General features: G+C 44.5%; 48 protein-coding genes and 3 tRNA genes (1 of these 51 running past the window's edge). 24 read left to right on the top strand and 27 right to left on the bottom strand.

Annotation, left to right across the window (positions count from 1 at the left end):
* On the bottom strand, positions 1 to 39 hold the 5' portion of the coding sequence (locus Q0C15_RS04315; RefSeq protein WP_297216622.1) for a DUF302 domain-containing protein. It extends 345 nt beyond the left edge of the window; only the first 39 of its 384 coding nucleotides appear in the window; the start codon lies at positions 37 to 39; its stop codon lies beyond the left edge, outside the window.
* Between the two features lie 169 nt (positions 40 to 208).
* Positions 209 to 553: a hypothetical protein gene (locus Q0C15_RS04310; RefSeq protein ID WP_297216619.1), complete on the bottom strand. Its 345-nt coding sequence runs from the start codon at positions 551 to 553 to the stop codon at positions 209 to 211.
* Between the two features lie 120 nt (positions 554 to 673).
* On the opposite strand from Q0C15_RS04310, the gene Q0C15_RS04305 reads away from it, so the two are divergent.
* Positions 674 to 1,129, top strand: coding sequence for a DUF5680 domain-containing protein (locus Q0C15_RS04305; protein WP_297216617.1), 456 nt, complete (start codon positions 674 to 676; stop codon positions 1,127 to 1,129).
* Here the strand turns inward: Q0C15_RS04305 and Q0C15_RS04300 are convergent.
* Together Q0C15_RS04300 and Q0C15_RS04295 are read right to left on the bottom strand one after the other, a co-directional pair.
* A complete protein-coding gene (locus tag Q0C15_RS04300) occupies positions 1,105 to 2,784 on the bottom strand; it encodes a hydantoinase B/oxoprolinase family protein (protein WP_297216614.1) in 1,680 nt (559 codons plus the stop codon). The two genes, Q0C15_RS04305 and Q0C15_RS04300, sit on opposite strands and share 25 nt — an antisense overlap.
* Entirely contained in the window at positions 2,781 to 4,793 is a 2,013-nt protein-coding gene (locus tag Q0C15_RS04295; protein WP_297216611.1) for a hydantoinase/oxoprolinase family protein, read from the bottom strand. The genes Q0C15_RS04300 and Q0C15_RS04295 overlap by 4 nt, the downstream gene beginning before the upstream one ends.
* A gap of 96 nt (positions 4,794 to 4,889) precedes the next feature.
* Here Q0C15_RS04295 and Q0C15_RS04290 point away from each other — a divergent pair, with 96 nt between their 5' ends.
* Both Q0C15_RS04290 and Q0C15_RS04285 read left to right on the top strand, forming a co-directional pair.
* Complete coding sequence (locus Q0C15_RS04290; protein ID WP_297216608.1) at positions 4,890 to 6,164, top strand: MFS transporter; 1,275 nt, start codon at positions 4,890 to 4,892, stop codon at positions 6,162 to 6,164.
* A 117-nt stretch (positions 6,165 to 6,281) separates the two neighbouring features.
* Entirely contained in the window at positions 6,282 to 7,142 is an 861-nt protein-coding gene (locus tag Q0C15_RS04285) for a DNA adenine methylase (RefSeq protein ID WP_297216605.1), read from the top strand.
* A gap of 216 nt (positions 7,143 to 7,358) precedes the next feature.
* Here Q0C15_RS04285 and Q0C15_RS04280 read toward each other — a convergent pair whose 3' ends face one another.
* Positions 7,359 to 7,499 (bottom strand): hypothetical protein, encoded by a 141-nt coding sequence (locus Q0C15_RS04280; protein WP_297216602.1) that lies wholly within the window; start codon positions 7,497 to 7,499, stop codon positions 7,359 to 7,361.
* 590 nt (positions 7,500 to 8,089) lie between these two features.
* Here Q0C15_RS04280 and Q0C15_RS04275 point away from each other — a divergent pair.
* Complete coding sequence (locus Q0C15_RS04275) at positions 8,090 to 8,314, top strand: DUF3311 domain-containing protein (RefSeq protein WP_110641654.1); 225 nt, start codon at positions 8,090 to 8,092, stop codon at positions 8,312 to 8,314.
* Complete coding sequence (locus Q0C15_RS04270) at positions 8,311 to 9,792, top strand: cation:proton antiporter (protein WP_297216599.1); 1,482 nt, start codon at positions 8,311 to 8,313, stop codon at positions 9,790 to 9,792. Before Q0C15_RS04275 ends, Q0C15_RS04270 begins: the two co-directional genes overlap by 4 nt.
* A 153-nt stretch (positions 9,793 to 9,945) precedes the next feature.
* Here the strand turns inward: Q0C15_RS04270 and Q0C15_RS04265 are convergent, their stop codons facing one another.
* Positions 9,946 to 11,058, bottom strand: a complete 1,113-nt coding sequence (locus tag Q0C15_RS04265) for a mevalonate 3,5-bisphosphate decarboxylase (RefSeq protein ID WP_297216596.1) — start codon at positions 11,056 to 11,058, stop codon at positions 9,946 to 9,948.
* A 413-nt stretch (positions 11,059 to 11,471) separates the two neighbouring features.
* Between Q0C15_RS04265 and Q0C15_RS04260 the strand changes: the two genes are divergently transcribed.
* Both Q0C15_RS04260 and Q0C15_RS04255 read left to right on the top strand, forming a co-directional pair.
* Positions 11,472 to 12,140 (top strand): SDR family oxidoreductase, encoded by a 669-nt coding sequence (locus tag Q0C15_RS04260; RefSeq protein WP_297216594.1) that lies wholly within the window; start codon positions 11,472 to 11,474, stop codon positions 12,138 to 12,140.
* A gap of 28 nt (positions 12,141 to 12,168) precedes the next feature.
* Entirely contained in the window at positions 12,169 to 13,197 is a 1,029-nt protein-coding gene (locus Q0C15_RS04255) for an S-adenosylmethionine:tRNA ribosyltransferase-isomerase (RefSeq protein ID WP_297216591.1), read from the top strand.
* Positions 13,198 to 13,412: 215 nt separating this feature from the next.
* Here the strand turns inward: Q0C15_RS04255 and Q0C15_RS04250 are convergent.
* Positions 13,413 to 13,485 (bottom strand) — tRNA-Asp (locus tag Q0C15_RS04250).
* Between the two features lie 938 nt (positions 13,486 to 14,423).
* Here Q0C15_RS04250 and carA point away from each other — a divergent pair.
* Genes carA through nth form a run of 3 tightly spaced genes read left to right on the top strand, consistent with a single transcriptional unit; the run spans position 14,424 to position 19,238 of the window.
* Positions 14,424 to 15,467 carry a glutamine-hydrolyzing carbamoyl-phosphate synthase small subunit gene (gene carA, locus Q0C15_RS04245; protein ID WP_297216589.1) on the top strand — a complete coding sequence of 348 codons (1,044 nt, stop codon included), beginning with the start codon at positions 14,424 to 14,426 and terminating at the stop codon, positions 15,465 to 15,467.
* Positions 15,451 to 18,597, top strand: coding sequence for a carbamoyl-phosphate synthase (glutamine-hydrolyzing) large subunit (gene carB / locus Q0C15_RS04240; RefSeq protein ID WP_297216587.1), 3,147 nt, complete (start codon positions 15,451 to 15,453; stop codon positions 18,595 to 18,597). The genes carA and carB overlap by 17 nt, the downstream gene beginning before the upstream one ends.
* Entirely contained in the window at positions 18,594 to 19,238 is a 645-nt protein-coding gene (nth, locus tag Q0C15_RS04235) for an endonuclease III (protein WP_297216584.1), read from the top strand. Before carB ends, nth begins: the two co-directional genes overlap by 4 nt.
* 12 nt (positions 19,239 to 19,250) lie before the next feature.
* Here the strand turns inward: nth and Q0C15_RS04230 are convergent, their stop codons facing one another.
* Entirely contained in the window at positions 19,251 to 21,023 is a 1,773-nt protein-coding gene (locus Q0C15_RS04230; protein ID WP_297216582.1) for an APC family permease, read from the bottom strand.
* A 223-nt stretch (positions 21,024 to 21,246) separates the two neighbouring features.
* On the opposite strand from Q0C15_RS04230, the gene lysA reads away from it, so the two are divergent.
* The 3 genes from lysA to Q0C15_RS04215 all read left to right on the top strand — a co-directional run bounded on the left by lysA (position 21,247) and on the right by Q0C15_RS04215 (position 26,725).
* Positions 21,247 to 22,452 carry a diaminopimelate decarboxylase gene (gene lysA, locus Q0C15_RS04225; protein ID WP_297216579.1) on the top strand — a complete coding sequence of 402 codons (1,206 nt, stop codon included), beginning with the start codon at positions 21,247 to 21,249 and terminating at the stop codon, positions 22,450 to 22,452.
* Between the two features lie 119 nt (positions 22,453 to 22,571).
* The gene (gene smc, locus Q0C15_RS04220; RefSeq protein ID WP_297216576.1) at positions 22,572 to 25,994 is read left to right on the top strand and encodes a chromosome segregation protein SMC; all 3,423 of its coding nucleotides are present in this window, start codon (positions 22,572 to 22,574) and stop codon (positions 25,992 to 25,994) included.
* Positions 25,991 to 26,725: a hypothetical protein gene (locus Q0C15_RS04215; protein WP_297216573.1), complete on the top strand. Its 735-nt coding sequence runs from the start codon at positions 25,991 to 25,993 to the stop codon at positions 26,723 to 26,725. The genes smc and Q0C15_RS04215 overlap by 4 nt, the downstream gene beginning before the upstream one ends.
* A gap of 168 nt (positions 26,726 to 26,893) precedes the next feature.
* Here Q0C15_RS04215 and Q0C15_RS04210 read toward each other — a convergent pair whose 3' ends face one another.
* The 4 genes from Q0C15_RS04210 to Q0C15_RS04195 all read right to left on the bottom strand — a co-directional run bounded on the left by Q0C15_RS04210 (position 26,894) and on the right by Q0C15_RS04195 (position 29,203).
* Positions 26,894 to 27,508, bottom strand: a complete 615-nt coding sequence (locus Q0C15_RS04210; RefSeq protein WP_297216571.1) for a DUF998 domain-containing protein — start codon at positions 27,506 to 27,508, stop codon at positions 26,894 to 26,896.
* A 108-nt stretch (positions 27,509 to 27,616) separates the two neighbouring features.
* Positions 27,617 to 28,558 (bottom strand): hypothetical protein, encoded by a 942-nt coding sequence (locus Q0C15_RS04205; protein ID WP_297216569.1) that lies wholly within the window; start codon positions 28,556 to 28,558, stop codon positions 27,617 to 27,619.
* A gap of 497 nt (positions 28,559 to 29,055) precedes the next feature.
* Positions 29,056 to 29,129 (bottom strand) — tRNA-Ile (locus Q0C15_RS04200).
* Between the two features lies 1 nt (position 29,130).
* Positions 29,131 to 29,203, bottom strand: a tRNA-Asn gene (locus Q0C15_RS04195).
* 248 nt (positions 29,204 to 29,451) lie between these two features.
* Here Q0C15_RS04195 and Q0C15_RS04190 point away from each other — a divergent pair.
* Entirely contained in the window at positions 29,452 to 30,405 is a 954-nt protein-coding gene (locus Q0C15_RS04190; RefSeq protein WP_297216567.1) for a Gfo/Idh/MocA family oxidoreductase, read from the top strand.
* 18 nt (positions 30,406 to 30,423) lie between these two features.
* Here the strand turns inward: Q0C15_RS04190 and Q0C15_RS04185 are convergent, their stop codons facing one another.
* Positions 30,424 to 31,962 (bottom strand): thiamine pyrophosphate-binding protein, encoded by a 1,539-nt coding sequence (locus tag Q0C15_RS04185; RefSeq protein WP_297216564.1) that lies wholly within the window; start codon positions 31,960 to 31,962, stop codon positions 30,424 to 30,426.
* Positions 31,963 to 32,892, bottom strand: a complete 930-nt coding sequence (locus Q0C15_RS04180; RefSeq protein ID WP_297216562.1) for a 2-hydroxyacid dehydrogenase — start codon at positions 32,890 to 32,892, stop codon at positions 31,963 to 31,965.
* 148 nt (positions 32,893 to 33,040) lie between these two features.
* Between Q0C15_RS04180 and Q0C15_RS04175 the strand changes: the two genes are divergently transcribed.
* From Q0C15_RS04175 to Q0C15_RS04165, 3 genes are all read left to right on the top strand, one after another.
* Complete coding sequence (locus tag Q0C15_RS04175; protein ID WP_110641070.1) at positions 33,041 to 33,589, top strand: pyruvoyl-dependent arginine decarboxylase; 549 nt, start codon at positions 33,041 to 33,043, stop codon at positions 33,587 to 33,589.
* 5 nt (positions 33,590 to 33,594) lie between these two features.
* A complete protein-coding gene (leuS, locus tag Q0C15_RS04170) occupies positions 33,595 to 36,279 on the top strand; it encodes a leucine--tRNA ligase (RefSeq protein WP_297216558.1) in 2,685 nt (894 codons plus the stop codon).
* A gap of 83 nt (positions 36,280 to 36,362) precedes the next feature.
* Positions 36,363 to 37,613, top strand: coding sequence for a Glu/Leu/Phe/Val dehydrogenase (locus Q0C15_RS04165; protein ID WP_297216555.1), 1,251 nt, complete (start codon positions 36,363 to 36,365; stop codon positions 37,611 to 37,613).
* A 120-nt stretch (positions 37,614 to 37,733) separates the two neighbouring features.
* Here Q0C15_RS04165 and Q0C15_RS04160 read toward each other — a convergent pair whose 3' ends face one another.
* Complete coding sequence (locus Q0C15_RS04160; protein ID WP_297216550.1) at positions 37,734 to 39,155, bottom strand: MFS transporter; 1,422 nt, start codon at positions 39,153 to 39,155, stop codon at positions 37,734 to 37,736.
* A 144-nt stretch (positions 39,156 to 39,299) separates the two neighbouring features.
* The gene (locus tag Q0C15_RS04155; RefSeq protein WP_297216547.1) at positions 39,300 to 39,839 is read right to left on the bottom strand and encodes a nicotinamide-nucleotide adenylyltransferase; all 540 of its coding nucleotides are present in this window, start codon (positions 39,837 to 39,839) and stop codon (positions 39,300 to 39,302) included.
* Positions 39,840 to 40,217: 378 nt separating this feature from the next.
* Here Q0C15_RS04155 and Q0C15_RS04150 point away from each other — a divergent pair, with 378 nt between their 5' ends.
* Both Q0C15_RS04150 and Q0C15_RS04145 read left to right on the top strand, forming a co-directional pair.
* Positions 40,218 to 42,107 carry a 2-oxoacid:ferredoxin oxidoreductase subunit alpha gene (locus Q0C15_RS04150; RefSeq protein ID WP_297216545.1) on the top strand — a complete coding sequence of 630 codons (1,890 nt, stop codon included), beginning with the start codon at positions 40,218 to 40,220 and terminating at the stop codon, positions 42,105 to 42,107.
* Positions 42,097 to 43,020 (top strand): 2-oxoacid:ferredoxin oxidoreductase subunit beta, encoded by a 924-nt coding sequence (locus tag Q0C15_RS04145; RefSeq protein ID WP_297216542.1) that lies wholly within the window; start codon positions 42,097 to 42,099, stop codon positions 43,018 to 43,020. The genes Q0C15_RS04150 and Q0C15_RS04145 overlap by 11 nt, the downstream gene beginning before the upstream one ends.
* Positions 43,021 to 43,038: 18 nt before the next feature.
* Here the strand turns inward: Q0C15_RS04145 and Q0C15_RS04140 are convergent, their stop codons facing one another.
* A complete protein-coding gene (locus Q0C15_RS04140; RefSeq protein ID WP_297216540.1) occupies positions 43,039 to 44,199 on the bottom strand; it encodes a pyridoxal phosphate-dependent aminotransferase in 1,161 nt (386 codons plus the stop codon).
* Between the two features lie 147 nt (positions 44,200 to 44,346).
* On the opposite strand from Q0C15_RS04140, the gene Q0C15_RS04135 reads away from it, so the two are divergent.
* The gene (locus tag Q0C15_RS04135) at positions 44,347 to 45,018 is read left to right on the top strand and encodes a metal-dependent hydrolase (protein ID WP_297216537.1); all 672 of its coding nucleotides are present in this window, start codon (positions 44,347 to 44,349) and stop codon (positions 45,016 to 45,018) included.
* Positions 45,019 to 45,022: 4 nt separating this feature from the next.
* Here Q0C15_RS04135 and Q0C15_RS04130 read toward each other — a convergent pair whose 3' ends face one another.
* Genes Q0C15_RS04130 through Q0C15_RS04120 form a run of 3 tightly spaced genes read right to left on the bottom strand, consistent with a single transcriptional unit; the run spans position 45,023 to position 46,565 of the window.
* Positions 45,023 to 45,388: a PIN domain-containing protein gene (locus Q0C15_RS04130; protein WP_297216534.1), complete on the bottom strand. Its 366-nt coding sequence runs from the start codon at positions 45,386 to 45,388 to the stop codon at positions 45,023 to 45,025.
* Complete coding sequence (locus Q0C15_RS04125; protein WP_297216530.1) at positions 45,378 to 45,980, bottom strand: mevalonate-3-phosphate 5-kinase; 603 nt, start codon at positions 45,978 to 45,980, stop codon at positions 45,378 to 45,380. Before Q0C15_RS04125 ends, Q0C15_RS04130 begins: the two co-directional genes overlap by 11 nt.
* Positions 45,981 to 46,565: a cysteine hydrolase family protein gene (locus tag Q0C15_RS04120; RefSeq protein WP_297216528.1), complete on the bottom strand. Its 585-nt coding sequence runs from the start codon at positions 46,563 to 46,565 to the stop codon at positions 45,981 to 45,983.
* Between the two features lie 102 nt (positions 46,566 to 46,667).
* Here Q0C15_RS04120 and Q0C15_RS04115 point away from each other — a divergent pair, with 102 nt between their 5' ends.
* Positions 46,668 to 47,405 carry a glycosyltransferase gene (locus Q0C15_RS04115; RefSeq protein WP_297216525.1) on the top strand — a complete coding sequence of 246 codons (738 nt, stop codon included), beginning with the start codon at positions 46,668 to 46,670 and terminating at the stop codon, positions 47,403 to 47,405.
* A gap of 25 nt (positions 47,406 to 47,430) precedes the next feature.
* On the opposite strand, the gene Q0C15_RS04110 is transcribed toward Q0C15_RS04115, so the two are convergent.
* Positions 47,431 to 47,793 (bottom strand): hypothetical protein, encoded by a 363-nt coding sequence (locus Q0C15_RS04110; RefSeq protein ID WP_297216522.1) that lies wholly within the window; start codon positions 47,791 to 47,793, stop codon positions 47,431 to 47,433.
* A gap of 102 nt (positions 47,794 to 47,895) precedes the next feature.
* A complete protein-coding gene (locus Q0C15_RS04105) occupies positions 47,896 to 49,458 on the bottom strand; it encodes a helix-hairpin-helix domain-containing protein (protein WP_297216519.1) in 1,563 nt (520 codons plus the stop codon).
* 239 nt (positions 49,459 to 49,697) lie between these two features.
* On the opposite strand from Q0C15_RS04105, the gene Q0C15_RS04100 reads away from it, so the two are divergent.
* On the top strand, positions 49,698 to 50,810 hold the full coding sequence (locus Q0C15_RS04100; protein WP_297216516.1) for an L-rhamnonate dehydratase: 1,113 nt from the start codon (positions 49,698 to 49,700) through the stop codon (positions 50,808 to 50,810).
* On the top strand, positions 50,800 to 51,561 hold the full coding sequence (locus tag Q0C15_RS04095; RefSeq protein ID WP_297216513.1) for a hypothetical protein: 762 nt from the start codon (positions 50,800 to 50,802) through the stop codon (positions 51,559 to 51,561). Before Q0C15_RS04100 ends, Q0C15_RS04095 begins: the two co-directional genes overlap by 11 nt.
* A gap of 6 nt (positions 51,562 to 51,567) precedes the next feature.
* Here the strand turns inward: Q0C15_RS04095 and Q0C15_RS04090 are convergent, their stop codons facing one another.
* The 5 genes from Q0C15_RS04090 to Q0C15_RS04070 form a co-directional block, all read right to left on the bottom strand.
* A complete protein-coding gene (locus tag Q0C15_RS04090) occupies positions 51,568 to 52,428 on the bottom strand; it encodes a fumarylacetoacetate hydrolase family protein (RefSeq protein WP_297216510.1) in 861 nt (286 codons plus the stop codon).
* 8 nt (positions 52,429 to 52,436) lie between these two features.
* Entirely contained in the window at positions 52,437 to 53,435 is a 999-nt protein-coding gene (locus Q0C15_RS04085; protein ID WP_297216507.1) for an alcohol dehydrogenase catalytic domain-containing protein, read from the bottom strand.
* 413 nt (positions 53,436 to 53,848) lie between these two features.
* Positions 53,849 to 54,568 (bottom strand): helix-turn-helix domain-containing protein, encoded by a 720-nt coding sequence (locus tag Q0C15_RS04080; protein ID WP_297216505.1) that lies wholly within the window; start codon positions 54,566 to 54,568, stop codon positions 53,849 to 53,851.
* 227 nt (positions 54,569 to 54,795) lie between these two features.
* Positions 54,796 to 55,509, bottom strand: a complete 714-nt coding sequence (locus Q0C15_RS04075) for a cyclase family protein (protein WP_297216500.1) — start codon at positions 55,507 to 55,509, stop codon at positions 54,796 to 54,798.
* A gap of 9 nt (positions 55,510 to 55,518) precedes the next feature.
* Entirely contained in the window at positions 55,519 to 56,790 is a 1,272-nt protein-coding gene (locus Q0C15_RS04070) for an MFS transporter (RefSeq protein WP_297216497.1), read from the bottom strand.
* A gap of 85 nt (positions 56,791 to 56,875) precedes the next feature.
* Between Q0C15_RS04070 and Q0C15_RS04065 the strand changes: the two genes are divergently transcribed.
* A partial coding sequence (locus tag Q0C15_RS04065; RefSeq protein ID WP_297216494.1) for an MFS transporter occupies positions 56,876 to 57,671 on the top strand: 796 nt, incomplete at its 3' end.

Below are 57,671 nucleotides of genomic sequence, written 5' to 3'. Positions count from 1 at the left end.
AAACGTGTATTTGCTCACAATATCCACGTATTCCTCCATATGAATCACGATAGACAATGTATTTTATCATAATAAACCCGTATGCATGCATATTCACGGTGCCCAATCATGATGACCAATGCATCTTGACGGCGAAGAGATCCGGGATTTCTATTGATAAGGATATATGATGCATGATATTTCAGGCGGGATTCTGGTTCGGCTATCGCTATTCATTTTTCCTGTTCTCCTTGTATAGTTGCGATGCTATTTTCTTACCTTCTCTGGTTAGATCGTAGTAGATGCCGGCAGGCTTGTAATTGACTTCCCTTGCCTTTATCTTTATCCATGGTTTCACCGATGACGTTGGTGACCTTTTCAGCGGCCCGCTGAACACGGTCAGAAGTTTCATGCTCTCCATCTTCTTGCAGGCTTCCTTCAGCTTTACCTGATCATATGTGGGTGCCCAGCCACTTGCGCCGAGCAATCGATGTGCCATGTATTTTGGACTGTCTGGACCGTATTTGTATATGTGTATGAGGATCTTTCTGCAGAGGTCATCAAGGGCTTCCATGATACTAGAAATTTACTATCAGATAAATATGTATCATTTCCTCAGTGGTGGGCAATACGTCTTTCATTATTGTATCTGGATTCGCTGAAACGATTATTATATAATGCGGGATACACTGGTATGGGAGAAGAAGATCTCATCGATTTCGTCGTGAAAGCAAAGAAGGAGACGTATGCGTCCGGCAAGGGAAAGATCTCAGTTAGAATACCCGGTTCCAAGGAAATGCATTACGCTGAAGGCCATTATGAATATATTGATATGTATTTCGGTGATCTGGCGTTCAATGGAATTGAAACGGTATTTGACGCATCCAAGCCCGTATGGGGTATGGTATACTCTGGCGCAGTTCTCAATGAATATCAGGATGTAAGTGCTCTCTATTCCTTTCTGAAAAAATGCCTGTTTCTGATACAAAGAGAGGCACCGTTCAGAGGACCAAAGTATTACGATCAGGATGAGTACGTTTACAGTAATGATTTCTCAGGCGATATACATCATTTCATCGGGTATGAACGTATAGATATGGATGGAGAGACCATTTATGAATTGCATTATTCAGGTGGCGACATATTATGATGATTTACGGATCTTATAGTTCTCTCCATGTATCCTCTGGTGATGAGTCCTGAGGCAATATCTGCCTCAACCTTTTCCTTATCGCGATCCTGTGGCTTGCCGTATCCACCGCCACCAGCAGTTCTTATCTCTATGATATCGCCCTGCTTTAGATAGTATGTGGCCTTTGTGCTGCCCTTCCTCCACCTTCCTCCCGCGAAGATCCTCACCTCTGTGGGTGCACCGGTCATGCCGCCCTGAAGCCCCCATGGCCTGTGTCTCTCCCTCTCTGAAAGCACCGTGACGGTGATCTCACCATCGCGTACCATAAATGATCTTATTATCCCGCTCCCTCCCCTGTATTTTCCGAGGCCTGCACTGTTCTGCCTGAATTCATATCGCTTCATGATCAGAGGCATTGTCCTCTCGATCTCCTCTATGGGTGTGTTCATGGTATTCGTCATGTTCGCATGTATTCCGTCCGTGCCGTCTTTGCCAAGCTTTCCACCCAGACCGACGCCTATGGTCTCGTAGAATGCCCATGATCTTCCGTTATTCAATCCGCCCATCATTATGTTGTTCATGGAACCTCCGGAGGCTGCAGGAACACGATCCGGTATTGCCTTACTCAGGGCAAGATATATGAGATCGGCATTTCTCTGGCTGGTTTCAACGTTGCCACCTGAAACGGGTGCGGGGAAGGCTGGGTTTAGTACAGTCCGGTCAGGAACATGGATGTCAAGGAATCTGAATGTCCCGTCGTTAACAGGCATATCTGATCCCATTAGCGTTCGAAACACATAGTATACACCAGATATGGTTACGCCCAGCACTGCATTCAGCGGGACATCAACCTGCCCATCCGTCCCAGTGTAATCCACGCCAATACGGTCTTCGGAAACTCTGATAGTCACCTTCAATCTTATATCGGTTCCATCTGGCTTTTCAAGATAGTCCTCAGCAGCATAGGTTCCATGCGGTATCTCGGATATCCTGCTTCTGGCCAGCTGATCGGCATACTCCAGATAGTACCCCCTTGCCTCCCTGAAAGCGTCCAGGCCATTTCTTTCTATTATCTCCAGAACCCTTCTCTCTCCAGTGTAATTTGCAGCGACCTGTGCCTTTATGTCTCCGATGCGCTCATACGGATTTCTTGAATTCGATGAAAATATGGATATTACATCTCTGTTGAACTCATCGTTTCTCATTAGAAATACCGGATCAAGTATTATTCCCTCTTCGAATATGGTCTTGCCGTCGAAGTTTATGCTTCCTGGAAGTTTCCCACCTATATCAGAATGATGGGCCTTATTGGCAGAATACGCGACTATCTCATCCCTGTAAAATATTGGCCTGATGACTGTTACGTCGTTGAGGTGTGTTCCCGATATATAAGGGTTGTTCACTACAATGGAGTCGCCCTTTCTAAGGCCGATGTTATGATCTGATAGATATTTGAGTGTGTTCTTCAGCCCCCATGGTAGGGATCCCAGATGTACCGGTATGTGTTCCGCCTGTGCGAGAAGGGATCCATTCTCATCAAACAGTGCGGCTGAGTGATCCATCCTCTCCTTTATGTTCGGTGAATATGCGGAGTTTCTAAGGGCGATGCCCATCTCCTCGCTGGCGTAATAGAGCGAGCTGGCTATTATCTGTTTGGTAAACATATCTGTCATGATCTCACCATCCTCACGTTGAGGTATCGGTCAAATCTGAATTTCCAGCCGGGCGGTACAAAGATGGTTGAATCATAGCCCTCTATTATGAACGGCCCATCACCGGTGAAACCTTCATGCCCCGTTGACCACCTCATGACCGGCGTATCCAGCAATTTACCAGAAATATACACAGATCTCTCAACGATCTCCTGGTCAGCTGTTTTCTCAGGCTCTATGAGCCCGATCTTCGGCATCCTTATCGTGAGCCTGATCCTGAGACTCACGATCTCCAGAGGATCAGAAGAAACATAACCGTATATCCTTCGATATTCCGTTCTGAACGTATCCTCGTAATTCTCAGAGTAGGGCACAGTTATTTCATATGACTGGCCCAGATAGCGAATATCAAGGAATCGTTCAATCAATGGATCGTGAAATCCCTCTTTTTCCATCTTCTCAATGGAGATCCTCTCAAGCGATTGGAAGGCGTTTTCAATGTCTGAATTCGATACGAACGGTATTGATACATCTCTGACCATATCCACCGAAAGAAGTCCATAGGCCGAGAACAGGCCGGGATGTGATGGAACCATGATCTCAGCAATTCCAAGGTCAGCTGCAAGTTCTGCCGCATGCAGTGGTCCTGCGCCTCCATAGGCATACATTACGAAACCACGCGGATCCCTTCCCCTCTCAACACTCACTATGGATATGGCTCTGGACATGGCGTTGTTTATCATGCGGATTATGCCAGACGCCGCATCGATCGTATCGATTCCGAGAGGTCTTGCGATCTTCATGTTCAATGCGTTTTCTGCAAGATCCCTGTATATTTTCATGTTTCCGCCCAGTAGATTATCGGGATTGAGCCGGCCAAGAATTATATCTGCATCCGTCACCGTGGGGTCCTTTCCACCTCTGTTATATGCTGCCGGACCTGGATCTGATCCGGCACTCTTCGGGCCGACACGCAGGGATCCAGCTTCATCGATCCATGCTATCGTCCCTCCACCGGCGCTCACCTCAGCCAGATCGATGAACGGGAACCTCACGGCATACCCGCTTCCCTTGATGGATCTCCCGCTGTGCGTTTTTCCGGCCGCCTCGAATTCGTATGCCACATCTGGTCTGCCTGAGATAACGACTCCTGCCTTCGCAGTCGTCCCACCCATATCGAATGTTATGACTTTATCGTCTCCAAGGAGCTTGCTGAAATTCGCTGATGCTATAACTCCGGCAGACGGTCCGGATTCTATGACGGATATGGGTAATCTCTCTGCGTAATCTATGGTGCTCAGCCCTCCATTTGATCCCATCATGTATATCTCGGATCTGAAGCAAGCGTTTTTCAATCCTTCGCGGAGCCTCCGCAGGTACGAGGAGACTATGCCAGAGAGAACAGTGTTTACAACGGTTGTGCTTGTCCTCTCATATTCCCTGTACTGTGGATCGACCTCATGAGACGTGAAAACATAACCATCAAAACCGTCGAAGATCTCTTTTATCCTGTCCTCATGGACTGGATTCAGATAGGAATTGATCAGCGATATGGCTACACCTTTCAGTCCAGAGTCTTCAATCTTCTTCCTTATCCTGAGTATCTCTTCTTCATTAAGATCTTCTATGACCTTACCAGAGCTGTCTATCCGTCCGGAAACCCCAAAACGGTATCTTCTCGCTATGAGCGGATCAGGCCTCTGGAAATCGAGATTGTAGATCTCGGCTCGCCTCTGTCTCCCAATCTCAAGGATGTCGATGAAGCCTCTATTCGTTATCAGTGCGGAAGGTGTCAGACCTGTCCTGGTGAGGAGCGCATTGGTTGCAACCGTGCTCGCATGGTTTATCATCCTCACCTTTTCAGGATCCAAGTGCATGGAAAGAAGCCCATCTATGACGGCCTTCTCCGGGTTTGACGGTGTGCTGGGTGTTTTAAGAATATTTATGCGATTTGACTTTGAGTCGAATATTATTATATCCGTGAAAGTACCGCCTATATCCACACCTATATAGAGGGTGGCCTCGTTCATGCTGGATGGATCTTCAGTTTCTATAAATATTTACTCCGCTGGACAGACGCTTGATCTGAATAATATAGATATACATCATATGACATGATATTGATCATGATCGAACCGAAGGTGGAACATAAAAATACGCCACATGAGATAATCGGAGCTTCAATGGCCGGAACCATACTGGAGTGGTATGGCATATTCATCTTTTCATCAGGTGCAATATATATCTCTTCCGTGTTCTATCCAACGGTCTCCAGAGCGGTATCAATACTGCTAACGCTGCTGACGTTTGCACTGGGCTTTCTCCTGAGGCCTCTGGGAGCCTTCGTATTCGGGCACTACGGTGATCGCATAGGGAGGAAAAATATGCTTCTGATCACGCTGCTCATATCCGGTCTATCAACGGGCTTCACCGGCGTGATACCTGGCTATGCGTCCATCGGAATATGGGCGGTTATCATTTTGGTCATACTTCGTCTTATACTTGGATTTGGTCTCGGCGGCGAGTGGGGCGGTGCCATGCTTCTAACACTGGAAAATTTCAGGACGAAACGTGGATTCTGGTCTTCATTCGTACAGTCTACGGTGGGCATCGGTCTTCTCCTAGGTACAGCGGTTTTCCTCGTGGTTGAGATCATTCTGCCACAGAAACTGATGGTATCCTATGGCTGGAGAATACCGTTTCTTCTTGCCTTCCTGATACTTATAATTGGCTTCGTGATAAGATACAGGATCTCTGAGACACCCATATTTGAAGCTGCTAAGGCTGAGAAGAGGATATCCGGCCTACCCGCAAGGGACGTGTTCAAATACAACTGGAAGGAGGTATTGGCAGGGACATTGCTTGCAGGATCAAGTGGGAATTTCTTCTATTTTGCCATAGCGCTGTTGCCAACAGTTTTCGAGTCAAAAGGTATAGTTTCAGTGACCATGGGGCTCATTGCCACTGCAATATTCGCCGTGATGGATATAGTTTTTGTATTCATAGGTGGTTCAATATCGGATAGATACGGAAGAAGAACGATGCTCATAACTGCCAATGCCATTGCGCTTGTGATAATATACCCTGCGATCTATGTATACAATCCAGTGGCATTCACAGTGTTCCTGGCCATATTCGGCATTGCGCATGGCATAAGCTACTCTCCACTTGGCGCCCTGCTATCGGAGGTGTTTCCAACTAGCACAAGATACACGGGCAGCTCCTTCAGCTATCAGTTTGGAAACGCCTTCATAGGTGGTCCGGCACCCTATGCTTCTGACGCGCTTGGTACAATATCGTACCCCCTTTATCCGGTGTTCACGATCATATTCATAGTCATAGCTTTTATGACCATAGCGAAGATAAGGGAATCAAAGGACATTGATATTGCCAGCACCTGACACGTATCATTTTATTTCCACTTTTTTTGAAGCCTTTCTGCGAACATTCTTTCGATCTGTGCGTCATCAGATCGAGGATCAGTGAAAACTTAATAGATCCTAGAAATAAATGTATTTGTGCGGGATATTTGTTCCACCCACGAAGCGGTCAAGAGAGCCAAACCAATACTTAAATGGGCAGGTGGAAAGAGGCAGATCATCTCTGATCTTGTCTCGTCTGTGCCAGAAAATTTCAATACATACTATGAGCCATTCTTTGGCGGAGGAGCGCTGTTCATCGAGCTCTCAAATCGTGGGCTTCTGAAAAGATCTGTCATCTCAGATATCAACGGAGATCTCATGGATCTTTACCGAATGGTCAGAGACAGGCCAGACGATCTTGTGAACGCACTTTCCTCATTGAGATTCAGAAACAGCAAGGATGATTATTATGTGGCAAGAGAACAGTACAATTCGATGAAACGTGAAAGCTGTCCGGAAAAGTACGCTCTTCTCATATATCTCAACAGGCATGGATATAATGGCTTATACAGAGTGAACTCCAGGGGTGACTTCAATGTACCGTTTGGAAGCTATGAAAACCCATCTCTCCCTGGGACCAATGACATCTATGCTCTTTCTGATGCGCTCAAGAAAGCCCAGATACTCAATGCGGATTATAGAGAAGCAGTCAAGACTGCCTCTCGTCATGACTTCGTCTATTTTGATCCCCCATATATGCCCATAAATGGGTCTTCGAATTTTACATCGTACAGTCCCAGCGGTTTCAGAGAAGATGATCAGAGAGATCTCTTTCATACTTTTCTAGATCTGTCAGAAAGGGAAGTTTTCGTAATGGAGAGCAATTCAGGTACACCGTTTATAGAAGATATGTATTCTGGATTCAATATGTTCAGAGTGAAGGCCAGAAGGAATATAAATTCGGTGGCTAATTTGAGAGGCCCAATCGATGAGATCATAATAAGAAATTACGATTAAGCCGGTTCTAATCATGGAGTAAAAAAAGGAACAGATGATAGAAAATAATGTCTTCACATTTTCCTCTGGAAAGAAAGCCCATCCTTTAAGATGGAGAGGAATTGCGACATTTTCATATATTGAATGAATATATTTATACTGTTCTTAAAACCCTTCAGATCAAACTGCTTCCAAACGAATAACAGAAAGACATACTCATAGATACGTTCATCAGATTCAATGAAGCATCCAATTTTTGTCTCCAGAATAGCCTTTGATAAGAAGCATTTCAACAAGGTCTTCCTGCAGAGTTCCCTCAACATCAGGAACAGGGCTGCCGTCAGCCACCCTATTGTGGCTGGTGCCATTTTCGGTCATTCGATCCTCCCAGCTGCAAGCCCAGGAGCTTTAGCGAGGAGTAGCTGACCAGAAATACTTAGGAATATATCTATCCCTGCCAAAATAATTGATAGCAGCTACCAAAGTGAAGCTCTATATGGATAAGGAGAACATGCTAATCAAACCAAAGAAGGAATACCATGGTTATACGAATTCAACTTCCAATACCTATAGACGTAGTTGCGCTTCGTCAACAGTGCATTCAGGAACATCAAGAAGATTCAAATGATGAAGGTAGAATAAATGCGATCAAAACGCACGTTTGCTGATATCACGATATAAAGCCTGTCCGAATTATGTCCGTATAAGCATAGGACTCTTCGATGAAAGGAAGATCCGAGGCTTCAGCTGAATGGAACTGACGTACATTTGGATCGAGATCATTTTTTCCTTTTTGAAAAAGATAGAAAGATTCGATGCCGGAATCATTCATCCCAGACGCATATTCGATCAAATATGATAGGCTGATCCAGACTGAAGAAAGTTAAAGATCTATCAAATTGATAATAATATTAAATTATAATTAATTTAAAGGTAAAATTTATATCTTCATAATGATATGAAATATCATGTCTCTGAATTATGCCCGAAGAAATAGATTGATATTGAAGCTGACGCTTCTGATGTTCATACCGTGGATTGCGCTGGTATTTGCAGCTCCGCTGTATAATAGATACTATCCAACCGTCGGGGGCTGGCCGTTTCTCTATTTCTATCTCTTCATCTGGATATTCATTCAGCCGGTCATAACTTTCGTAGTTTACAAATTCGTTGACAGGGAGGCATGGCTATGAACTTTACTGTGTTCGATTATACCGTCTTCTTTTTGATCGTTCTTGCTGTGATCGTGGTTTCCTTTCTTGGAGCAAGATGGAGAAAGGCAGATCTGAGCAAGATAAGCGAATGGAGCATAGGTGGAAGGCACTTTGGTTCGGTTATCGTCTGGTTCCTCATGGGTGGCGATATATACACAGCATATTCGCTCATATCTATCCCGGGCGGAGCATTCAGTGCAGGCGGGCTGATACTTTATGCAACAGTGTATGGCGCCATATCCTATCCATTTCTTTATTTTGTCGCTCCTAGGCTCTATCTCATAGCAAAGAAATACAATTTCATAACGGGTGCAGATTATGTCAATGCGAGATTCGATAGTCGTATCCTGAGTCTTCTTGTGGCCTTGACCGGATTGCTGGCTATGTTACCGTATATAGCCCTTCAGATAGTAGGAATAAAGTATGTGCTTGAGGCCATGAAATTCCCTGTACTTACAAGCTTCATAATAGCTTTCCTGATCGTAGCGGCTTTCACGATAGTGGCGGGTCTCAGAGGGCCTGCCCTTGGATCTGTGATCAAGGATGTCGTTCTGTGGGGAATCATACTGACGGTTCTAGTAGTCCTCTGGATGAAGTTCTCCGGCTTCGGGCCCGTCTTTTCTACGCTGGAAACTAGCGGAAAGACCGTGCTTATACCGGATAAGCTGATGCTTGGTTTCATAACGCTTGCATTTGGTAACGGTGTGGCTTGGCTTCTTTTCCCAAATCTGCTCACAGGCATATTTGGATCTAAAAGTGCGAGGATAATAAAGAAAAATTCAATCTTGCTACCGGTCTATCAGATCTGGCTGATGTTTCTTGCGATATTCGGTCTAGTCGCCCTTGCAGAGAACCTTGTGCCAAGCGGCGTATCCAGCCTTGCGTTTCCTTCAGTCCTGGCTACGTATTTTCCATCAACATTCGTCGTAATAGCTTTTTCCGGAATAATCATAGGGAGCATGGTGCCAGCATCATTGCAGGCGTTGGCCTCAGCGAATCTTATCACTAGAAATATATACCTTGAGTTCTTCAATAAGAATGCGCCGGAATCCAGGCAGGTACTCATAGGCAGGATATTTGTCGTTGTCATGATATTTGCTTCACTTCTCTTTGCCATAGTTCCTGCAGCATCCGGACTCATATTCTATCTTTTGACGATGTCATATGCATGGCTATTGCAGACGCTTCCCGCGATAATAATATCGATGTACTGGAAGAATCTTGATAAATACAGTACCGGCCTGGGCTGGGCTGCAGGTTTTGCCGTGGTCACCTGGGGTCTTTTTGATGTACATTTCTCTTCTTCTCTGATACCTACGTTCGGATACATGTACGTTGGAATAATAGGTTTAGCGGTCAACCTTGCAGTCCTTCTGGTTGCCAGGGCCATAGTGGTTTCTCTAAAGTACAGGAGCACCACTAAGCTTCAGCCAGGTGATTATGCCGACTTCGACTGATTCAAATAATTTCAAACTACTGACATCAATTTCTCATCTCTTTTATCTTTTCAATATTTACATTCGATAAGAATCCGATCTCGATGATATTCAAAATATCCTATAGCATATTCTGGATTTTAAGTTCAGATTCTACATTATAGTTCAATAGAACTATGTTATTTTTAGAGTGAGAAAATAATCCCTAGCTTCACTTTCAAAGGCTTTCATTTCCCGCTTGTGTTCATCAAACTCGTATGTTCCTTCTAAATATTCGTCCTCAACATTCTCCCTGAATTCGTCTATCAATGATCTGTCAAACGAGAAGATAGCAATGGATGGGCCTGTATCGGCGGTATAATAAAACCCATCGTTCTTTGATTTGAACTTCAGTATTTGATGCAGGAGCCTTATACTATCAGCAGTTTGAATGAGAAGGCCACCAGATAACAGAACAGAGTTCAGTCTAAGCATATCATTTTCGCCTATTCTCAGCAGATCTTTCATTTCAAAATTGTTCGAAATCAGCCGCTTTATATTGTTAAATTTTTCAGATACCCAATTTTCATAGAATATGGAATTCACGGCTATTTTGTGGGCATTATCTGTTGGAATATCGCTGGATTTTGGGAATATACCATAATATAGATCCTTTCTATTTTCCCCGACTTTGAATGCTGCGGAATCCCTCACATCTATCCCAGGATAAGAGAGCCAGATCGAGATCCCATCCTGTGCGGCTCTCGTTCCAGATCCGGATACAAGCCTTGCATATCTCGAAACAAAGACATTATCGCCCGCCGCTTCGTTTCCGAATGCATTGGATATTAAGGCTCTTGCCACAGACGCTGCCACCGCGGAGGATTCGCTTAGGCCCTTTGCGTTTGTATACTTCCTATACCTCTTTATATAGAAATCGAAGGCCCCTTTGATATTATATTCCCTCTTGAAATGATCCAGAGCGAACCTAGCTTTATTATCATATTTTTTATCTCTAATTCCATCTAGGAGGACTGTATCTGTTGATCCATTTTTTCTGTATCTGCAGGCAGTAAGACAGTAGGAAAAATTTGTTTGCATCGAAATGGACGGATTATAAGCTATCCTATTATCATTGTCGTAATATCCCAAGAATTTTTCAAATGCCTTTATGGGATAAGCATATGAGGAGGTAATTCTATCATCATCCAATTCCGGGTTATAATCTACAGGTACTTTGTAATAACCAGCATCATTGAGCATTATTCTGATATCTTCGCCTGCCTCTCGAAGCTTATTTACGTTCATATGGGCTTATCTATACTTTTATAATATACTTTTAGAGCTGATCTATTATCGATTACTTTGCAATATGTTGGTGTTTTAGACTTTTAAACATAAACCGTGATATTCAAGTAGAGCAATGTGCCATCATGCATTTGTTTAAGAGGGCTACGTTTGAATATATGGTATCCGGTGCAAAAATTGAAATATCCAACTAGAAGACATGAGCGCTATAAATGGTGCTTCCCATTATTGAATATATTGGAACATCATATTAATCTGAAATCTGAGTGCTATGGTTATCAGCAATTTGCCTCTTCGATTGTCTATATTAACATCTCATAATTTTCGCGATAAGCAATGAATGTGTATATAATTCGTTAATTTATAAATTTTATAAACGCTATTATTTAATAATCTTCAATAATTGATAGATTATGAGCGCTGAAAAAAGTATAGTAATAACTGGTGGAACCTCTGGTCTTGGCTATGAAATTATGAATGCATTTTTGAATGCAGGATGGAATGTGGCTATATGTGGCAGAAGGAAAGCAGAAATAGAAAAGATAAGAAGTAAACGAAACGGTCAACTCATTGCCGAGATTTGCGATATCAGGATAGAGTCCTCCATATCTATATTTCTGAATAAAGTCAAGATGGAATATGGCGGGATGGATGTTCTGATCCTTAATGCAGCAACAATAGGCCCTCTTCCCCTGCCAAAGGTAGAAGAACTTCGAATAGAGGATCTAAGAATGACATTTGAAACGAACTTTTTCGGTAATTTTAATTTTCTGAAATATTCCATACCTCTGTTAAAAGATGGAGGCATTGTTGTTCATATCACCTCTGACACTGCCACTGCACCCTATGCTGGCTGGAGTGCGTATTCATCATCAAAGGCGGCCTTCGACGCAATCATAAGAATTCTCAACGTGGAACTGACGGAAAGAAAGATCCAGGCGTTCTCCTATGATCCAGGTGATATGGACACAGAAATGCATCATATGGCCTTACCTGAGGACCGATCTCCACTTAAAAATCCAAAAGATGTCGCCGGTAAACTCTTGGACGAAATAATGGAGAGGCTTGAGAGAAATGAATGAATTTTTTTCAGGCTACTTGCCGAGGCAAATGTATGGATACAGCAGGAGTGGCGCAAAGATGATGGTAGTGTTCAAAAATAGTATATTGGATTCAACTCTCCCCGATCTTCCAGACATGCTGGCTGAAGGAGATTTGCTCATCTTCAACAACAGTAAGATCATACCCTCAAGCCTCCAAGTATACTCACCTAAACTTCAGGAATATCTGACTGTAAATATAGGTACAGACAGACTTTCTAACTTATTTCTTCTGGAGATAAGGCCAAAGGGAACAGGATTTCGTATGACCGAGGGCGATGGGTTGGATCTGTTAGACAGTTCAGATTCAATAATACTTTTCAAGAGGCATCATCTGTTCCCTAGATATTGGTGGGCAAGGCTAAATAGAAACGATGATACAATTGACCATGTTATTGGTAATTATGGTCGATTCATCAGGTATGATCATATACCATTTGACATTCCAGATATATATTATGAAGGCCCGTTTTATAAGATACCAGGGAGTGTAGAGTTACCATCCGCTTCCTATTCATTCGATTCAAAAATAATAAAGAAACTTGTAGATAAAGGAATAAATATAGAAGAACTGACGCTTCATTGTAACCTTGGATCGCTTGAACCTTATGAATTTCTAAATGAACGCCGCCTTATGGAGGAGCGATTTTCTATTCCCATTAGAACTTTCAGGTCGCTGTTCGAAGCCAGAAAAAGGGGCAACAAGGTCATAGCTGTTGGTACAACAGTGGTCAGGGCATTGGAAACTATAGAAATGACCAGTGGCAAATTTAGGCTTAGCGAAATGTTGATGCAGGATGAGAATGATGAAGGAATGATATCAGGAACAACCAGTGCATTTATAGACCAAAACCACAGGATTAGAATGGTGGACGGATTAATAACGGGAATGCATGAAAAAGAAGGCTCCCACATAATGATGCTTGAAGCATTTCAGGATGAGGAAATTATAAGGTTGATTTCAAAAAAGGCCAATGAATGGGGATATACGTATCATGAATTCGGGGATCTGTCTTTGATCTTTCTCGACAGGATATGATTTTCTTTCGAACAAGCGATCATAATGCTGATGATTGATATGGATAGCAGAAACACGATTATTTTAAGATGGTACGAATCCTAATGAGACATGCGAAGTTTGAGACGACCAAAGAGTACATTCAGGAATCTGTGGAAGACGCAATTTCCTTGGTTCGCGGCGTAGACCTTAACTTCAGACCCATCGAAAAGATTGCGAACCCGAAGGATCATAAGCGCCCCGGACGGGATTTGAACCCATGTCACAGGCTCGACAGGCCTGTATGATAGGCCACTACACTACCGGGGCATTCTGAAAGAGGTAAGACCTAATTGAGACCTTTTACTTAAATATTTTTTAACAGGCCATTTTCCATGGCCCCCTCTTAGTTGACCGTTTAGCTGCATCTATGCATTTCCTAAATCGCTCATGCATAACCAAAGATTATCAACCGAATGAAAATATTTAGGTGTCATTTATTATTCTAAAAAAGGAGAAATTCCCTATGCAGCACAATTATGAGAATGCTGATAGATTCCGGATTCAGGCGAAGCGGATCCACTGAGAGGAGGTCTCATACTCATGACAATCTCTATCGGTTCGTTCCTGACACCTTTTCGATCCAGCGCCATCGTATTTTGCCATTCAGAAGCTCAGATATTACGAGAAAGAGCAAAAATGCTCCGACCTTTAGGATGAGATGAATCGCGAGAAATATATATGTTTTGATGGGAAGATGGGAGATATGGAAAGTCCTGAGGATAAGTCCTTCATAGAAGCCGAGCAGGATACTTCCATACTAAAGCCAGTCAGGTACTGGTTATGAATGCCTCTGCAATCTGCCTCAAGTATTGCGGGTGAAAGCGTATACAGATTGCATGCAGACAGGGATGCATGCAAGTATGGGCTCCATTGATCCAAGATTCTGAGGCATAGGATCCGGCTTCTTAGCAACGATGAGATTCCTCCGACAGCTCTTCAGAATAATTATTGCATAAATCATACTATTCGCATACATTCTGAAGACGCTTGTATCTGGTATATTTTCCGGTGGGCATGTCTCAATAGATCCAGCCTATGCTGCTGACTTCGTGCGTGGATTTAGGATCGTCATGATCATCCAGGGAATCCTTAGCCTTGTTGGTTCCTAGACATAGATATTGAAGAACAGGAGAGAATGAACCTAGCTATAGCCCAATAATGCAAAATTTATTAAATGATAGGCAATACCCGAGGAAAAGGTTGAAATGAAGCGATACTTGATAACGGAGGACGGGACAGTCATAGTTGGTTCTGGATATGGTTCTCCCGTCACCGGATATGGAGAGCTTGTTTTCACAACGTCAATGACAGGTTATCTTGAGAGTCTGACCGATCCATCTTACGTTGGACAGATGCTGGTTTTTGCCTCTCCCACCATTTCAAACTATGAATTGCACAAAGGCGTCATGGAGAGCCAGAGGGTGAAGGTATCCGGTGTGATCACGAGAGATGCCCATATGGAGCTTCCGGCAGGTTCTCTCGGGGGAGATTTCGATCGTTTTCTGAGGGACGAGGGCATCCCTGCCATAGATGGTGTAGATACCAGATTCATAGTCAGAAAGATAAGGCAGGGTGGCGTTCTCAGGGCCTACATAACAGATAACCCGGAGGCAGTAAAGGACTTCCCTGATCCTATGAACGAGGATCTTGTGACAAAGGCGCTTGATAGCACGGGCATCAGGAATATTAAGGGTAACGGTGAAGAACGCATACTTTTCATCGATTTAGGTTCTAAGAAGACGCTTCGCGATATGATGCTCAATCATTTTTCTCTCACTGTGGCGTCGCCGGATTCGGATCTTGATTCCATAGATCACTATGATGCGATCTTCGTCTCCAATGGACCTGGCGATCCGCAACACCCATCACTGAAGCCAGTGGTAGAATTTATCAGGAAGAACCTGGGAAGAAAGCCTGTATTCGGTATATGTTTCGGTCTGCAGATAATAGCGCTTGCCTATGGATCGAAGACGTACAAGATGAAGTTCGGTCACAGGGGATCAAACCATGCGGTGAGCGATGGCAGAAGGGTATTCATAACCACGCACAACCATGGATACGCAGTCGATCCCGACACGATAGGGGATTTCCACGTCACGGAGAGAGACGTGAATGATGGTACGGTAGAGATGATAGAGGACGATATGATGATGGCCGTTCAGTATCATCCTGAGGCGTCGCCTGGACCCCATGACACAAGATGGTTTTTTTCAGAGATGAGGAGGAGAACAGATGCCGCGAAGAGATGACATCCACAGGATACTAGTGATAGGCTCCGGTCCGGTCGTGATCGGGCAGGCAGCAGAATTTGATTATTCCGGATCGCAGGCCTGCCTCTCTCTTCGCGAAGAAGGCTACTACGTTGTCCTGCTCAATTCAAATCCCGCAACGATACAGACCGATCACCGCATTGCTGACCGGGTTTACATCGAGCCCATAACGGTGGAAGCCGTAGAACGCATCATAGAGAAGGAGAATATAGATGCCATAGAACCGCATATGGGTGGTCAGACTGCACTTAATCTTGCGGTGAAGCTGAAGAAGGCTGGCATTTTGGACAGATACGGCATAAAGATCATAGGTACACCAGTTGAATCCATAGAGCTTGCTGAGGACAGGGAGAAGTTCTACGAATTCCTTCTGAAGTTGAACGAACCGCAACCTGCGCGATATAAGATTAGGAGGGAGAATTTTGAGGAGGATATCGCAGCAATTCCGGACAGACCGGTCATCGTCAGGACATCGTTTTCACTGGGAGGTACGGGTGGAAATATAGCACGGAACAGGGAGGCCCTGACCTCCATGGCTGAGAGTATATTCAGATCATTCGATGTTGATTACGTTGAGGTCAACGAATCTCTAGAGGGCATGAAGGAGATAGAGTACGAGGTCATACGTGATTCCTTTGGAAACTGCATAACGGTTTGCAACATGGAGAATATAGACCCAATGGGCGTACACACGGGCGAGAGCATAGTGGTCACGCCCTCGCAGACGCTCAGCGACATCGAGTATCAGATGCTGAGGGATTCTGCCATTCGCATAATATCAGGGCTGGGTATACAGGGTGCATGCAATATACAGTTTGCGCTGTCCGAGGGAAAATACTACATAATTGAGGTCAATCCCAGAACATCCAGATCCTCAGCGCTGGCATCCAAAGCCACAGGATATCCGATAGCGCGAATAGCGGCAAAGATAGCAGCGGGCTATGGTCTTCACGAGATCGTGAATCCAATAACCAAGAACACCTATGCTGCCTTCGAGCCTTCGCTGGACTACGTAACCGTTAAGATCCCCAGATGGCCGTTCGATAAATTCTCGGTTGATCGCACCATAGGCGTGCAGATGAAATCCATCGGAGAGGTCATGGGTATAGGTCGCACCTTTGAGGAGGCGCTTATGAAGGCCATGGCCAGCCTAGATAATTCATTCGCAACCTCCATACGTCTGCGTCTGAAGGATGATGATCTATGGGCCCTCATCGAGAAACCCAACGACAGGAGGATACTCGCTGTGTTTGAGGGTCTCTTCAGGAACTTCGACATAAAGAGGATGTCCCGCTTGTCAGGATATGACGAATATTTCATACACAAGATGAACAACATCGTGAAGATCCTCAGGAATATAGATCTAGGTCACATACCTGAGAACCTGATGCAGCTGAAGAAGATTGGTATACCGGATGAGATAATCTCCAGCTTCTGCGGCATCCCGGCCGATGAGATAACCCGCTACAGGATCGAGAAAAACATAATGCCGGTCTACAAGAGGATAGACACATGCTCTGGAGAATTCGAGGTCATCGTCCCATACATGTATTCAACCTATGAGGACGAGGATGAGATTCCGGATCTGAAGAACTCGGTTATGATAATAGGATCTGGTCCAAACAGGATAGCTCAGGGACTCGAGTTTGACTACGGATCTGTGAAGGCAATACTTGCATTGCGCGATATGGGCTATAAGAGCATAATGCTCAACTCCAATCCTGAGACTGTTTCCACAGATTTCGATATCTCTGATGCGCTCTTCTTTGAGCCTGTCACACCCGAGTACATAGTCAACGTTATAGTTAAGACATCGTGCTCCGGGCTGATAGTGCAGTTTTCAGGGCAGACGGGACAGAATATAGCCAAGAGAATAGAGGATATACTCGGCAGATCAATCGTGCTGGGAACATCCACAGAAGACATTGAACGCGTTGAAGACAGAACAACATTTTCACAAACTTTGGAATCTCTTCACATACTACAACCGCCCTTTGCCATTGCTGAAAACGAGAATGACACAGTTAAGAAGGCCCTGACGCTCGGTCTACCAATCATACTGCGTTCCAGCCATGTGATAGGTGGCAGATCCATGGAAATAATATACGACGTGGATTATCTTGCAGAGAGGGCAAGGGACGTTTTCACGGTCTCCAGGAACGTGCTTGTCAGCAAGTATCTTGAAAATGCGATAGAGATGGACGTGGATTTCGTATCGGACGGATCATCGTACAGCATCTGCGGAGTGCTGGTCCACATAGAGGAGGCGGGCGTACATTCTGGAGATGCCACGATGATCTACGGTCCAGACGTGGTGAATAAGAAGGTAAGGGAAAGGATCGAAAGGATAGTGGAAAGCCTGGTTAAGGAGTTCAGGCTTATCGGTCTCTCAAACCTGCAGATAGCCGTAAGGGGTGAAGACGTTTACGTCATCGAGCTGAACGCAAGATCCAGCAGGTCGCTGCCCTTCATATCCAAGGCCACGGGCGTGGACTGGGTTCGCCTTGCGGTCGAATGCATGATGGGCAGTCCGCTACGTCCAATGCGAATCGAAGCATCCAGCTATTTTGTCAAGGTATCTGTCTTTCCCTTCTCTAAATTCCAGGATATGGACGTTGTATTTGGGCCGGAGATGAAGTCAACGGGGGAGGCCATGTATCCTGGGAGAACGCTGCCTGAGGCCTTGAGAAAGAGTCTGCAGAAGGATGTGAGATCCGTCCTGATAACGGTCAGGGACGAGGATAAACCAAGGATCCTTGAAACAGCAAGGATCCTGCAGGAAAAGGGAATAACCATATACGCAACCGCAGGAACGTCCATATATCTCCGGGATCATGGCATCAAGGCGCAGACGCTGTACAGGATAAGGGACAGAAGGGAACCTAAGATCCTCGATCTACTTTCATCAGGTGCCATAGATATGGTGATAAATACCACGGAGATGAGCACAGGAGCAGTCAGAGATGGTTTTAGGATAAGACGGCTCTGTATAATGCGAGGCGTTCCCCTGATCATGAACATTAACCTCGCAAGGGCTTATGCGGATTCTCTTGGAGATGTCAGGCTGGAATATAGGGAGATAAGCGAATATCTGCGGGTGGAAGCTTGAAGGATAACAGGAGTCCCGATGCTATAAGAGAAATGGTGGAGAGGATAAGGAGATCCGTTCCTGCACACAGGTTTGTCTTCACAGATCCATTCTGGATGCTCATCACCACGGTTCTCTCGCAGAGAACGAAGGATGAAACCACAGATGCAGCTGCCAGATCCCTTTTCGAAAGGTACAGGGACGTGGATAGCCTTGCTAATGCAGATCCCGAGGATGTTGGACGCATAATTGGGAAGGTTGGATTCTGGCGTGTGAAGAGCAAGAAGATAGTTGAGATAGCACGGATCATCAAGGATCGTTATGGTGGGAAGGTTCCGGAAAGTATCGATGATCTCACCTCGCTTCCAGGGGTAGGTCTCAAGACTGCCAAGGTGGTGCTGGCGGAAGGCTTTCATGTGCCATCAATTGCCGTGGACACGCATGTCTTCAGAATATCGCATAGGATAGGATGGTCTTCAGCCAGAACACCGGAGGAGACCTCTGTGGATCTGGAGAATCTGATACCGAAAGACCTTCAGATAGGCTTCAACCCGATGATGGTTGAGTTCGGGAAGGCGATATGCAGGCCAATGAAGCCGCTGTGCGATCGCTGCCCCATATCAGAATACTGCAAGTTCTATTCAGAACGTTCCGGCAAATAAAAAATGGTTAGGTCACTCGGCCACTGGGCCGTAAGCGACCAGATTCTTCAGATCCTCCGTGTTGTATCCGGTGCGAACTGCAAGGTAGTATATTCCAATGCTCAGTACTGCGAAGATCAGGTAATCGTATGGGTATCCTATGACGTTTGTGCCCAGTGATCCGTAATAGGATACGATTCCAAGGATTATGTTGTAAACGATGACCCATACCGACGACACGATCTCCACCGATCTCGATCGAACATATGCGTACAGGAACGTGGCTGAAGGTACCGCAGAAAGCAAGGGCCAGTAGTATACGAAGGGCAGCCTGCCGGTGTACCCGAAGTATCCTATGACCGCAATCAGGATCCAGTATACGGCGGATATCAAGATCGAGTTCATCATCGTCAGGTTGATCTTCTCCCTGAATTTGCTCAGGAGTATCAAAGGCAACCCGGCGTACACGATCAGTATTAGGAAATCCACTATGGAAAAGCCGGACCAGTAGACGAGCATGGATGCGACGGTGAAGGCCACCGGACTAAGTATTGACGCGAACGGAAGTTTGAAGGGCCTGTTGATGTCAGGTGCATTCTTCCTTATGACCGTGTTGGTTATGCCGGCAGATAGATATGCGTAGACTGTGAACGATGCATTGATTCCTACGATCAGATACCAGCTGGGAAACGGTGCGAGAAACAGCGTTGACAGTATCAGTGTAAATATCAGTCCAACCCATGGTGTTCTGAACTTTGGATGTATGGAACCGAAGAATTCCGGTATGACGTTCAGCCTTGCCATTCCGTAAAACGATCTGGCGGACGTGCCTTCGTAGACGCCAAGAGATGCGAATGGGGATATGAATGCGTCTATCAGAATGACCACTGCGAAGACTGAAAGTATGGCCACGCCGGAATAACGGGTTGCATAGTAGAACGGTCCTGATGCCCATGAGGATTTACTAAGTGCAGACCAGTCGCCAGGGCTTATGCCGATGATACCCCATTTTATTGATCCTATGAAGGCTATCTCCAGCGCAACGTATATACCTATGGTCGCAAGCATTGCGGCTATCAGACTTATTGGTACGTCTCTCTGCGGATTCTTAGCCTCGCCGGCATACTCTATTCCCTGCCTGAACCCCTCAAATGCATAAACAACGCCGCTGGGTATCAGCGCCGCAAATATGGCGGATGACCCGTAGGGTAGGAAGCCATGTGCAACATAGAAGTTCCTGGGATTGAAGGATAGGGACATTATGAGGGCTATGGTTATGATGGGTATTGCAAGCTTCCATGCAGTCATTATGGTGTTGATCCTGCCATAGACGTTGACGCCTATGAACTGAACGAAGAAGAAGAATGCTATCAGCACTATCGATACAAGGATGCCCAGTGGAGTCAGAACGCCGAGGCTGCTGTTGTAAAACTGGGGCATATATGTGGACGTGTAAGTCACAACGGATATGGCCTCAACGGTGACCGTAGACACCGCGCCTATGAGGTAGGCCCACCCTATCAGAAAATTGGACATGGATCCGTGTGAGTACTGGTTGAACCTCACGATGGAACCCGAATACGGAATCATGCCCGACAGTTCGGCATAGGTCAGCGCAATGATGAAGAAGAATAGCGCGGCGATCAGCCAGGTGAAGATTGATGCAGGCCCAACATAGTCCGCAGCATCAAGCGCAGCGAAGAGCCATCCGGATCCTATCATTCCGGTTATGGAAAGAAAGAAGAGATCCCAGACGCCCAAACTTCTTCTTAGTTTTCCATTTACGAAGTTCGTATCTTGATTCATCTTATCGTAATATCATGGCCATATATAAATTTTCGAATTGCTCATACGAATTTCGTAATAGAGAATGGAATGAGGTGCTGGTAGAGGTCGGTCATGGATGTACTATATGCAAATTAGAAGCCGTTCACAAAGATTTTATATTATCATTGTCGATCTATCAGCGATGTTTAAGCATTCTTTTTCTTGTAAATCTGTATACCGTCAGCAGGATGGTCGGTGAAGTATGGGTGTCTTCGATATATTTGATAATGGATCAAGATCCACGATTTCCGGTATATCGCTGAACAGGATTGCGGATATATACGGCACACCAGTGATCGTGTACTCGGCCAGGCGAATAAGGGATAACTTTACCAGACTAAAAAAGGCGTTTCCTGAGGCCAGTATATTTTATTCTGTGAAGGCAAATGACAATCCGAGGATAATCGAGCTTCTTGGAGGCATGGGATCGGGGGCGGATACGGCGAGTCCATTCGAGATCTCAATGTCGATCTTTGCAGGAATAGATACGGGGAATATGCTGTATTCCCCCAATAACGCTTCTCTGCGCGATCTTGAGTTTGCATACGACAGAGGCATCACGATAAATTTCAACAGCTTCACGCAGTATTCAAAGATGCGTGGAAAGATGGAAAGGATCTCCTTCAGGATAAATCCAGGGTTTGGCCTAGGTGAGTTCGGTGGCATCACAACCGGCGGATCGAATACCAAATTTGGGTTGGACCCTGATTCGGCCATCCTGGCCTATGAGAAGGCCAGGGAAGACGGATCCTCAGAATTCGGAATACACATGATGATCGGATCGAACAACCGGAATCATCTGCAGCTTTACGAAGCCTATTCTAGCTTTTTTAAGGTTGCAGATAGGATATCAAAGGAGGCCGGAGTAAAATTTGAATTTGTCGATATAGGCGGGGGTCTTGGAATTCCATATTCGAGCGCTGATAAGGATCTGGATATAGCTTCACTTGGATCGATGACGACCGATGAATTTTCCAGGCACGGATTTGGCCATCTTGTGCTGGAGCCTGGAAGGTATATTGTGGGAGACGCCGGCATCATAATTGGTACGGTCAACGATGTTCACAATGGTTTTGTGGGTACGGATATTGGTATGAATATCAACATAAGGCCAGCACTGTACGGGGCGCGACATATGATCCTGCCGCTGTCGGAGAGGACTGAAGGCGAAGAGATGACCGTTACAGGTCAGATCTGCGAGAATACAGATCGCATAGGGCAAATAGCATACAGGGTCATGGAAGGCGACAGGCTGATGGTTCTGTGCGCGGGGGCATATATTTATTCAATGAGCTCCAGATACAACGGCAGACCGAGGCCTGCAGAGGCCATGATCATGGAGGACGGTACTGATAGGTTGATACGGAGAAGAGAGGATTTTTCTGACTTTCTCTCCGCGGTTGTATGAGATCCTGTGGTGTCTCCGTGAGATGGAAATAAAGGCATTCAGAGAAAAACATATGAATGCAATAAAATGATTTCATAATATTTATATAGTCTCAAGATAATGTCATAAGGAGGTCTGACTTGTCGTCGTACATAGAGAGGATAGAAGCGTACAATTTTAAATCCTTCCGCAAGAAAAAGGTGATAAATTTCACTAAGGGTCTCAACGTGATAAGCGGCCCCAACGGAAGCGGTAAGAGCAATATAGGCGACATGCTTCTGTTTGTTCTTGGTACAAAATCGATACATGCGGTGAGGGCGGACAGACTCTCAGATCTCGTGAGCAAGGGTTCAGGAAATGAATGCAGCGTTTCCGTAACATTCAAAAATGACGACGGTCGAACGCTGGTGATAGAACGCAAATTGGTTATAGAGGATGAGCCGAAGTCCTATTACTTTGTGAACGGCGTCAGGTCGAAGCTGTCTGAGATCGATGATGCACTAGCCTCTATGGGCATCAATTTTGGGACGTACAGCTTTGTTCTCCAGGGAGATATAAACGATTTCATATCTTACACTGGCCAGGAACGCAGAAAGCTTCTGGAGAGGATATCTGGCGTCGATCAGTTTGATGCTGAGTTAGAAAAGGTCAGAGATGACATCGAAGCCGTCAGCAGAAATATGGAGATAAATCAGAGCATAATAGAGGAGAAGAAACAGAATCTTGAGAGACTGCGTGTGGAAAAGGAACGCAAGGAAAGATACGATTATCTTGTGAAGAGGAAGCGCGATATAGAATATACGGAGATAACGTCCCAGAGAAACACGGCGGAGAGGCAGAAACGCACCATAGAATCTCAGATATCAGAACTTACGGCAGATATATCAAGGCTGGAGAATGAACGTGTAGATCTGGAGAAAAACCTGGAAATTGCCAGATCGAAGAGGGAGGAATTTGCGAAGAGGATCGATGAACTCAGCAGCGGTGAAATGAACAGGGTCAAAACGGATCTTCACGCGGTGGAGGTTGAAATAGCCAAGATCCGTGGCACCATAGAGGAGAAGAACAGGAATATCGAAAAGCTCGAGGAGATAATAGCAAAATACGAAGGAGATAGGGATAGGCTGGACAGACAGATAGATGATCTGGATGCGCAGATCCAGGAGAAGAAGGAAAAAAGGAAATTGCTTGAAGAAAGATATGAAAGGATCAAAAAGGAATACGATGATCTGTTCAGCATGGCGCAGGCAAAGGCCATAGATGCGGCTGAGACCCGCAAAAAATCAAAGGAGTACCAGGAAAAGATAGAGGATCTTGAGTCTGAGATCGAACGTATCAGGGACAGGATATCTTCGACAAATGCAGATATAGCTGCACTTATGCAGAAGAGATCTGGGCTGGAGGAGAGAAAGGAGGATCTTGATCTGAAGATCCGCACCTCGGAATGGAAGGCAAAGGAATCTTCAGAGGATATAGGAAAATACAGCAAAAAGTACTATGATCTCAAGGCTAAATACGATCAGATGAACGATCGGATATCCGATCTGAAGAGTGAGATCGCTGAGAAGGAGGCTGCCGCGAGGACAGCATCAAGCAGAGTTCCGGAATATGTGAAGAACGTTGAAATGCTGAAGCGGTCCGTGGATGGCGTAATCGGTCTGGTCAGGGATCTCATATCTTATGGTGAAAAATATGTGAAAGCAGTTGAAAGCGCCGGCGGATCGAGACTCAATGCTGTTGTTGTGAGGGATGATGAAGTCGCGAAGGAATGCATCGATCTGCTCAAGGAGAGAAAGATATCTCCCATGACCTTTTTACCTCTCAACAAACTTCGGAAGAATTCCATGGATCGGGATCTTAGCAGGATATCAAAGGATCCTGGATATCTTGGCGTATTGATGGACTTCATTGATTTCGAGGAGGAGTACCGATCTGCCGTTTACTATGCCCTTCGTGATACCATACTCGTTGCGGATATCGATGCCGGAAGGAGATTGATGGGTGTCTTCCGTCTGGTCACGCTGGATGGTGATATATTCGATCCTGGCGGTTCGATCACGGGCGGTTACAGAAACTATGCATCGGATTATGCCTCCGCAGCCAGAATACAGCATGAACTTGAGGGCATGAAGGTGCAGCTTTCGTCCCTTACGGAGGAGAGATCAAGGATAAAGAGGGAACTTGATCAGGCATTCAACGAAATGAGCGAGGCATCAAGAAGATCCGGAGAGATCATGAAGGAGCAGGAGATGATCAAGAGGGAGGTTGAAAGATCCAAAGACGAGCTTTCGCAGATCATAGCTGAGATAAGTAAGATCGATGAGGAGATGAAGCTGAAGAGATCAGCTGTTGAAAATGATACCCGCCTCATGGACGATAAGACACGCGACCTGCATAAATATCAGGAAGCCCTGAACGATCTGTATGATAGGGTCGATCCGGATTTCTTCAAGAAGATGGGCGACATCTCCGCAGATCTGAACTCAGCGAGATCCGAACTTGATAATCTAGACTCCGATCTTAATAAGGCGATTAACACGAAGAACATTCTGATCAGCGAGAGGAAGCATGCCGAGGATCAGATGGTCGATACGAAACTTCAGGAAAATGCCATTACTGCAGATATAGAAGAGTCCGTAAAGGAGAAGAAGGAGTTCGAAGAGAAAGCGAAGAAATACCAGTATGTCCTCAACGACCTTGAGGGTAAGTACGGCGATCTTTCCGCGCAGATGAAGGAAGCGGAGAAGCAGATGAGGGAGATCGAGGGGAAGATCAACGATACCAGGGCCAGCGTCGAATTGAAGAACGAGATGAGAAACGAACTGAAGATCAAGATCAGCGTTCTGGAGGAACGCATATCGACACTCGATCAGTCGCTGTCCTCATACACGGGCGCAAATCTTGTTTCTGGAGATCTGTCTTCTATGAAAATGGAGATCGAGAACGCATTGTCTGATCTTGGTGAGATAAATCATGCTGCCTACGATGAATACAATAAGGCCGAGAAGGATCTTGAAGAATACATTAGGAAACACGAACAGCTGATGAATGAGAAGAAGGCGCTCGAGGATACAACTGCAATGCTGAACCAGAGAAAACGCGAGGTTTTCATGAAGACGTTTTCCGAGATAAGCGAGAAGATGAACTACGTCTATGGTATAATAAATGGTGGTTCAGCCAGTCTCATGATGGTGGGCGATGATCCGCTCACATCGTCAATAGAGGTAAGCGTAACACCGAAGGATAAGGCAACGGTAAAGATCCAGGCGCTCAGCGGTGGGGAGAAAAGCGTGGCTGCCCTTTCCTTCATAACTGCGGTTCAAATACTCATGCCCAGTTCCATATACTTTCTGGATGAGGTCGATATGTATCTAGACGGATACAACGCCGAGAATATGATAAAGATGATAAGCCAGAATGCCGGAGAGTCTCAGACCATAATAATATCGCTTAAATCCCTGGTATTCAGCTATGCATCGAACGCGATAGGCGTTACGAGCGTGAATGGCGAATCGTTCGTTTTCATAAAGCACTTTGACGGTTCGCTGGAGGCTGTATCATGAATATCGAGGAGATCATAGAGGATCTCATTATCCAGTCGTCCGATGAGGATCAGGCCGAATATTACAGGGATCTTGAGAGATCGATAAGATCCAGAAAGGTCATGGATCCGTCGAAAGCCGCCGTGATCAAGATACTTGAGATGTGCGCAGACGGACTCATCGATCCATGGAATGTTGATCTGACCAAATTTTCGGAGATAATGATCAGGTTCACTGAGGGAGAGATCATTGATTTTCAGTTTGCCGGCAAGGCTCTAGCGGAGGCATGGTATGTCTTACACAGGAAGTCGGATCTCTCGGTGAAGGATGATATGCAGGAGGAATCAGACTTTCTAGAAGACCAGGTTCAGGATATGCCTAGGTCGATAGAACCGATTGAGCTGACTCCTGTGATATCAGTGCCGGTCAGGAGGCCAGTTTCACTTATTGAGGTGATAGATGAGGTAAGGCAGAACCTCACAAGGAAACATTCACCCAGGCAGAAGACGCTGCCTGTATCATTTTCCGTAGAGAAGCTAAACAGGGATAATCCCGAGGACGAGATGGCCAGGGTGATGGACATAATCGATGCCTATCCATCGGACACAGTGCCAATGTCGAAGGTATGGGGCAGCACCAGAAGGGATCAGGCCTCATTCTTCTTATATTCGCTATTTCTGCATAATAAAGGCCGTATAGAGCTGATACAGGACGATCCAGAGGGTGATGTGATCATAAGAAAATTATCTTGATTTGTCTCGCCTCAGATGCGTACTGCTAATTAATTTCTGTTCTATATATAGCCTCCGTCGGTCAATTAAACGATATCTCTTTTTCGCTATTCATGGCCGAGGTTTCACCAAGTTGTAGGAAAAAGGGATTGTCCATGTATTCGAAGATCTGTGGAAGATGAGGCTGCGTCAGGATACTGATCTGTTAGAAACTTTATTTTTGTCGGTTCCATAGACAACTAAACCGGCGAAGATAGACCACAGTGCAAGGATCACGGCTTCAATGAATTCAGGTACAGCAAGACCAACGTTCTTGATGGTTACGAAATGGAAGACAAAACCTATACCAACTATTATAACAGCGATGGCCGTGGCAGATCCTGCAATACCATAGATCCTCAGGGATCCGGGAAGTGTAGCTGAAGCACTGGCAATAATTATGGAGACAGGGAAGAGTATGAAATATATCAGTGCGAATAACAGGTGGATGTAGCCAAAGTGCTCATTGAACACGCCAACCATCGCGAGCGACAGACCAGAGGCGATCATCATTGCCTGCACATATCTGGCTATGCCGATCCGCTTCAAAGATATCACGAAGAACACGTTGAGTATGCCCTCTACTATCAGGCCGGAGTTGAAAAGATATCCGTACTGATGTACTCCAAGATCGCTGAGAGCATTTCTTGACCACAGGAACCAAGGGCTCACTCCGACGTCTATCAAAATGAAGGATATGGCTATTATTGGGCCTGCGATTCCGGTTATGCCAAGAATGGCTGGAGGCATTTGTTCATTTTTCATTGTATTCATTCGAAAATGTATTCATATAAGTTAATATAAATATTTCCCTTTTGTATAAATCATAATTTAACTAACTACTTTACATATATCTAATCGAATGTGAAATTGTCATATATATTTCCATATATCCTGATTGTATTTAGAAATATATTTTACATATATTCCATCATCAATCCTCTGCACCAGTTTGAATATCTCCGTATAATAATCGTAGAGCGAAGATGAAGGCAGGAATGTATCTATCTCAAGCATATCTTTGTAGAGTTTGAAGAAAAATCTGAATCTAGGTATATGCAGATTATTTGATATTCTCCTGATCTCCGAGACGTTCTTGCTCTCGATTATCGCTTCAAATATTCCGCTTTCCTCGGATATTGGAGTCAGTATCTGGCTGAAATGCCTGTTCAACCTGGATTTCTGTATATATATGATCGTTTCAATACGGTTCTTCTGAACCGAATCGTTCTTGAGCTCACCTATGAATGGTGTTGATGATAATTCTTTGGCGATCTCCTTTTCCTCATCACCCAGCGGCATAACATATGAAACGACAGATAGACCGTAATCGGAGTCCAAACGCTCCAGCATTTCTTGAATGCCTATGGTTGGACCCAAATATTCGATTCTTGAATGATCGCCATGGATTATGTATTTTGATAACAGATCTGAAATCTTTTCAATTTTCGAACTGTGGAATCTGAGATAAACATTCAGGTCTCCTCTGAAGATATCAGCATTGCTCATAACGCATGATGGCGCATTGATCAGCTCGTTTATTATCTCATATCCATGGATGTTGTTTATCCTCTCGTCGACCACGTACATATCTTCCTTCTCAATGGGATTGAAGGCGCTCAGATTGATGTTGATCTTTTTTCCCGATTTGAACTTTGGAAAAAAAGCACTCATCATAAGTTTTCCGTCGATATTATGAATCATAACCGGGATCCTGAAGTCCAGATCTGCAGATGATTTTATGAACGGCGTATCCTCTCTCAGTTTTAGCACAAGATCCATATCCAGTGCATGATCGATGTCGATCAACTGCATGATAATTTATTGATTTCTACTATATTAAATTCCTTATGGATAGCATAGCTGTTTGAAGATTCATTTATTTAATCTGAATTAATGCCTGCAGAGATAGCAAACCTCAGCCTATTCGTATAGTATCAGGCAATTCGCATGATCCATCTTCAAAGATCACTGTAGCGTCGTTGATATGGATCAGCTTAGGAAAAGTATGCAGAATTAGAAAGCTTATCGATCCATTTGAAAAATAGGTTTGATATGTTGTCATTTCCTTTATATTGGGTATATATCGTAAAAATCGATTGACGTGGAAATAACTACAGCGATAGCTGCTCACGCTATTATCAGGTCTCCTTTCCCCTGTATGATTCAACATCGTTTTCTTGATTCAATTTTAACGATCCTATTTATTTCAAAAATGCCATATCATTAAATATTCTCAATCTTCTGGAAAGGCCATAAATGATGTAAATAAAAATGATAGCCTATGAAGAATCCTTAAACTTATAACCGTATGGGGATGGCCGGGTTTGAACCGACGACCACCTGGTTATGAGCCAGGCGCTCTGCCTAGCTGAGCTACATCCCCACGCCGCTGATCGGTCTCGAACCGATGACCGCTCGGTTAACAGCCGAGTGCTCTACCAACTGAGCTACAGCGGCACTAAGACCGATAGAGCTACTTTGCTTTTAACTTTTTCGTCAAACTATGGGTCTGAAGCCTCATCAATCAATAACCCATGCCTTAGTTCCACACTTTATAGATCCATCGTATTTATACATGACGCTGTCCCCATGTGCTTTTGCAGGCGGTCTGGACTATGCCTAGCGAAATCATGCGTTGAGATACAGCCTTATCGCTATATATCTATGCATAAAGAATAATATATAAGATAATACTCCTATGAGTTATGAATATACTTCTCGTTGGAGGCAACGGATTTGGAAAGGTACACGCAGAAACCTACAGGCGTCTTGGCTTTGATTTTTCAGTATATGATAGAAATGATCAGGTTCTTAACTTGTACCGGAAGGATTATGGTATACGTGGTACCTATTCTGACTTGACTGAGGCTCTCAGCGGCAACAGCGACATCGTAGACATAGTACTGCCTCACAATCTTCACTATGAAGTAGCCATGAAGGCGCTTGAAGCCGGAAAGCATGTTTTGATAGAGAAGCCAATAACGGGGAGGATAGATGAGGCTATCAAACTCATCAATCAGTCCAAAAGGAGGAATCTGAAATTCATGGTCGCGGAACAGTTCTTCTTCGATCCCTCGTTCAAGAGGGCTATGGAGGCCATCGAAAATGGTAAGATAGGATCTATACGCACCATCATCGTCAGGGATCAGCAGAGATACGATGCGCCGGGCTGGAGGAGCAGGAGAAGCGAGATGATGGGAGGATCTCTGATCGACGGAGGTGTCCATTTTCTTGAACTTTTCCTCGACTTCGGTGGAGAATGGAAGGATATTTCATGCCATAACTATAAAGGCGGAACCTCTCTGGAAGGCGAGGACAATACAGCTGCGCTTTTTACATTCAGGAACGGTGCATACGGCATTTTCTACTATTCATGGAGCTACCAGGATCCACCTAGACTTCCCGCGTATGAGGTCATAGGCACAGATGGATCTATATATGAGATGGCAGGATCAAGCCTCATGAAACCAGACGAGATCCGCACGGTGCTCAATCCTCCAGTTTTGAACGGCACGATGCTGAATGTAGAATGGAAGGACGTCTATGAATCCGAAATTGGTGGATTCATAGAAAGCGTGGAGAAGGATATCGATGTACCATATCCACCGGAAAATGCCCTCAGGAATCTTGATGTTGTTCTTGAAATGTACAAAAGATGACTGTTCTATGAGGATGTATCAGAACATGCTTGGGATGGATCTGTCCATCTTCACGATCAGAGCCTTCTGATCAGATCCTGACCTCAGCCACTCAAGTTCCTTCAGCTCAGCATCGGCAATACGCACGTCTATGCCATACGATGATACGATGCTCTCTATATCCATCTCTGGCCTGAGATATTCAGCATCACTGATCTCCGGAAAATAGGACATGGCATAGCTCCTCAGAATATTGTATCCGCCATTTTCCAGAACTATTAGTTTGAGTGGTATTCCGTAATGCTTCGCCGTCCACAGCGCCTGTATGGAGTACATGAGAGACCCATCACCAACCACAGTTACAACCTTTGGATTGTACATCGCTATGCCGAGAGATGCAGGCAGCGCCCATCCTATTTGTCCGCTCCTTGCAGTGAAGTAACCGTTTGGCCTGTATCCGAAGTAATGTCTGAGTGTTTCTGAAACAGATATTGCTTCATCCACCATGGTAAAATCACTGAAATACTTCGATATCCTGTATGAGACGTATTTCTGCCCCATCTTCTTTTTATCCCTGACTGCGTCCGTGAGCTTCATATAGTCCCTGCTACGTCTGAAATTGCACTTTCTGTGCACAAGATCCAGTATTCTCGCAAGGAATATCTTTGGATTCGCCCGATACGTTTCACCTATCATTCGTCTGTTGTTGAGGCCTATGACTATCTTCCTCTTACCGGGCAGTATTAGATCCGTAGTATAAGGATACAGCGTGAGATCGGATCCTATAAAGAGAAGGAGATCGTACTGCATCAGATCCAGATCCACAAGAGCTGCTGCAGGATAAAGTTCTCCCGCGTAATGCGGATCATCTGAGGGATAACTCGATCTGTTTCCCAACGGCTCCGAATAGACAGGACAACCAAGTTTCTCCGCAAAGGCCATGGCTTCTGAGAAGGCATCGAATTCATCGATCTCAGATCCAAAGATCACGGCAGGATTCTTGGCATCATTTATGGCGTTTGCCACCGCTATTACATCGTCTTCGTCCATTACATTGTGAGTCGATCTCGCGACATCTTCGTATACGTATGATCCTTCCGCCTCCATGACGTCCATGGGAAATGAAAGGAATACAGGGCTCCTCGGCGGTTCTTCAGCTATCTGATAGGCCTTTCTGATCTCATAGGCTATGTCATCTGGTTTTCTCACCTCTGTCCTGTATTTTGCGAAGTTATCGGCCATCTCCGTCAGATTTCCGGAGAGAAGCGGTTCGTAGGCCAGATGTCTCTGATCCTGCTGTCCTGCTGTGACTATAAGGGGGGAGTGGTTCCTTGCTGCGGTCATCAGAAAGGCCATGGCATTTCCCAATCCAAGATCTGTGTGCAGGTTAACGAGGACAGGCTTCCTTGTCCAAAGGGCGATCCCATCAGCCATGCCCACCGCGATTCCGTCATGAAGCGTGAGCACATAGTTTGAGATGTCTCTCAGCATGGGTAGTTCAGTCGTTCCAGGATTACCCAGAACCGGTGAGAGTTTCAAATCTCTGAGAACATTCCCGAATATTTTGTATCCCTTCATTCAGGCCACCCTGAAGTTTGGTTCATATCCCTGCATGTAGCGCATGACGTTTGCGATGGTTTCCTTGAAGAAACGCATCTGGCTTTCAATGGTCACGCCAGCTATGTGCGGTGAGAGTATGGTGTTGTCAAGCTTCAGAAGTTCAGATTTGGGATCAGGCGGTTCCGTCTCGAAAACGTCAAGACCCGCCCTTAAGCCTTTCTTCTTTATAGCCTCAATGAGGTCCTTCTCCACAACGACCTCACCTCTTGAAGTATTTATGAATATTGATCCGTCCTTCATAAGATCGAATTTGCTCTTGTTGAAGAGATGTCTCGTTGTTTCGGTAAGTGGCACATGAACGGAAACGATATCTGCATCGGAAAGCAATCTGTTCAGATCGACATACGTTGCACCGTATTCCTCCTCCTCAGCCTCGCTCATCCTCTTAATATCATAATAGATGATGGCTGTTTTGAACGGCAGAAGCCTGGATGCCAGCGCACGGCCTATGGATCCCATTCCAACGATGCCAAACGTCTTGCCCATAAGATCCGTCGATCTCGTTATCTTTGGCCACCGGCCAGACCGGATCTCCGAATCCAGAAATCTCTGATCCTTCAGCAAAGACAGTACCATGGAGAGCGCATGCTCAGCAACGCTGTCAGCGCTAGCCGTTGGTATATTCGAAACGATTATTCCGTTTCCTTTCATGGCGTTTAGATCTACGTTGTCATATCCTATACTCGCAACCTGAACGAATCTCAATCTTGGCATTTTTTTCAAAAGTTCGGCGTTTACGGGGGTGAACGTCGTGACGATGAGAATTTCTGCATCACTTCTTTCGAAGTTAGTGTCATTGCGTACATCAAGATCGGAGGATATCGTTGAGACGGCAGCTTTTATCTGATCCAACGGAAGAAATTCCGGTACCACTACCAGTATTTTCATATTTAAATAAGTTTTATATAATATATATACTTTGCCGGATAGCGGCATCCCGTCATCTATCCTTCGAGATGATGGCTGAAAAATTTGCAATCGCTGTGGATGAAATGTCGATCAAAAGTAATATAAGAACGCAGAATATCGGTTTTCTATGTCAGGATTTGTGCCGACGCATATCTTCTTCACGAGAGGCGTGGGGAGGGGAGAAACACAGCTTGTTTCATTCGAGGCAGCTCTTAGAGATGCAGGTATAGCCCCTTATAACCTGTCCAGCATCAGTTCCATCTTTCCACCACATGCGCAGATGATAACCAGGGAAGAGGGGCTGAAAAAATTGAATCCAGGTCAGATACTGTTCACAGTGCTGGCAAGAAACACGTCGAATGAGCTGAACAGGATGATATCCGCTGCTATAGGATATGCAATACCTCGTGACAGGAGCAAATGGGGATATCTCAGTGAGCACCACAGTTTCGGAGAGACGGAGAAAGCGGCCGGATCATTTGCCGAGAAGCTTGCGGCCGAGATGCTTGCATCAACCATAGGATCGTCGGCACAGCTTGCCTATGATAAGCAGAAGGAGGAATATGTGCTGGAGGATAAGATACTCACGACCGGTTCAATATCATCCACTGCTGTTGTTCTCGAACCGGGTGAGTGGACCACCGTGGTGGCAGCCGCCGTTCTGATAGTGGAGTGATCACCATGGACATAGAGACGAAGTGGCAGAATGCCTGGGAAAGGGACGGAATATTTGTCCCAAAGATAGATGAACGGAAGAAGTTCATGATAACGGTACCGTGGCCATATACCAATGGATCGCTTCATGTTGGGCATGGCAGGACATATACGCTTGGAGACATCATAGCTAGATACAAGAGATCCAGAAATTATAATGTGCTGTTTCCCATGGGATTCCACCAGAGTGGTACGCCGATACTAGCCTTTTCCGAAAGGATAAGGGCAGGCGACAGGGCCACTATCGATCTCTACAGATCGTATCTTCAGGAATATGGAGAAAAGGATGTAGATTCTATAATCGAGAGTTTCAAGGATCCAAAGAATATCGCAGATTACTTTTCCAATGCCATAATTAATGATTTCAAACGGCTCGGATACTCCATCGACTGGACGAGGCGTTTCACATCCGCTGATGAATTCTATCAGAAGTTTGTGCAATGGCAGTTCAGAAGACTGAACGATAAGGGCCTGGTAAAGCAGGGAAAATATCCAATACTTTACAGCCTGGATGATGACAATGCGGTTGGCGAGGACGATATAAAGGATGGAGATACCGACAAAGTCACGATAGAGGAATACACAGCGATATTCTTTCACGGAAGATCCTTCGATCTGATCGCTGCCTCGTTGAGGCCGGAAACCATATACGGAATAACAAACCTGTGGATCAATCCGAATGCAAGATATGTTAAGATCCGTATAGCAGGTCGTGAGGCTGTCGTCTCCGAGAATTGCTTTACTAAGCTGAAATTCCAGAGGGATGATGTCGTTCTGCTGGGAGAGATCAGCACAGCTACGATACAGAAATACACCTATGAGACGCCGACAAAGAAGCAGGTCAAGGTGTATCAGGCCGATTTTGTGGATCCAGATGATGGTACGGGTATAGTGTACTCCGTTCCGTCACATTCAGTATATGATTACGTTTATTATAAAAAGAAGAGGGGGCATGAATTCCCAGTCATAATAGAAGCGCCCATCAAAATGGCGGATATAGAGGCTAAATATGATTTGAATTCAGATGAAGGGCGTGAGGAGGCAACGAGGGATCTGTACAGGAATGAGTTCTATTATGGTAAGCTGATCGATTCAGGAAAGTATACAGGTATGCCCGTACGGGAGGCCAGAGAAGCTGTGAAAAAGGATCTAATCGATGATGGAAATGCGTTCATATTCTACGAGACGTCAAGGCATGCGGTGACTAGATCTGGATCGAAGGTCATCGTAGCGGTGCTTCCAGATCAGTGGTTTCTGGATTATTCTCAGACATGGCTCAAGGATCTAGGCCACAGCATGATAAATTCCATGGTCATGCATCCGGAAGTATACAGGAGCGTAATGAACGATGCGATCGACTGGCTGCGTGAGCGTCCCTGCGCAAGAAGAAGAGGGCTTGGAACAAAACTGCCTTTTGATGACAGGTGGGTGATTGAATCTCTGTCCGATTCAACTATATACCCGGCTGTTTACACGAATTCTCTGCAGCTGAGGGATCTATACATCAAAGGCGACCTGAACGATGAGGTCATGACAAGAATATTTCTGGAAGGATCTCCGTTGAACGACAAAGAAGAAGAGGCCAAGAAGCAGTTCAATTATTGGTATCCTGTCGATATAAGACTCACAGCCATTCCGCACATATCCAATCACCTCTCTTTCTATGTTCTCAACCATGCCGCCATATTTCCCAAGGAAAGATGGCCTGCAGGACTCATAATATCTGGTCTTGTGGTTTCAAACGGTGCTAAGATATCCAAGAGCAAGGGCAACGTCATATCGCTTCTGGAAATTACGAAAAAATATTCAGCCGATATATATAGGCTTTATGTGGCAGTCCAGGCGGATATATCGTCCACGATGGACTGGAATGAAACGGATCTGGCAGGCATAACCAGGAGATTCAATGAATTCAAGGATTTACTTTCAAAATTCAAGGCTGACGAATCTGATCTGAACTTCTATGAGGCATGGTTCGTAGCCAGGTTCGCAGTGAGGCTTAAGCAGTTCTTCGAGAGCATGGATAAATATCAGATAAGGGATGCATACATCAACATATTCTACGGGGTTCTGAACGATTTGAAATATCTTGCATCCAGAGGCGGAGATGTGAACAGAGCTATTACACCGGTACTCGCTGACTGGATCAGGTCTCTCATGCCGGTAATACCACATCATGCGGAGGAATACTGGCACATGTATGTATCGGATACATACGTGTCCGTGGATCCGTTCCAAGAGAACTTCATGGACAGATACGAACGCATGGTCAGGAAATTCGCAATGACATGCGATCAGATGTATAATGCCATGGATTATGTTGAGAGGGTACTGCAGGACATCAAAAATATAGTTCAGGTCACCGGCATGGAGCCAAGGTCTGTTGAGATAACGGTCGCGAATGACGATGTCATGAGAGCCGCCCAGGAATTTCTCAACAATTCGGTTTCAGGGCAGTCCAAGAAATACATGCAGTACCTGGTGAAGCGCAGAAAGGACATAATGATCTACGGTTTCGACGAGTACGACGTCCTTCAGAGGAATCAGGTTTACATATCCAAAGAAATAGGCTGTCCCATAAGGATACAGAGAGGTGATGTCATAAACGGAAAAATTGCACTTCCCGGCAAACCGGTCATATATATTTCATGATTCATAATACCAAGATAAGTAATTTCATATATTATTAATGCATATCTACATGTATTTAAGTATTTAAAAATAAGGTGACATATATGCCGGAAAGCATGGATCCTTTTGAGATGGCCTTGCAGCAGCTTGAGAAAGCCGCCGCGGTTTTGAAACTGGATGAGCAGGCTCTGGAGATACTGAGGCAGCCTGAGAAGATCCTTCAGGTGAGCATACCTGTAAAGATGGATGACGGTAAGGTAAAGGTATTCACTGGCTTCAGGGTCAGATACAATACCGCCAGAGGCCCTGGCAAGGGTGGTATAAGGTATCATCCGGAGGAGACCCTTTCAACGGTAAAGGCTCTTGCCGCATGGATGACATGGAAATGCGCTATAGTTGACATACCTTTTGGAGGTGCCAAGGGTGGAGTGATCTGCGATCCCAAATCCATGAGTCAGGGTGAGCTGGAGAGGCTCAGCCGTGGCTATATAAGGGCAATCGCTGATTTCATAGGACCAGATGTCGATGTACCAGCACCTGATGTCTATACGAATCCACAGATCATGGCATGGATGATGGATGAATACGAAAATATAGTGAGGCATAGTGCTCCAAACGTAATAACCGGAAAACCTCTCGAGGTTGGAGGATCCGAAGGCCGTGGAGACTCCACCGCAAAGGGTGGAATGTTCGTTCTCAGGGAGGGTGCAAAGAGGATCGGTCTCGATCTTTCAAAGGCGCGCGTAGCCGTTCAGGGCTTCGGGAACGCAGGGCAGTTCGCGGTCAAGTTTGTTCAGGAGATGTTCGGTGCAAAGGTCGTGGCCGTATCCGACACGAAGGGCGGAATATTCAAGAAGGATGGCATAGATTACAGTTCTCTGCTCGATCACAAGAGGAAGACAGGATCGGTCGTCGGTTTTCCTGGATCCACTCCGATCACGAATGAAGAACTACTGGAATCAGATGTGGATGTTCTCATACCTGCCGCCATAGAGGAGCAGATAACCGGAAAAAATGCGGACAAGATAAGGGCAAAGATCGTTCTTGAGCTGGCAAATGGACCAACAACACCTGAAGCTGATGAGATCCTCTTCAAGCGCGGAATACTCGATCTTCCAGATTTCCTGTCAAACTCAGGTGGTGTCACAGTGTCGTACTTTGAGTGGGTTCAGAACAACTATGGTGAATATTGGACCGCCGATGACGTATATAAGAAGCTTGATCAGAAGATGACCAAGGCTGCGCACGATGTCTTTGATGCTATGGATCGCTATAAGGTGAATCCTAGGACGGCGGCGTATGTTGTATCAGTCAAGAAGGTAGCTGACGCAATGAAGGCCAGAGGAATGTGGTGATCCTCTCTGTAAAATCAGAATCATTTTTGCTGAAAATATTGAGATTGAAAATCTATACACCTATCTATTTTGCGAACGATGATGAATTTAAATTTTATGTATATTTAAAAAAATGATTTATTATTTTTTAGAATCGTCAAGTGCAAGTACCGGTTTCCATCCTTCGTGTCTGTACTTTGCTACGGTTATCTCCTCAAGGCTGAGACCCTTGGTTTCAGGTGTGAAGAATATGGTGAAGAACAGTGCCAGCAGCATCACCACAAAGAGGACAAAGAAGAAACCCTCCTTTCCAAGAACGGTCGATTTTGACAGATATGGAAAGAGGAACGCCGAGAGGAACGAAACTATCCTTGTGATACCCGTGGCGCTGCCCATGGACGAGCTCCTCAGCTTGGTCGGAAGCAGTTCTATGGCATAGAGGCCCATGGTATTTCCAGGTCCAAGGTTTCCAAGTGCATAGTCTATTATGAACGCGAGTATGCCTATGGCCAGGAATATCTGTCCTCTTCCGCTCGCGGCGAAGAAGAACAGCAGCATGGCAAGAGCCATGGATCCGAAGCCGAGTATCTGCAGCGGCCTTCTTCCCACACGGTCATTCAGCATGACTGCGCCGAACGCGCCCATGAAGCCTATGGGCATGTAGAATACGAATGAATAGAGGAGCGTATAGGAACCAACGACGCCCAGTTCCTTCAGGATGAGTGGAGAGTACAGACCTATGCCGTATCCGGCTATGTCATACAGGATCCACTGAATCCAGACTATCAACGTTCTTTTGCCGTATTCACCCTTGAAGAGAGATCTCAGCGAACCTGATCTGATTCTGGATTCCCTATTCCTCTCCGCCAGTATGCTGTCCATCTCCTCCTTCTTAATGCCGATGCTGTCTGCAACGTCTCTTATTTCCTGTTCAGATACGCTCTTATCCGCAGCCTTCCATCTTATGGATTCTGGCATTTTCATCCTCATGACCACAACTATGATGGCAGGGATCGCACCAAGACCAAGCGTCCAGCGCCATCCTGTCAACGGATCGACAAGATAGAAGGCGTATCCGATTATGAATGCCGTGGCTGCGCCTAGGCTCCAGAAAGTCCAGACCCAGCCATAGCCTCCGCCTCTCTGTCTGTTGGGATACATCTCTGTTGTGTAGACAGGGCTGAGGGCATAATCCGCACCAACACCTAGACCGACAAAGAACCTGAACGCGATCATCTCATATATATTCGTGGCGAGAGCCGTCAGAATTGCAAAGATCGCGAAAAATATCAGATCGAATATGTACAGGTACCTTCTGCCGATCCTGTCTGCATAGTGCCCAAATAGCACCGCACCGACAAAAGCTCCCAGCAGAGCAGATCCAGTGACAAACGACTCTGTGAACGCCGTGTACCTGAAGATCTTGTAGGTCACCAGAACCAGCGTGAAAACGGATATCACGCTGAGGTCGTAACCATCAAGAAAATATCCCATCGCGGAGAGCGAGGTTATTACAGACCTTCCTGGCACCTTTGTTGCCTTTGCATTTGAATTCGCTTCCATCATGCGATCAGAGGTAGGGAAATATTAATTTTATTCCTTATATGATATAGTGCTATATTCACTCATGTTCAAGATATATGGATTCCTTAAAAATGGAGATGATCATGAAAGAAAAACATCAAAATACGGCATAAGGAATAAATATCACTGCGTGATGTCCTCGTCCGTCGTGGAAAGCTGCCTTATCCTTGAGATGCCGTCTATCTCGTGGATCACCTCAACAACCGGATCAGGAACATCCTCTTCCCAGGGTTGGCCTGCGATCATCTTTTCCCTTATCTTTGTGCCTGTCCACTCCTTTCTGTTCACCATCGGCAGCGAACGTACCTCATATCTTCTCTCCATGAAGAGTCTTCTCACCAGCGGGTTATTGGTATAGACTATGTCGAATTTTGGAGTAAGTGCCTCGACATGAGAGACCCAAAGAGAGTTGGCATTCACATCCTCTATGGGTACCAGGTAATAATTGTAAATATGCTCCTTTTCGAGCGTTCTGGATATCATCAGATGGCGCTCTCCTGCGGTGAATGGATTGATCACCGTGTGCGAATACTGCGCCGAACCTATACCTATAATAATGGAATCGTTCTCACTTAATATGCGCTTAACTATCTCAAGATGTCCCTTGTGAAATGGCTGAAACCTTCCAATAAGAAAGGCCCTCTTTTCAGATCTGGTTTCCATTGATGAGGAAGTATATCTGCCCATATATTTTTATCTCATCCATGAAATTTTCTTTCTCCGATATATTGTTACCGCGTTCATCATATCCTTGGAACAGATGGTCCTAAGGTTCAATGGTTTCGTAAGAAGAATCATCGTTTTGAATTGATCATCATAAATGCTGTGGCAAATATGTCTCCGATGGATCCTTCATATGGGTGTATATTTATGATGTATGTGGAGATATATGTAGCGTTTGATGGTACATCTATATGTTCCGGATATATTCGAATACAGTAAATTTCATAATGTTTTTCGTTTTTAAGTTTTCATTTTCTTTCTCCAGGAGCGATCAAAAACATATTTTAATACGAAGGTAATAACCATAGTTGAGTAAATATGGATTTCAATATACTCATAGGCGGTCCGCAAGGAGGCGGTATAGATACAGCCGCTAACCTTGTTGGAAAAGCAGTTGCAACTTCTGGATACGGTGTTCTCAGCGTTAGAGAATACCACTCAAATATAAAGGGGCGCCACAGTTATACCCATATGAGGGTGATGGAAAAGCAGCCGAGGTCTCTAAAGTACCCTGTGAATATTTTTGTCGCACTTGATCCTGACACGATATTCGAGCACCTAGATGACGTATCTGAGGTGTCTACCGTTCTCTATGATAAGACAACCGAAGATTACGATCTGCAGGCTGCTAGAATGATAATGAGAGATACCTCTGCCAAGATCAGGAGAATACTCACGGAGAATGGATTCGAGACCACCATAAGGGGGGCTCTGGAATACATGAAGAAGCGTGGTGCGCATTTGCTACCCATACCATTCTCTGATATTGCAACCCAGGCAGTTCCGGATGGAACTCCGAGCAGATATTACAACACCATTGGAGCAGCCATAACACTGGCCATAATAGGAATAGACAGAAAATTCGCTGATGATGCGATATCCTACATATTCAAGGGCAAGCAGCAGGTTATCGAGGAAAATGTAAAGGTGGTTGATGCTTCTTACAAGTTCGCTCAGGACAGCAAGGTTGCGGGTAAGACACTGCCCGCCTTGCCTACACCGAGGAAGCTGTTGCTCACCGGGAATGATGCATCCGCACTGGGCAAACTTCTGGGTGGGTTAAGATTTCAGACATACTACCCGATAACGCCTGCAAGCGATGAGAGTACAACGATAGAGGAACATCAGAATATAAAGTGGCTGGCAAACGAGGCTAAGAATCTTAAGAAGGGCGGTGTTGTCATAGTTCAGACAGAAGATGAGCTATCCGCGATAAACATGGCCATAGGCGGTGCGCTCACGGGCGTGAGATCGGCGACTGCAACCAGCGGCCCTGGTTTTTCACTGATGGCTGAGGGTCTGTCATTCGCCGGTATGGATGAGGTACCGCTAGTCGTCACATTCTATGAGAGGGGCGGGCCGAGCACAGGTCTTCCGACTAGGAACGGCCAATCCGATCTGCTCTTTGCTCTGAACGCTGGACATGGCGAATATCCGAGGATAGTGTTCTCCTCGGGAACGGTTGATGAATGCATATACGACGCTGCAAAGGCCCTGAACTATGCAGCAAAATATCAGCTCCCGGTCATACACCTTATAGATAAGAATCTGGCCAATACGCTGGATCTGATATCAAAGATTGACCTTGACAATATAAAGATAGAAACGGTAAAACTCGCAAAGGAGGGTGACGATGTCAAGCGTTACGATCTCAATACGGAAAACGGCGTTTCTCCATACACAACCATGGGGAGAAACATATTCTGGATGACCGGAGATGAACACGACGAACTTGGACATGTCACCGAAGATTCGGACATCAGAGACAGGATGATGGAGAAGAGATTCAAGAAGCTGGAAACGGCGGACAAGGAGATCCCGCTTGAGGAAAAGGCGATCCTCATAGGTGATAAGGAAGCCGATGTAACGTTCATCACATGGGGAAGCCAGAAGGGGCCGATACTCGATGTTATCGAAGATCTGAAGGAAGAGGGTATCTCTGCCAATCTCCTCTACCTCAAGATGTTCTCGCCATTCCCAGCTGAATTTGTTAAGGATGTTATAAGCAAGGCAAGACTTGTTATCGATGTGGAGAGCAATTACACTGCTCAGGCAGCACAGATGATCAAACTCTACACTGGCATCGATATCAAGAACAAGATACTGAAGTACAATGGCAGGCATATGACGGAGGATGAGATCCTGAAGTCTGCAAAGGAGATATTGAATAAGGAAAGTTTGATGGTGGTGCTTGAAGATGGTTCATAATTTTAGAAATGATATAACGGTTGATTGGTGCCCGGGATGCGGAGATTTTGGTATATTGACCGCATTGACATCGGCACTGCAGGAATTGAATCTGGGCGCTCACGATGTTGCTGTGATATCCGGTATAGGATGCTCTGGAAAGACACCGCATTACGTCAACGCAGCTGGTGCACACACGCTCCATGGCAGGGCAATACCTGTTGCCGTGGGTGTTAAGCTGACGAATCCCAAGCTGAAGGTCATTGTAACGGGTGGTGATGGCGATCTGATGAGCATCGGAGCGGGCCATCTGGTTGCTGAAGGAAGGAGGAACAGCGGAATAACGGTTCTGATGTACGATAACGCCGTATACGGTCTGACGAAGGGGCAGGCCGCACCCACATTGAAGCTTGGCGTTCAGACGAAGAGCCTAGCAAGGCCGAACATATACGATGCTATTAACCCGATCATGCTGGCCATTTCAACTGGATACTCGTTTGTTGCCCGCGGATTCAGCTTTGAGATCGCGCACCTGAAGAATATAATAAAGCAGGCCGTGATGTTTCCTGGATCTGCTTTTATCGACATTCTGCAGCCCTGCCCAACCTACAACAACATAAACACGATGGACTGGTACAAGAAGAGGGTATACAAACTTGACGACGACAAGACATGGGATCCGGTCGTCACAGAGAACGATCCAAAGGCCGAAGAGAAGTACAACAGAGCCATAGAGAAATCCTTCGAATGGGGCGATCGCATACCCATCGGTATCTTCTATGTGAATAAGAAGATCCCACCGTTCACAGAGAGACTGAAGCAGTACGTTGACAACTACGAAAATGTCCCCCCAGCAGCGCAGGATGTCAAGACGCCGGATGGAAGGCCCATACTGGATCCATTCGAGACCTTCAAGGACAAGATAATTGTCTGATTTTTTTGAAAAATAATATCAATGGAACTTCTCCAGAAGTTCCGATGCTTCTTTTATCTGTTCTGTATCAGCACTGAATGCGAATCTTATGTATCCCTCTCCTGCAGGTCCAAAGACGGGGCCAGGAGACGATCCCACGCCTGTCTTATCCAGGAGATAGTAGGTCATATCCCATGAATCTTTGACACCCTCTGGAAACTTCTTTATCCTGCACCACAGGTAGAAGGTTCCGCCTGGTTTTATGGGTTCGAGATATGGTGATTTCAGCACCGCATTGTATATGATATCGCGACGCTTCTGATACTCATCCCTCATCTGGCCAACAAACTCCTGCGGTCCTGTCAGAGCCGCAACGGCGCCGTATTGAGTTGCCGAGTTTACACCGTTGATCGTGCATCTAAGCAGCTTCTTCATCCTCTCGTATAGCAGATCGTTGTTTGTGTGTGCATAACCTATTCTGAGGCCACTCATTGCGTACGTCTTTGACATGGAGAAGAGAGATATGGTGTCATCGTACTTTGATGCAGGGCTCACATGCTTTCTTCCGTCAAATATCACGTCCTCATAGGCCTCATCACTAACGATGAATATCCCCTTGGACTCAGCGAATGATATGATATCGTCGATCTGCTTGGGTGTGAATACCAGACCTGTGGGGTTGTGCGGGCTGTTTATGAATACAGCCTTGATCTTTTCGTCATCCTCGTACTTCAGCAGATTCTCGGTATAGTTCTCAACAGGAACCCTCACCGGAACGCCTTCAGCGAGCTTTATTATCTCAGCTATCTCAGTCCACATAGGATCCGGGATGATGACCTCGTCGCCTGGACTGATGAGTGATCTGAACGTTACGTAGAGGGCATTCATTCCGCCGTTGGAGACTATGACATTTTCAGGTGTCGCATTCTTAATGCCGTTCTTCCTTACTAGTTTCTCAGCAATGGCCCTTCGCAGTTCTGGTATTCCAGTGGAATCAGTATAATGAGTTTTGTTGTTCTCTATGGCCCGTTTTATGGCTTCCTTGACATGGGGCGGAAGGGAAAAAGACGGATCTCCGGATTCCAGCCTGTAGACCTTCTTACCGTTCCTCTGCATCTCAAGAAGCTGATCCCTTATCTTGACGATGGCCCCGAAGGAAATATCGTCAACCACGTTCCTGCCTATAATTGATTGTTTCATACGTGGGTTGATTTTGAATCATCATATAAATTATTAGGTAATATCATGGACAATATGACAGCATTTTTGCCTCCAGGTATACCGCAGTATCTTAATATATTGAACCGTGGCGGAAAAGGATTTTAAATCTTGATCGCATGCAATACTATGACCGTGAAGATAACCTGGCATGGACATGCATGCTTCTCTATAGAGGGGAAGAAGAATGTTCTGATAGATCCGTTCATAAAGGACAACCCCGTGGCAAAGGTCAAGTTGGAGGATCTCAATCCAGATCTCATACTCGTAACGCATGGCCATTATGATCACGCGGCCGACGCTGTTGCCATAGCCAAGAGAACAGGTTCACCAATACTGAGCGTGTTCGAACTGTCTGAGATATTCAAGGAGTCCGGCGTCAAAACCATAGATATCAATCCTGGTGGGACAGTGGACTTCGATGGAATTTCGGTGAAGGCAACGATAGCAACGCATTCATCCAGCTATGATGGTAGATATGCAGGAAATCCAGTGGGCTACGTGATCGATATGGGCAGACGCATATATCATGCTGGAGACACTGGATACTTCAAGGATATGGAGATCATAGGTTCAGTAGATAGGCCGGAGATATCGCTGTTACCCATAGGTGGCCACTACACCATGGACGTTGATGGGGCTGTGGAGGCCCTTAAGATGCTAAGATCACCCATAGCCATACCAATGCATTACAATACGTTCGATGTGATCAAAGCCGATCCGATCAGATTCAAGAACCTTGCCGCGACTATAGGCACATACGTAATAATACCGGAGATAGAGAAACCAATAGATCTGTAAAATATCAAAAAATTATCTTTTTCCCTGACAGCATTCCTGCTCTCAGGCCAGATCTAATCAAACGTTGAGCCAGTTCTTTATCATTTGTTATGACCATAGCGCCGGTCTGCTTCGCTGCGGATATTATGCACTCGTCTCCCTTGCCCGGAGCTTCGATTATTCTAAACCTCTTGCAGTATTCATAAGCAACCTTTGCATCCACGTTTCTTCTGGACAGACCGTATAATTCAGCCATGACACATGATGGTATGACCATAGTGCTTATGCCCGGTATTTCCAACACGGCATCTTCAAGCCTTATCTTCTTCTGCACAGCGTATATGAGGACGTTTGTATCAACGATCACATAGTTCGGGATATCAGAAGCCATCTTCCTTCAATTTCTTTATTATCTCTTCCTTTGCAGCCTGATAGTTTGACGTATCCACCATATAGACCGGATATCCGGACGACTTTTCGATGCTGTATCTCATTATGGTTCTGTATTCGTAAAGGTGCGAGGCCAGTCTCGTTCCGGGTGAATTTCTGTGTGTGTAATTTATACGTTCCACAAGTCTCTTCCTGTGGGTTTCCTCATCTTCTATGTACAGGTATATCATACGTATTCCATCCATAACATCGGCGGGGATCATCTCTGGCAAAAAATAAAGTGATTCAACTATCAGATCCTCACCGTTGGATATGGCTCTGCGAAGCATCCATTCTATACCTGTCATCATCAGCCCAGCCTGATCCCTGTATCCCCTTATTATGTTCTCCTGAGACATCGTTCCATAGGGCTGCCAGGCGTCGTAAACGCTCTTCTGTATGAGCTGTTCGCTTTTCATGAGAGGCCTCACGAATTCGCGGAGGTAGTCGCCGGACAGCATTATGTTTATACCGAATTCCCTTGCGATCGATCCTGATATGCTCGTCTTTCCTACGCCAGGTACACCGCCGATGAACAGTATACGAGAATCCATTTATATCACCTCCCAGTACCTCATCAGATCCCTGGAGTCTATCACCTCTACATGCTGGGACAGCAGATCCAGGGCCTCGAAATAGGTTCTCTCTGATATGGTGGACGTTGCGTCGGAAACCACGAATGTGTAATAGTCGTGAAGAAGCGATTCCATGGCTGATATGTATATATCAGATTCGGTGAAGAAGCCGGTGAAGACGATCGTCGTCTTTCCCGATTCTGTTATGATTCTGGCCACGTCCTCGCTTGAGAATATGTCCTCATTGTACACCTCTATGCCCTGGATCAGGCCAAGATCGTTGAACTGTCTTATGTAATCATCGTCGTAGCTCGATGGGGACATGAGGCTTATGAGCTTCTGACTGTACTTTCTGCTTATGTACGACGACAAACGTGACTGCCGGAATTTTCTCTCAATGGCCAACATCGGTATCCCGTATCTCTTGGCAGCAGAAATTATGAAATTCATAGAGGTAATGAACTCAAGCTTGCTGAATATCTGCTTGAAGTTATCCAGTGTTGCGTTCATCAGCACTATCATAGAATTCGCGGGATCGAGATCAGCACCATCGTAGTCAACCATGTGAAGCACCGATACATCTGGGCATTATTTGATGGTTAATTATTTTATCCACACGTGAAAAATTAAAGTATTCTCTAAATATAATCTCATAAGGTAGTTCATTTGAGCCTTCAGATCAGCGTAGTGGCTGCAACTCTTAACGAAATGGATAACATAGAGATATTTCTGGACGAAGTTGAAAAACAGCTTGCCGGATATACCTTTGAGATAATAATCGTCGACGATAACAGCAGAGACGGTACGAAGGAATATCTGGCGAAGAGGATGGCAAATGACGAACATCTCAGGGTTATAGAGAATGCAACCAGGGTTGGGATGCTAGGTTCGTTGAAGATGGGTATAGATAGAGCGAATGGGGAATACTGCATAGTCATGGATGCTGATCTGCAGCATCCGCCGGAGGTCATTTCCAGGATAATTGATAGGCTCCAGCAAGGGTGCGATATAGTTGTGGGAAGCAGGTATACGGATGGCGGATCGGCTGGAGACAGGAACAGCTACAGGGCAATACTGTCCATAGGTGCGCAGTACATGGCATACGCGATCTTACCGTCCTCGAGGCTTACAACGGACCCTATGTCCGGGCTATTCGGTTTCAGGATGTCTCTTAACCATGACTTCAACCACAGAAACAGATTTCGACTCACAGACATGGGGGCAAAGATACTGCTCATAATCCTCGCTGAAAATAGAAAGAGTCGTGTGTGCGATATCGGCTATCAATTCAGAGGCAGAGAGAGGGGGAAATCCAAGATAGTAAATGGTACATCCTTTTTAAAAAGATATATATCAGAACTGCTTGATACCTACATTATAGACAGGGAGTGGGCAAGAAGATAGAATGTCCGCATTCACTTTTTTGCGTTTATTCTACATTTCTGCCGCCTTCATTGCTCCATCCTTCAGGCTCCTCTTTCTTTGCTCTCCCCTTGCCGCGGCCACCGCCGGATCCCTTAGGCCTACCCCTGTGCGGATGCACTCCCTTGGATTCGATCATGCGTTCCAGCGTTGATATCGCTCCCTCTACGCTTTCAGAGAATCTTATAGCGTCAGCGAGATCCCTCCTCCCTATATATTCCAGCCACGTCGCTATATGGCCTTCCTTCAGATGATAATACAGGGCGGCGCCATCGTATTGATTCAGACATTTCATTTCATAAAGAAGACTCTTCTCATCGCACGCTATGCCAATTAAGCGATCATACGATTTAAAATAGAAAGGTTCCATACTTAATAATTAATTTATAATATTTAAGATTTTATAAAGAAAAATAAACTGTATTTTCTGTCCTTGTCTTTCCATGGGCTAGTTTGATCAGGATCTTCAGTTTTATACAAGTTTTTCCACAGATAGCAAATTGTCTATCCTATCTGCTGATATCCAGGCGCGTCTTGTAATACCTATACCAAAGCGTATATAGGAAAGTTCATCTGGATTCCCCGCAAAAGAAGCTATAGCAATGCGTACGTCGTTTTTCCTCAATGAAAACAGGAAATCACTTGATGGCCTCATCGATTTAGAATCGATCATTATAGAACATCTGGATGCTGTGCATGCTCCTATTATCTTCGACACCTTTTCCTCACCAGGTGTGCCAATAGCATCCAAATTGGTCAGAAAACGAACTTTTTCATCCTTTATGTATTTAACAAGGCTATCAACATCATCCTTGAACGATGATGCATCGATGCATCTGAATGTGGTTTCGGTTTTCTGCACTGAATAATTTCCATTCAATGTATATGCTCTGATCCTGAAAACCCCATGCGCATCTTCTGATCCATCATAGGCTAAAATATAACCGTATCCGTATTTCTTCATCTCATCATGAGCTCTGGATACATCGAATTTCACGCACATATCAGCATTTAGAGAATCGTATTTTACTATATCTGGTAACTTGCCCATCTGGGCAGCCTCAAGCTCACCCCTATCTTCCCGTAACTCTGGATCTATGTAGGATAGGCCAAGCGTCCTGTATATGTAATCTTCATCATGTCCAGCCGCAACATTTTCCTGATCCCTGAATAAACCATACTCATTGAGCTTCATTCCATGATCTATGGCGATCTTCCTCATCCTTATGTTGTGATCCTTGCTTCCCGTGAAATACTGTAGTGCGGCGCCGAAACTCTCCCTAGATATGATGCGCAGATCGCAAGTTGTTCCAATATCCAATGCAACGGTGGATTTCTTTTCTCCCTTTGCGATCACGGATTTTACTTTGGGCATTGATGTGAATGCATCCATCATCTGCAAGGGTTTTTCCGTGACGGCTAATATATCAATATCTCCCAGCGTGTCCTTCATTCTTCTTGTTGAACCGGCAATCTCTACCCTCTCCGCAAGCCCTGTCTGGATCAGATAATCTCTTATCTCAACGGCTCTAGCATATCCTAAGGGTAACGGTATCCTGCCAGCTGAGGATTCATAGATCTTCAGACTTTGGGACAAGATTTCTTCACTTTTCTCACCAAATCCGGGGAGATCCCGTATTCTATGATCTTCGATAGCCTTCTTCAGATCGTTCAGATCCTTAACACCGATCGATCTGTACAGCATCAGAATTCTCTTTGGGCCAAGGCCCTCTATCTTTGTCAGAGTCTCGAAATCTATTGGATAATTTTTTCTGAGATCCTCATATTTCTTTATGGTTCCTGAATCGATGTATTCTGCGATTCTGTCTGCAATCCCCTTACCTATGCCAGGTATCTTCATCAACGCTTCTTTTCCGCCAGATCTGTATACTGTTTCTATATCGTCCTGAAGCGATTCCAGAGACCTGGCAGCCCTCAGATAAGCATTCGCCTCAAAGCTGGATCTTTGATCGCCGCTGGCCTGTATCATGTAGGCTATTTCATTGAAGATTCTGGCGATGTCTCTATTTATCATATTATCATATTCCCTTTGATGGCTTTAATCTTATCCAATATGGCGATGATTCATGATCGTATATTAGAATCTTGTATTCGGAGAATATCATCTCATATATTTTAGCTAAGATCTGCCAGCATTTTCATGATATCTTCAGCGTTCCCTTCTTCATGTCTTCATATATTGATAAGATAAACGATCCGTTCGTGGACAAGTACGGTAATAACCTTATTTTATTGATTGATCTTGTTATTATCATGAGCAAGATAGCTTCTATTGAAAAGATAACAGAAGAAAAGGTGTCACAGCAGGTATTTCCATATACAAAGCCAACCGATTATTACAAAGAGATGATAGGGGAGGTTTCACCTGCTGAGGCAGCTATGATCACGAATATAGTTTTTGTAAAGATGAGGACGGAGAATGGAACAGAGAGCATAATCTCCGTGACTGAACCTGTTTGGAACTATCTCGACGGCATAAGAAAATATGTAAAGCTCTTCGATGTCTCAGAGATCAGCAAGGCATGGGATTTCCTTTACAGGATCACGCTCCCAAACGGCCGATCAGGTCTTGCGTTACATGCTATAAGCGCTATCAACCTGCTGATGTACGATGCCTACGCCAAAGAGATAGGTGTACCGGTGTATAATCTCATCGGCGGTTCCACAAGGCATGAGATAAGGGCCTATGCAAGCCATCTGCATCCAGATAAGGAGGAAAATCTCGAAGCTGAAGCAAGAGGCTATCTCGAAGAGGGATACACGGACATGAAGATGAGATTCATAGCTTCGCCTTCCGATCCATATGCAGTGGAAAAGAACCTGCAGCTTGTCAAGGTGATAAGGGATGTCGTTGGATACTCTGTTAACCTAGCCGGAGACTTCTGGATGTCTCTCAACTACAATTTCGCTTACAAAATGATAAGGGCTCTGGAAAAATATGAACTTGCATGGATAGAGGAGCCGCTTCTACCGGATGATTTCGAAGGCTATGCGAGGCTGACGAGGAAGGTGGAAATTCCAATCTCAGCAGGCGAGCACCATTATCATGTATTTGATTTCAAACGCCTATTGGATGCAGGAGTGACGATTTTGCAGCCTGATGCAACCTGGGTCGGTGGAATAACACCGATGAAGAAGATAGCTGGACTGGCTGAGTCCTATGGCGCCCAGGTCATTCCGCACGCCGGAAATATATACAACCTTCACTTCATAGCCTCTGAGCCTGAGGCCATCACGCCCATGGCAGAGTATCTGACAAGATACAGAGACTGGATGGAACAGCATATAGTGAATGTGCCTAAACCTGTCAAGGCAAGGTTCACGCTTGGAAAGGATGCAGGATTCGGGATAAGATATGACCTCTGAGGAAGTTTATTCAATCAAGGTTTTGAAGGTTGGCGAATCCGAGGTTCCGGGGGCAGAAGTTTACTGGATGAAGGACTTCTGGACCTGGGAGCGATTATCATTCCACGTCGTGCTGGCATACAATGATCATCGTACGTTCATGATAAATACAGGAATGCCACTTGATCTTAGCCTGAGAAACGAGGAGATGAGAAAGTTCGCCGGCGATAGGGCGTTGTTCAGATCCCTGGACACAATATCTGTGATGCATAATGCTGGATTCGATCCAGACGATATAGACTTCATAGCGTTCACACCTGTCCAGGATTATACAGTCGGCCGTCTCAACGAGTTTAGAAAATCAAAGATATTCATATACAGAGATGGATGGATAAAGGACATAGCTGCTCCTGCATTTGCATATTTTCACAACAGAGATCTCTTCATACCTAAGAACATCTTTGATTTCATCTATGGCGCAGGCTGGAAAAATGTGATTTTCTATGATGGGGAAGTGGAGCTTGTTCCGGGTATAAGGGCCATTCCTGTAGGATGCCATCACAGATCATCCGTAGCATTTATAATAAACACGAATTCTGGTAAATATGTCTTCACGGATGCGTCATTCAAGGCCGAAAATCTCGTCAGGAAGATCCCGATCGGAATAGCCGAGGATATCTATGAATGCCTTTCCGCATACGAGAAAATTGAAAAAATAGGCAATTTATTGCCCGCCTATGATCCATCCATAGATGGGCTTCAGATAGAATGACCCTGACTATTCTACCGTGTTCATGAGCGTTCCTATGCCGGTTATGTCCACCTCTATGACATCTCCATGCTTCAGCCACACCCTCTTATCTTCCGGCATTCCGAGGATCACTCCTTCTGGTGTTCCTGTGAACACCAGGTCTCCAGGCTCCAGTCTGAAATATCTGGACAAGTAATCCATTATCTTCGGAACATTGAATATCATATCAGCGGTATTTCCATCCTGCCTGATCTGGCCATTAACCTTCGTCTGAATTCTAAGATTTCCAGCATTTCCCAGCTCGTTTTTACTAGTGATCAGAGGCCCGATGGGTGCGAAGGTGGGGAGGGCCTTTCCAAGAAGCCATTGTGACGTCCTGAACTGCAGATCGCGTGCTGATACGTCGTTTCCCACGGTATATCCAAAGATGCGATCCCCTGATTCATTGTGTTCGCGGCCTACGACCAAGACCAGTTCCCCCTCGTAATCCAGCTGCCGAACGTCGTTTGGTGGTCTTATATTTTCACCAGGGCCTATGACGCTATCTGGAAATTTTGAGAATATGGTGGGATACTCCATTACATTCTGCTTTGACTCCTTGGCATGTTCTCGATAATTGACACCTATACAAAGTATTTTTTTCGGCCTCAATACTGGAGACAGGATCTTAACGTCTTTCATATTCTTTCCAGATAATTTATCAATACGATCTTCTATCGATCTATCCACCTCGTTAAGATCAATATCGGATGCAATGAGATCATCTGTTACACTGAAATCGGTGAATTTACTCACTAATTTGGCTATCTCGCTGAATGGATAGATAGCATCGCCTCTGACGACCGCTCCCGCAGGACCATGTTCAGATAAGAAGTTGAGTACCTTCATGTTTATCCCTATGGTTTCAGTATGATCTTCGAATATCTGGAATCTGGCGAAAGCTCCTCGTTGAAGGAATCTTCACCCTTTTCCAGGGGTCTAATATCGTACCATCTCTCGTTTATGTCCAGAAAACCTCTGTTGATGAGATCGACTGATCTCCTGAAATTATCATCAGAGTAGCAGAATGAACCGTAGGTTTCGATCTCGCTTCTTATCATATAATTGACGGGCACTGCTGCCTGCGGCTCATGCAGACCGACGAAGACAACTCGACCGCCCCGGGCTACAGAGCTGATGGCCATCATCCTTGTATCCTGCGTGCCCACGGCATCTATAACGACATCGAAGTCCTTGGGTATGTTCTTCTCTTTTTTGCTGTTTATCACTTTTGTGGCCCCCCAGTGCAGCGCATGTTCAAGCCTGTAATCATTGATATCTACAACAACACGATCAACAGTCCCATAAGTCTCCAGTAGCTTTGCAGACAGCAGTCCAATTGTTCCTGCACCTATTATGAGAGCTTTATCGTCAATCTTAGGCATAGCATGGAATACTGCTCTGAACGCGGTGGCAAGAGGTTCAGCAAGCGATCCCTCAGGTTTCTCCACTATCTCATAGCATGAATAGTCCGGTACATTGACGTATTCCTCAAAGCCTCCGGGATAGTCGACACCTATCAATTTTCTATCTGGACAAAGCTGTCTGTTTCCAGTTCTGCAGTATCTGCATTTTCCACAGGTGACAAGGGGATTCACTGCAACATTTTTTCCTAATAGATATCTATCTGAATCTGATCCTACCTTGACGACTTTGCCTGTGAATTCATGACCCATTATGGATGGAGGTTTTCTGAGTTCGTTCTGACCAACGAATGCGGACAGTTCAGAACCACATATCCCGGCATAGTTCACCTTCAGCGTGACGAATCCAGGTTTTGGATCTTCTGGTTCTCTATCCTCAACGGCCATCTTTTTAATATCGGTCCAAATCAATGCCTTCGTTGTTATCGCCATGTAACTATTTTTAACACACATAAAAAGGTATAATCGGAAACGTCCACCATCAGCATAGAAAGACCATTAACTGTATATTGGACGAATCCATATTTTCAAGGATTTCTGTTCATAGGTTGATCATGCACGATCAATACCTTATAATTTCAGATATCTTTTGTAATACATTTTTCGTGCCTATGGAATATCAAGTGAGCTATTCCTAAGCTAAAGCTTCGGATCACCTCGATCTCACTCAAGTATCATCCACTTGGTCATCGTTGATGATGCAAAGGAATGTGGGAAGACTATCTATAAATATTTCCATTGGGGGATGTCTGTGCATCTCTTGTCTGAAGAAGAATTACAGCTTCCCCAAATCCATAACCTCTCTTTAAATGCTGTTTGCGTTCATGCATAGTCGTTCGCGAAGGTCATAGTCTTTTGAGATCGTTCATCAGCTTGAATAGCTTCATACTCGTCATGGTCTTCGATTCCGCATTTCTTATATATTCCTGAACGGTTGACTTGGAAAGTCCGAAATATTCAGCAATCTCCCTGATTCCTGCTCTCCGCGGTATATCATAATAACCCTGATTATATGCTTCCAGCATGATCTGCATCTCAATTGGTGAGAAGTTGAAATAGGGCATCAGAACCTCATAGAAATTCGGGAAGTATTTTGCCCTGAACTCATAAACGTGTCCTAGAGATTGCAGCTCGTTCTTTAGATCGTTCACGTTCTCTGAAGGTATGACTGCGTATTTCTCCTCCACGCCGTGTTTGACAAGATCAAAGTCAAAGATACTATTGTAGTCACTGAGTTTTCCCTGTATCATACCGCTGTACGTTTCGTAAAGATCCACTATGTAAACATTTCCCTTAAGTTCACTGATGCTGAGTCCCACAAGTTTCTTCACCGTGCCGGATCTGCTTAATTCTCGCATAAAATCACGCAGGGTATGCTTACCTCTAACCTTAAGCTCAAATAGGCCATATATGATATCTCTGTCCTTAAATGGTAAAAGTTTCAATGTATGTACCATTACATCGTAGTTTTCCGTGATTCTGCTCCAGCAGTTATCATGAGTCATCCTGAAATATACCATTGAAAATTTATCATCAAGATTCCTCGGAGCATATTTAAGTATCATAATTAAGTATATTAGAACATTATTTAATATTTGCTAACTTCATTAACATAGATCTTATTTGTTAAAAATATATAGATATTTATCCTCTTTCTAATCCATTAGAATCTAATCATATAACCAGGCTCTTAAATGCTTTAAATAAAATATATCTTTAAACTTCAATTTGTTTAAAGTCTTAAGAGATCGTTATATAGATATTTAAATTTTAGAAATTTTTAAATTTCTTATTATGATTTTATAAATATAATTCTACTCCATCCAGCATCACCATCGATAATTTTTATTGGCAAAGCAATTAGGATTCCCTCTATGAAGCTTTCTTGCTCTTGGAACCTGACCTGTGTAGTATTCAATTCTTCTCCTATATATATTTTCCGTTCTAATAATAATCTATGTGTCTTGAAAATATGGATGTTATTATCATTTGTATCTTTTGTAAATCCGGCTATGCTCACCCCATCTGTTCCAACGAATTTAATTTTCTGTGAAGAGAGGTATGTTGCACCTGAAATATCAAGATATGGGTAATCTGTACTATAGAAATCTCTATCGTAATTATTAGTCCATCCCGTATAGAGTATAATCATATCGTTTTTTTCTATCTGTTCATGAAAATTCATTAAATCCTCTTTTGTTATTTCTTCTTTTCTTTTTTTATATGATAGATTGAGTATGATTGCTCGGCCGATAAGAGAAGTAATAGCTGTTTCTGATATATCCAATCCACCATCTATCATATGTGAAGGCGCATCAATATGCGTACCGGTATGTGTATTTAAGCAGATTTTAGTATCTTGGAAACCATCAGTTGATGTGATATGTAATTTCTTAAACTCTGGATTCTCAACTGTAGGGTATGTTCTCATTGATTTATTCAAGTTGATAGATAGATCAATTATTTCATTATTAAAAATCCAATTTAATATTTCATTTCGATCCATTACTATCACCTAATAGGCTATAGACTCTAATTCTGCGTTTGGATTTATTTTCTTTCCTGCTAGTATTATTAGGCTGCTGAAAGGAATAATAACAGCAATTATTAACCATGTCAAATGGATATTGTGGGTTGCGGAAAGAACTGCTGAGAAAAGAAATCCACCTGCAGCATAAGATGCAGCAATAAGAGCCATACTAAAAGCAGTGGCACTTCCTCTTGCGCGCGTTGGAAAACTTTCTGATATATACATGAACCCGGGCGCCGCAAACGTTCCATTGCTGAAGAAATATAGGGGTATATAAGTATACATGATAGAATCAAAATTGCCGGGTTTAGCAATGAAATAGAATATTAGAGCAAAAAATGGCATTAATATTGAGCTCAATACCCAAGCTTCACGTCTTCCTATCTTCTGTCCATACCATCCGGCTAAAGGATAAGCAAAGAATCCTATTCCAGAAGCAATTAGTAATATCGTTACAGCTTGTGAAGATGTCAAATTGTAATAACTCACAAATATCGCCGCAATTACCACGTTTGTTGTGACGAAAGAAAGGGTATAGAATATCCATGCAAGATTTACCGAGAGAGTCTGTCTCAGAAGGTCATGTTCAAATAATTGTTTATATGTAAATTCCTTGGCTTTTTCTATATTGATTTTGTATTTTGGCTTATCTTTTGCGTTCAGAGCACTTTTCATGTCTGTGAATCGATCACTTTCTTTTATCCAGATCCTACCAATTATAATTACTATAAGCGGCAGAACTCCAATTACATAGAGACCTCTCCATCCTATTTTTGATACCAATGCTAGATATATACCTGATCCTATAAATACACCAATTGGCCATCCGCCTTGTATAAAGCCATATAAAGTACCCCTTAGGTTAGATGGTGATTCTTCAGTTACCAATGTCAGTCCAGTTGGAAGCTCTCCGAATGCACTACCATCTGCAACAAATCTTAGCCCAATTAATTGGAAGAAATTAGTAACTAATGAAGTAAATCCTGTGAAGACCGCTGAGACCAGCAAGACTATCTGAAACATCAATTTCCTTCCTAATCTGTCTATCAATGGACCATAAATAAGAACCATGGTAAACATTCCTAGATAAACAATTCCACTGATTAATCCAGCTAAGACCGTTCCAAAATGCAAGGACTGCTCCATTAATGGCAAAGTCTCTGTTAATAAGTTAAAATTGAACGAGGCCATAGCCCATCCAAAGAACGCTATTATCGTCAAATAGAGCAGATATCTTTTACTCTTCCCTGATTCCATATCTTTATATGAATAATATTGTATATAATTTCTCTTGCAGACCAGTCCAGAAGTATTTTAAATATTATCATAATATCTAATTTATATGGACATTGAAAATAAGGGGAATATTGCAGAACAACTAGTGGAGAAAAATAGGAATAAAAGATATCAAGCATTCTTACTAATTACTGCATTTTTGGGTTGGACTATGGTGGTCTATGAATGGAACGTCTTCGGCATATTACTAGGGCCTGCATCTCAAATACTTAAAATTAATTCAGCGCAAGTTGGTTATATGCTCTCTGCGATACAATTTGTAATGGTACCCATTATCTTTGCTGTTGGCTATTACATTGATAAAGTAGGCAGAAAGCTTATGTATCAACTTACATTGGTTGGTGCTAGTGTTTTAACAGCGCTAACTGGTTTCGCAACATATGTTGGTATTGTTCCACTAATATTGGTGAGAGCCGGTACACAAGGAACAGCTCAAAATGAACAATCTGTAGCTGCTTCTTTGATCACCGAAGAGATGCCTGCCAGATGGAGATCATTGCTTTATTCTTTTGTTCAGTCTGGTTGGCCATTTGGAGTCGCAATAGCAGGCTTGGTTGTTTCATATTTATATAAACCATTAGGTTATAAATATATTTTCCTTGTAGCTGTAATCCCTATGTTGCTAGTGATAATCGCCAGATTTTGGGCAAAAGAATCTGTCAGATTTGAGGAAGTTAAAAAAGCCAGAGAAGGTAAAATTGACAGCGATGTTGTACTATTTACAAAGCCGGAAAAAGTAAAGAAAAATTTATTTCGACAAGCCTTTGATGTTGATGTTAGAGGCAGAACAATTAGGTCATTCCTTCTTTATACGTTCTACCTTGCCGGACAGGTTCCTGTCG

The organism is Thermoplasma sp. (assembly GCF_023256435.1).
In the GTDB taxonomy this organism is placed as follows: Archaea; Thermoplasmatota; Thermoplasmata; order Thermoplasmatales; family Thermoplasmataceae; genus Thermoplasma.
The sequence above is the reverse complement of the archived record's forward strand: the minus strand, read 5'-3'. Positions and strand labels throughout refer to the sequence as shown.

Bases quoted from the DNA above. Each gene is read 5' to 3' on its own strand.
- Q0C15_RS04310 (WP_297216619.1), bottom strand. From the start codon at position 553: ATGGAAGCCCTTGATGACCTCTGCAGAAAGATCCTCATACACATATAC.
- Q0C15_RS04305 (WP_297216617.1), top strand. From the start codon at position 674: ATGGGAGAAGAAGATCTCATCGATTTCGTCGTGAAAGCAAAGAAGGAG.
- Q0C15_RS04300 (WP_297216614.1), bottom strand. From the start codon at position 2,784: ATGACAGATATGTTTACCAAACAGATAATAGCCAGCTCGCTCTATTAC.
- Q0C15_RS04295 (WP_297216611.1), bottom strand. From the start codon at position 4,793: ATGAACGAGGCCACCCTCTATATAGGTGTGGATATAGGCGGTACTTTC.
- Q0C15_RS04290 (WP_297216608.1), top strand. From the start codon at position 4,890: ATGATCGAACCGAAGGTGGAACATAAAAATACGCCACATGAGATAATC.
- Q0C15_RS04280 (WP_297216602.1), bottom strand. From the start codon at position 7,499: ATGACCGAAAATGGCACCAGCCACAATAGGGTGGCTGACGGCAGCCCT.
- Q0C15_RS04275 (WP_110641654.1), top strand. From the start codon at position 8,090: ATGTCTCTGAATTATGCCCGAAGAAATAGATTGATATTGAAGCTGACG.
- Q0C15_RS04270 (WP_297216599.1), top strand. From the start codon at position 8,311: ATGAACTTTACTGTGTTCGATTATACCGTCTTCTTTTTGATCGTTCTT.
- Q0C15_RS04265 (WP_297216596.1), bottom strand. From the start codon at position 11,058: ATGAACGTAAATAAGCTTCGAGAGGCAGGCGAAGATATCAGAATAATG.
- Q0C15_RS04260 (WP_297216594.1), top strand. From the start codon at position 11,472: ATGAGCGCTGAAAAAAGTATAGTAATAACTGGTGGAACCTCTGGTCTT.
- Q0C15_RS04255 (WP_297216591.1), top strand. From the start codon at position 12,169: ATGTATGGATACAGCAGGAGTGGCGCAAAGATGATGGTAGTGTTCAAA.
- carA (WP_297216589.1), top strand. From the start codon at position 14,424: ATGAAGCGATACTTGATAACGGAGGACGGGACAGTCATAGTTGGTTCT.
- carB (WP_297216587.1), top strand. From the start codon at position 15,451: ATGCCGCGAAGAGATGACATCCACAGGATACTAGTGATAGGCTCCGGT.
- Q0C15_RS04230 (WP_297216582.1), bottom strand. From the start codon at position 21,023: ATGAATCAAGATACGAACTTCGTAAATGGAAAACTAAGAAGAAGTTTG.
- lysA (WP_297216579.1), top strand. From the start codon at position 21,247: ATGGGTGTCTTCGATATATTTGATAATGGATCAAGATCCACGATTTCC.
- Q0C15_RS04215 (WP_297216573.1), top strand. From the start codon at position 25,991: ATGAATATCGAGGAGATCATAGAGGATCTCATTATCCAGTCGTCCGAT.
- Q0C15_RS04210 (WP_297216571.1), bottom strand. From the start codon at position 27,508: ATGAAAAATGAACAAATGCCTCCAGCCATTCTTGGCATAACCGGAATC.
- Q0C15_RS04205 (WP_297216569.1), bottom strand. From the start codon at position 28,558: ATGCAGTTGATCGACATCGATCATGCACTGGATATGGATCTTGTGCTA.
- Q0C15_RS04190 (WP_297216567.1), top strand. From the start codon at position 29,452: ATGAATATACTTCTCGTTGGAGGCAACGGATTTGGAAAGGTACACGCA.
- Q0C15_RS04185 (WP_297216564.1), bottom strand. From the start codon at position 31,962: ATGAAGGGATACAAAATATTCGGGAATGTTCTCAGAGATTTGAAACTC.
- Q0C15_RS04180 (WP_297216562.1), bottom strand. From the start codon at position 32,892: ATGAAAATACTGGTAGTGGTACCGGAATTTCTTCCGTTGGATCAGATA.
- Q0C15_RS04175 (WP_110641070.1), top strand. From the start codon at position 33,041: ATGTCAGGATTTGTGCCGACGCATATCTTCTTCACGAGAGGCGTGGGG.
- leuS (WP_297216558.1), top strand. From the start codon at position 33,595: ATGGACATAGAGACGAAGTGGCAGAATGCCTGGGAAAGGGACGGAATA.
- Q0C15_RS04165 (WP_297216555.1), top strand. From the start codon at position 36,363: ATGCCGGAAAGCATGGATCCTTTTGAGATGGCCTTGCAGCAGCTTGAG.
- Q0C15_RS04160 (WP_297216550.1), bottom strand. From the start codon at position 39,155: ATGGAAGCGAATTCAAATGCAAAGGCAACAAAGGTGCCAGGAAGGTCT.
- Q0C15_RS04155 (WP_297216547.1), bottom strand. From the start codon at position 39,839: ATGGAAACCAGATCTGAAAAGAGGGCCTTTCTTATTGGAAGGTTTCAG.
- Q0C15_RS04150 (WP_297216545.1), top strand. From the start codon at position 40,218: ATGGATTTCAATATACTCATAGGCGGTCCGCAAGGAGGCGGTATAGAT.
- Q0C15_RS04145 (WP_297216542.1), top strand. From the start codon at position 42,097: ATGGTTCATAATTTTAGAAATGATATAACGGTTGATTGGTGCCCGGGA.
- Q0C15_RS04140 (WP_297216540.1), bottom strand. From the start codon at position 44,199: ATGAAACAATCAATTATAGGCAGGAACGTGGTTGACGATATTTCCTTC.
- Q0C15_RS04135 (WP_297216537.1), top strand. From the start codon at position 44,347: ATGACCGTGAAGATAACCTGGCATGGACATGCATGCTTCTCTATAGAG.
- Q0C15_RS04130 (WP_297216534.1), bottom strand. From the start codon at position 45,388: ATGGCTTCTGATATCCCGAACTATGTGATCGTTGATACAAACGTCCTC.
- Q0C15_RS04125 (WP_297216530.1), bottom strand. From the start codon at position 45,980: ATGGATTCTCGTATACTGTTCATCGGCGGTGTACCTGGCGTAGGAAAG.
- Q0C15_RS04120 (WP_297216528.1), bottom strand. From the start codon at position 46,565: ATGGTTGACTACGATGGTGCTGATCTCGATCCCGCGAATTCTATGATA.
- Q0C15_RS04110 (WP_297216522.1), bottom strand. From the start codon at position 47,793: ATGGAACCTTTCTATTTTAAATCGTATGATCGCTTAATTGGCATAGCG.
- Q0C15_RS04105 (WP_297216519.1), bottom strand. From the start codon at position 49,458: ATGATAAATAGAGACATCGCCAGAATCTTCAATGAAATAGCCTACATG.
- Q0C15_RS04100 (WP_297216516.1), top strand. From the start codon at position 49,698: ATGAGCAAGATAGCTTCTATTGAAAAGATAACAGAAGAAAAGGTGTCA.
- Q0C15_RS04095 (WP_297216513.1), top strand. From the start codon at position 50,800: ATGACCTCTGAGGAAGTTTATTCAATCAAGGTTTTGAAGGTTGGCGAA.
- Q0C15_RS04090 (WP_297216510.1), bottom strand. From the start codon at position 52,428: ATGAAGGTACTCAACTTCTTATCTGAACATGGTCCTGCGGGAGCGGTC.
- Q0C15_RS04085 (WP_297216507.1), bottom strand. From the start codon at position 53,435: ATGGCGATAACAACGAAGGCATTGATTTGGACCGATATTAAAAAGATG.
- Q0C15_RS04080 (WP_297216505.1), bottom strand. From the start codon at position 54,568: ATGATACTTAAATATGCTCCGAGGAATCTTGATGATAAATTTTCAATG.
- Q0C15_RS04075 (WP_297216500.1), bottom strand. From the start codon at position 55,509: ATGGATCGAAATGAAATATTAAATTGGATTTTTAATAATGAAATAATT.
- Q0C15_RS04070 (WP_297216497.1), bottom strand. From the start codon at position 56,790: ATGGAATCAGGGAAGAGTAAAAGATATCTGCTCTATTTGACGATAATA.